Raw genomic sequence first — 57,671 nt, 5'->3', positions numbered from 1 at the left:
ATCCGTCGCCGTCGTAAATATCCACATACTTGAACTCACCCGGCTGGGCGTCGTCGCCCGAAAGACCGGCGCTCAGGCCCTCGGCCAGCGACTGCACGATGCCGTCGGTCCTGTATCCGTAAAAGACGTACATCGGCTGCCCTACGGCGAGGATATTCGTATAGGCGCGGAACTGTTCGCTCTGGTTGCCGTAATATTCATACTGCATGCCGGTCCGCAGGTCGGTTTTCAGACCGGTCTGCACGGCGTTTCCGAGGCTGAGCACCTTGTTGCGGTTGCGCGAGAAGACGAAGGTGCCGCCCACGCGCCAGTCGCGGTTCTGGAACGCCACGCCGTCGATCGTCAGTTCGATGCCGCGGTTGCGGATCTCGCCGTCGTTGACCCACATCTTGTCGTAACCCGACGAAGGCGCGATGTTGCGCTCGCGCAGCAGGTCCGAGGTGCGCTTGTCGTACCAGTCGAAAGTCACGTTCAGACGGTTGCCGAAGAACGACATGTCCAGTCCGAGGTCGACCTGCGCGGTGGTCTCCCATTTCAGCCCCTTGTTCGGGATGCCGCTCCAAAGCGCATAGATGCCGTCCTGCCCCGTGGTGCCCGACTGATAGCCGGGTCCGATGGCCGTCACCCACTTGCCTCCGTTGAAATACTTGTGCTGTCCGTAGCGGCTCAGCGTCTGGTAGGCCGAAATGCCCTGGTTGCCCGAAATACCGTAGGAGGCGCGGATCTTCAGCACGTCGAAAACGTTCAGGTTCCGGATGAACCGCTCCTCGTGCATCTTCCAGCTGAACGCCCCCGAGGGGAAGAAGGCCCACTTGTTGTTGGAGCCGAATTTCGAAGAACCGTCGGCGCGGGCCGTGAAGGTGAAGAGGAACCGGTTGTCGAACGTGTAGTTGATACGCGTGAGGGCCGAGACCAGCTCGGTCTTGTAGGAGCCGTTGCCGATCGAATAGGTCTCCGAATCGCCCGCGGCGAGGTTCTCGTTGCCCAGCGATTCGTTGATGAAGCCCTTGGCGGCCAGCGACGAACTGCGCGACTGGTAGTTCTCGTAAGAGTAACCGCCCATCACCGTCAGCCGGTGCTTTTCAGCAAAGGTCCGATCGAACGTGGCGTAAGCCTCGAAAACGATGTTGTCGTCCTTCCAGTTGTCGATCGACCCGTAACCGTCGTTGAACACGCCCGTCTCGGAATACTTCTTCGGGAAATATTTGTCGGTGATCTGTTCGCCGTGCTTGTAGTTGAACTGCGCCATGACGTTAAGGCAGGGAAGCACGTCCCAGTTCACCGAAGCGAACGAGATGATGTCTAACCCCTTCGAATCGTTCTTCTGCAAATTGGTCAGGGCCAGCGGATGCGAATAGTCCTGGGCACCGTACAGCCAGTAATCGCCGTTGTCGTCGTAGACCGGGAAGATCGGGTTGCGCCAGTAGGCCAGTCCGCCGTTGTTGTGACGCTTGTTGCTGGTGATGTTGGCGCTGGCCTTCATGCGCAGGTTGTCCAGCAGCTTGTGCTCGACCGAGAAATTACCGCCGTATTTGCGGTAGGTGTCCTCGATGTACATGCCGTTGTCGAGGTAGTAGTTGGCGCTGGCCTGGAACATCGTGCGGTCGTTGCTGCTCTGCACCTGTACGGTGGTGTTGTTCGACACGGGCGTCGGGCGGAAGACCAGGTCGTCCCAGCGCGTGTTGGTCGTCCAGGTCGTCTGCAACTCCGCAATCGAGGGATAATAGACGCCGTTGGCATTGGTCGCACCGATGTAGGTCGGCGTCAGTCCGGCGTTGATGCTGCTTTCGTTCGAGAGCATCGCCATCAGCACGGGATCGCGCCAGAGGTTCAGCTCGGAGCTGAATCCCGAAACGGTCGTCTGCTGGCGCAGCGTGATGCGCGTCACGTTCTCCTGCGCCTTGCGCGTGGTGATGAGGATCACGCCGTTGGCGCCGCGCGAACCGTAGATGGCCGATGCCGAGGCATCCTTGAGCACCTCCATCGAAACGATGTCCTGCGGGTTGATTTGTTTCAGGTCGCCGGCATCGCCCCAGGGGAATCCGTCGATGACCACCAGCGGAGCGTTCGAACCGTTGAGCGACGAGTTGCCGCGGATGCGGACCGTCGACGAGGCGCCGGGGTCCTGCGAGGAGTTGACCACCTGCACGCCGGCCACGCGGCCCTGCAACAGCCCGTCGATCGAGTTGGCCGGGATGTCGGTGAGTTTCTCGGCCTTGACCGAGGCCACGGAACCCGTCAGGTCGCTCTTCTTGACCTGTCCGTAACCCACGACCACCACTTCGTCCACGGCCGTGGCCTCCTCGACCAGCACGATGTTGAAAGAGGTGCGGCCGCCGACCTCCACCGTCTGCGTTTTATAGCCGATGAAATTGACGGCAAGGCGGGCGTCCGAAGCCACTCCGGTCAATGAAAAGGCTCCGTCGGCCCCGGTTGTGGTTCCTTTCGTCGTGCCGACGACGACAACCGACGCGCCCGTTACGGCGGCGCCGTTCTGATCCACGACCTTGCCCGTCACGGTCATGCTCCGTGATGCGGACTGGGCGCGGACGTCTCCCGTCCCCCACAGGCAGACCGCCAGCAGGGAGAGAACGATCAGGTAAAATTTCATTTTCATAAGTTTTAGATTAGAGTAGTTTATTGATACGGTCCGGGGCGGTTCCGGGAACTGCACCGGACACTGCAAAGTAACATGCTGCTACGGAAGAACTGTTTTAGAAAATCGCTGATTGATTATACTTTTATGAAAACAAACCGCAAAAGGGCTATTCGCAACGGCATTTCTCCGTCAAATAATTTAATAATTCCTCCAGCCGGCAGGTCGCAACGCCTACATATTTGTCCGCTCCGCCGTAATAGACGTACAGCACGCCGTCGACGACCACATTGCCGGTCGGGAAGACGCAATGGCTGTAAAAACCTTCGGTTTCATAGAAAAATTCGGGTTCGAGGATCGGTTCCGGCGTCCGGGCCAGCACCCGCAGCGGATTCTCCCGGTCGAGCAGCAGCGCCCCGACGCGGTATTCGGCCGTGCCTCCGTCGGCTACCCCGTGGTAGAGCGTCAGCCACCCCGCCTCGGTCAGGATCGGCGGCGTGCTTCCGCCGATCTTCTCCTCCCAGGTTCCTTCGCGGCCGGCGATAAGCAGATGGCTGGGCTTGTCCTCCCAGGCCAGCAGGTCGTCGGAGAACTTCAGCCAGATCGAAGGGTATTTCACCCCGTAACGTTCGCCCACGAACTGTTTGGGACGGTGCATCATGGCGAACTTCCCGCCGATTTTCTCCGGGAAAAGGATCACGTCCCGATCGTCGAGCACGGGCGACGTAAGCCGCCCCAGCCGGCGGAAATTCCGGAAGTCGGTCGTCACGGCAAGCCCCGTATTTCCCAGGTTCTGCGTCATGGCGGCCGGCGCATAAGCTCCGCATTGGGGCAGACGCACCACGTCGTGCGCGAAAGTCCAGTACTGCCCGGGGGCATGGGCGCGGTAGGCGTAGGTAATGTAAAACTCGTTGTCGAACTTCACGATGCGCGGATCTTCGACGCACCCTCCGTCGGGACCGTCCGCGCTGGGACCGAATACCGGCGAATCGCCGACACGGCGGAAGTCGAAGCCGTTCTCGCTGACGGCCAGCCCCAAACGGATGACATGTTCCTTGTCGTCGCCGGCGGCGCGGTAGAGCATGTAAAACCGGCCGTCGTCGTAGATGACCCCCGGGTTGCAGGTTACGAGATTCTCCCAGGCATTGGCCGGATTGGGAGCGATGATCGGATTTTTTTCGTATTTCTTCAGTTTCATATCAACGGAATATTATGAGAATAAGCATACACAGAACCAGCAGCACCCCGCCCCATACGCGGTAGTTGCGCCACCAGGAAACCTCCGCGAGCGAGCGGGTTTCAGCCCGGAAATCCGCCGCCGAAAAGGTCGTGTCGATCAGTTTGTCGGGCCGGGGCGCGGGAGCCGTACGGCTTACGGCCCAGATCACCGACAGGCTGAAGACCAGCAGGAACGGCACGATCAGCAGAAAGTGCATCCCGCCGAAGATCTCCGTGCGCCAGAGGAGCATCGCCGCCGCGACGACCAGTCCGGCGATCAGCCCCGCAAAGGCTCCCCGCCCGTTGGCGCGGCGCGAGAAAACGCCCGTCAGGAAAGCCGCCACGACGGGAGGCGCAATGTAGGAGAGCATCTCCTGGTAATATTTGAGCAGCGAACCGAAACGTCCGATCTGCGGAGCCCAGAGGGCGGCGATCACGATGATGACCAGCGAAGCCAGCTTGCCGACGCGCACCAGCTTGCGTTCGTCGGCCCGCTTGTCGATCTTGGCGTAGAAATCCATCGTGAAGAGCGTCGACGTGGAGTTCAGAATGGCGCTCAGCGTCGACGTCAGCGCGGCGAGCAGCGCCGAAAGCATGATCCCCAGCAACCCTGTGGGCAACAGGCGCAGCACCATCGTCGGATAGATCATGTCGGGTTTCTCGATGCCCGGGAAGAGATGGCGGGCGATAACGCCCGGAAAGACGATGATGAACAGGGTGGCCAGCGTCAGCGCTCCGGCGAACATCACCCCTTTGCGGCCCTCGTCGACGCTCCGCGCGCTCAACACGCGCTGTACGAGCGTCTGGTTGTTGGCCCAGAAATAGATGCCCAGCACCGGCATGCCGACGATCAGCCCCAGCCAGGGCGTGGCCGTATCGGTCAGCGGGCGAATCAGTCTGACGCTCATGTCGCCGCTTTCGAACAGCGACGCGAGGTAGTCGAACCCGCCGTTGGCGAAGCAGGCTCCCGTCAGGATCACCGACCCGACGATCAGAATCACCGCCTGGATCAGTTCGGCGTTGATCGCCGACGAAAGACCGCCCGGGATGGTGTACGAAGCCGCCAGCACGGCGAAGATGATGATGATGAGCTGCAAGTCCGCCTCCGGGAACAACAACTTGATGATCAGCGCGGCGGCATACAGCGCCCCGGCCGCATCGAGAAAGATGTTGCCCACGATGCAGATTCCGGAAAAGTAGTAGCGCGACCGCTTGTCGAAGCGTCGTTCGAGAAACTCGGGAATCGTGAATATCCCCGAACGGATGTAGAGCGGCAGCAGGAACGTGGCGAAAAACACCATCACCACGACACCTGTGAGGTTGTAGTTGAACACGGCCACTCCGGTGTGGTAGGCGTCGCCCGACTGGCCGATGAGCGTCGTGCTGGAGATGCTCGCGGCGAAAAGCGACAGACCCACGATCCACCACGGCATCGTGCGGCCGGCCAGAAAATAGGACCCGGCGTCGGAACTCTTGCCGTTGCGCAATCCCCACCATATTATAAATATAAGGTAAAGGACGATAATCGCGCAGTCGACAAAATTAATCGCAATCGAATTCATGTAAGTCGTTTTAGGATTTTTTTACTAATGCAAAGATATGTACCCGAAAATTTACCGGATTGTATAAGTCGGTTAAACAAGTATACTTTTTTGAATTATTCATGGAGCTTTCTGAATTATTCCTATTTTTGTACCGGACCTGAAACCCTTACCGGACATGAAAGAGATACAGCAGGAGATCACCCCGATCACGAACGAGGACCTTTTCATCATCCTCAACCACCCCAACGCGCATTTCGACTATCCGATCCACTGCCATCCGGAATACGAGATCAATCTGGTGATGAACACTCGGGGATCGCGCATCGTGGGCGATTCCACCGAGGATTTCGGCCCGCTGGACCTGGTGATGACCGGTCCCTATGTGCCGCACGTGTGGAAATCGCCCCTGAAAACCAACCACGTCATCACCATTCAGTTCTCGGGCGACCTGATCGACTTCCCGATCGTCAACAAACGCCTGTTTCTTCCCATCCGGCAACTGCTGCTCGACTCCCGGCAGGGGCTTTCGTTCACAGGTCCCGAACAGTTGAGCGTCCGGGACCGGATTCTTGAACTCACGCGCATGCAGGGATTCCAGTCGGCGACCGCTTTTCTGGACATTCTCAACGCGCTGGCCACGGCCAACCGCAAGGTGCTTATGAGCAATCTCTGCGACTCGAAGAACATTGTCCACACCTCCAAATCGCGCCGCATCGCCAAAGTCTGCGACTACATCGAGAAAAACCTCTGCCAGAACATCCGGCTCACCGACGTGGCCGGGTTGGTCAACATGTCGGAATCGGCCTTTTCGCACTTTTTCAAGAAGCGCACGAACATCTCCTACATCACCTTCGTCAACAACATGCGCATCTCCAAGGCCTGCCAGCTGCTTGCCAACACGACGCTCAGCGCCTCGGAGATCTGCTACGCCTGCGGCTTCAACAACAAGTCGAATTTCATCCGCATCTTCACCAAAAAGAAAAACATGACCCCGATCGAATACCGCGAATACATCTCCCAGATGCTCATCAAATACTGATCTACCCTTCATCTTATGAAAAACTTCAAACCAATCCTTACCGCTATGTCCCTCTGCATGGCCCTCGCCGCAGCCGCAGCCCCCGTCCGTCAACACCTGCACGACGACTGGCAGTTCCGTCAGGCGCGGCTCAACAACTGGTATCCGGCCACGGTCCCCGGCACGGTGCACACCGACCTGATGGCCAACCGGATCATCGAAGACCCCTATTTCCGCCTCAACGAGCGCGGCGTACAGTGGGTCGACAAGGAAGACTGGATCTACGAAACGCATTTCGAGGCCGACGCCGGCCTGCTCGTCCGCGAGCGGATCGAACTGGTCTTCGAAGGGCTCGACACCTATGCCGACGTCTACCTCAACGACGAGAAGGTGCTCGCCGCCGACAACATGTTCCGCCGCTGGCGCACGGAGGTCAAACGGCTGCTCCGTCCGGGCGAAAACACCCTGAAAGTCTATTTCCACTCGCCGATCAAGGTCGACCTGCCCAAATACGACTCGCTGCCCTACCGTTACGAGGCCGTCAACGATCAGTCGGCCAACGGCGGGCTTTTCGACAAACGCGTCAGCGTCTTCGCCCGCAAGGCGGGTTACCACTACGGCTGGGACTGGGGTCCGCGCCTGGTGACCTCGGGCATCTGGCGTCCGGTCTATCTGGAGGGCTGGAGCGGCGCCCGCATCAGCGATGTCTTCTACCGCCAGCAGGAGGTTACGGCCAGGCGCGCCCGGGTCGAGGTCGAGGTGGAAATCGCCTCCGCCCGTGACCTGGCGGAAGCCGTAGTCACCGTTGCATCCCCCGGCGAAGGCATCGAAGCCTCGGTCACGGCGCCGCTGCGCTCCGGAATCAACAAGGTAACCGTCCCGCTCGACATTGCCTCTCCGAAACTCTGGTGGACCCGCGAACTGGGCGAACCTCATCTCTACGAATTCCGGGCTTCGGTCGCGGCGGGCGACGCCTCCGACAGCCGGACCACCCGCATCGGGCTGCGCTCGCTGCGCCTCGTGCGCGACAAGGTCGCCGACGGCACGACCTTCTACTTCGAACTCAACGGCGAGCCGCTCTTCGCCAAAGGAGCCAACTACATCCCCTGCGACGTCTTCCTGCCGCGCGTCACGCGCGCCGTCTACGAGAAGACGATCGACGACGCCGCGGCCGTGAACATGAACATGCTGCGCGTCTGGGGCGGAGGTGTCTATGAAGACGATGTTTTCTACGAACTGTGCGATGAACGGGGTATCCTCGTATGGCAGGATTTCATGTTCGCATGCAGCGTCTATCCCGCCGAGGGGGCATGGCTCGAAAACGTCCGGCTCGAAGCCGAAGACAACATCCGCCGTCTGCGCAATCACCCCTCGATCGCCGTATGGTGCGGCAACAACGAGTGCAACGAAGCGTGGTTCGGCTGGGGATGGAACACCCGGTACGCCAAACAGGGGCATCCCGAATGGGACCGGATCATCGGCGACCAGCTCCGCCGCCAATACTACGAAGTGCTGCCCGAAGCCGTCGCCGCCTGCTCGCCCGGCACGCCTTACCACCCCTCGTCGCCCTGGTCGCGTCACGAAGGCACGAGCGAAAACAGCGAAGGCGATACGCATTTCTGGAAAGTGTGGCACAGCCGCGCACCGATCGCCGACTACAACGCCACGCGCAGCCGCTTCTTCAGCGAATACGGCTTCCAGTCGTTCCCCGAATACGCCTCCGTCCTGCGTTTCGCCCCCGAAGAGCGCGACTGGGACATCGAATCGGAGGTGATGATGGCCCACCAGCGCGGCGGCGATTTCGCCAACATGCGCATCCGCCAATACCTCGAAGACGAATACTGGCCCGCACGCGATTTCCGCACGTTCCTCTACATGAGCCACGTTTTGCAGGGCGACGCCATCAAGACCGCCATCGAGGCGCACCGGTGCGACAAACCCTACTGCTGGGGATCGCTCTTCTGGCAGCACAACGACTGCTGGCCCGTGGCTTCGTGGGCCAGCCGCGACTGGTACGGCCGCTGGAAGGCGCAACATTATTTCGCCCGCCCGGCCTTCGACGACATCCTCGTATCGCCCCTTGCCGAGGGAAACACGCTGAATGTCCGCCTTGTGTCGGACCGCCGCAAAACGGTCCGGGGCAAACTCCGGATAACGGTCATGGACATGGACGGCGCCCTCCTCTCGGAAAACACCCGCAGCCTAACCGTCGCACCCAATGCCAGTCGGAACGTCTATTCGGCCGACATTTCCGGACTCTTGCACGGTTGCGCCCGCAATCGGGCGATCGTCGTCGCGGAATTCACGACCGACGGACGCCGCTACGCCAACATCGGATATTTCGTCTCTCAAAAAGAGCTTGAGCTGCCCGAAGCCGACATCCGATGGAGCGTCGGACCTGCGGCGGACGGTTATGAAATTACGCTCTCGAGCGACCGTTTCGTCCGCGCCGTCTGGCTCGCTCTCGACGGCAACGAACATTTCGAGGACAACTATTTCGACCTCGTACCGGGCGTCAGCAAAACGGTGCGGGTCGCAACGACGCTGTCCCGGTCCGAATTCGACCGGCTGCTGCGCATCACCCATCTGCAACAAACCCGATAAACCGACCATACGATTATGAAACGCACATTGCGCCTTTTGCTGACCGTAGGACTGTCGCTCGTCTGCGTCAGCCTGTTCGCCCAAAAGTTCCCCAACTACCCCATCCCGCAGCAGCCCGATACGCTGCGCATCCTCGGCATCGGCAACAGCTTCACCGACGACGGCATGATGTATCTGCCCGAGCTGCTGGAGGCTGCCGGCATCCGGAACGTCGTGCTGGGGCGTCTCTACATAGCCGGGTGTTCGCTCGAACGCCATTGCCGGGAATATGCCGGCAACGCCCCTGCGTATATCTATTACAAGTCGACGTCCAACCGCTGGGAGACCGTTTCGAAGAAAGCGACCCTGTTGGACGGAATCGCCGACGAACGGTGGGACGTCGTGGTACTGCAACAGGCGTCGGGCAAATCGGGCATCTATCCGACCTATCAGCCCTGGTTCGGCCGGCTGGTCGAGATCGTGCGATGGTGTTGCCCCAATGCCGGAGCCTGCATCGCCTGGCAACAGACATGGGCCTATGCCCGCAATTCGCAGCACCGGGATTTCGGACGATACGAGAAGAACCAGCAACTGATGTACCGGGGAATCGTCTCTTCGGTCGAACAACTCATGCGGGAGACCTCCGTCGAAGTGGTCGTCCCGTCGGGCACGGCGATTCAGGACCTGCGCAACACGGCGCTGTGCGACTCGCTGGACCTGACGCGCGACGGATACCACCTGAATCCCGGGACCGGACGTTACACTGCGGCCTGCGCATGGTTCCAGACGCTCGTGGCCCCGGCCTTCGGGACGAACGTCGCCGGGAACGGCTGCCGTCTGGCGGGAACCCCTCACGAGCTGACGCCGCAGGAGGCCGAAGCCTGTCAGGAGGCGGCCCGCAGAGCCTGCATCCGGCGGTTCTCCGTTTGGACGGAACCTGTCGCCGGCGAGGGCGGGACGGCAGTCCGGTAGCGGTCGGGGGTGGTCGGGGCATTCCGCCATGCAGATATAGGTATCCTGCCATTCGCCGGAGCATTTCTGTTATCTGCCGGATGTGGGTTCGAAGCTCGCCCTGCCCCCCCCCTCCCTACCGCCACCAACGAAAAAAGAGGTCTGCAAGGACCTCTTTGAGCGGAAAACGGGATTAACTGAGCGATAGAGTGCAGATTGAGGTTAATTAATTGTCGGATAGTTCGATATGCTTATTGCTGCCATATTTTGTATTTCGACGATCAAGCGGTCCGAAGCAACAAAACGCAGGAGTTGAGTTAACAGATCGTTAACCGGAGTTGTTAACCGACTACTCTGCTGTTTTGTCTGCTTGTTTTTGCGCAATTGGTTATTATGCTGTGTATTGCACAACTCTACATCTTGACAAGGGACTCATGACGAATTAATTTTGCAACCCTTAAAGTTATGTGTTATGAGAAGTACCTTTCGGATTCTGTTTTACGTCAACAAACAACGCGCAAAAGATGGTTGCGTTCCGATTTATGTCCGGCTCACAGTCAACGGCAAAAGCACCTTCGTATCGTCGCGTCTGACCATCCCACTCCCGCTTTGGGATTCCGCGGCGAACAAGGCTGCCGGGAAGAGTATCGAGGCCAAGCGGATCAATGTTGAGTTAGACCGCATAAAGGCCAAGTTGCTCCACTACTACCAGCGTATCTCCGATCGCGATGCCTATGTCACGGCCGAACGGGTGAAGTCCGCTTACCTCGGTATGGGCGAGGAGTACGAAACTCTATTGGAAGCTCTCGACAAGTTCAACCGCGATTTCAAACAGCACGTCGGCGTAGACCGGGCACAGTCCACTTACCGCAAATACGACAACGTGCGTAAACGGTTAGCCGAGTTCCTTTCCGAGAAACTGCATCGGGAGGATATTCCGCTGAAAGAGTTGACCGAAACTTTCATTACCGACTATGACCTTTATCTGCGGAGTGAGAAAGGGCTTACCCCGTCGTGCGTCTGCATCTACACAAAGCCGCTGAAAATGATCGTGACGAAAGCCCACAACGCCGGCGTTATCGCCCGGAATCCCTTTGCCGACTATCATCCGAAGAAAACGACCAAAGAGCGAGGTTATCTGATCGAATCCGAGTTGCAGGCGTTGATGAACCACAAATTCACGTTCGACGGTTATGGCAAGGTGCGCGATATGTTCGTCTTTTCCTGTTTTACGGGAATGGCTCATGCCGACGTCAAGGGGTTAACGCAGGAGATGATTCAACGCTCATTCGACGGGGATTTATGGATTGTTAAGAAGCGGCAAAAGACGAGCACGCCGTTCAAAATCAAATTGTGCGGCATTACGAAGCGCATCATCGCCCGCTACAAGCGCGAAGTTGCAGGGACGAATCTCGTATTGCCCATTCCCGACATCGCCTATTGCAACCGAGTATTGAAGAAAATAGCAGCAGAGGTCGGGATCGACAAAGTAATCACGTTCCATATGGCGCGGCATACGTTCGCCACGACCAATGCGCTGGCGCAAGGTATCCGCATTGAGGTTGTCAGTCGGATGCTGGGACACACGAATATCAAGACCACCCAGATTTACGCCAAGGTAACGGACGATATGCTGGCCAAAGGTTTCGACGAAATGGCCGGCATCTACGCCGACAAATACAGCCTTGCCCAATGAAACGGGGAGTAGAACTGCCCTACCGCCCCGATGCGCCCTGCGAGATTAGACGGGATCTCTCCGGGCGCAAAGGGGCAGTGGGCAGCCGGGCGTCATCGCTCTTTTCACCGTTCATCCTGCCGCCGAATATCGGTCGGTCGTAATGCTCCCGGAGTTTGCGGACGGATAAGTCGCCGGTACCGTCGCCCACAGATCGGCCGCTCCGCGCCCGCGCCTTTTTACAAAAGGCATAGCTTATTAGGGCATTTTCTTTCCGCCTTGCTTCGCAACGCTGAAAATGCCCCAATAAGGCAAAGGGGCTGTCGCCCCTCTGCACACCCCGGCGGCGGCAACTACTACCAAACTATCAACCACCAAAAACTACTACCACTATGGGCTATGTCGTATTGCACATCGAAAAGGCGGCCGGAACGGACGCCGCCATGTCGGGACACGTCGAGCGGAGAATAACACCCGCCAACGTCATAACGACACTTACCTACCTGAACGAAGAATTAGTAGAGTTCCCCAAAGGCGTTACCAACCGTACGGAAGCGATCCAGCACCGACTGGACAATGCAGGACTGGAGCGCAAGATCGGAAAGAACCAAGTGAGGGCGTTGCGCGTCATGCTCTCCGGAAGCCCCGAAGATATGAAGCGTATTCGGCTGGCCGGGCAGCTGGATGCTTGGGCGAAGGATTCCTGCGGCTGGCTACAAAAGACCTTCGGAAAGGAAAACGTCGTGTCGGCCGTTCTGCATCTGGACGAGAAGACGCCACATATTCACGCGACCGTCGTGCCCATTGTCCGGGGCGAACGCCGGAAAGCAAAGCTGGAACGGGAGAGGAACACGGCGGGCGGGAAGCGGACATACCGCACCAAAAAGGATCGTCCGCGCTTATGCGCCGACGATATGATGGCACGGGACAAACTCAAAGCCTACCAGACTACCTATGCCGAAGCGATGGCTAAATACGGACTGCGACGCGGCATCGACGGATCGGAAGCAAAACATATTTCCACCCAGCAGTTTTACCGCGAAGTGAAAGTAATGACGGATATTCTGAAAGCCGACATAAAGGAATTGCAGAAACAGAAAGCGACGACACGGGAGGAACTGAACCGTGTGAAAAAGGAAGTACAGACCGAACGGCTGAAAGGAGCTGCAACCTCCGCCGCAACCAATATCGCCGAAAGTATCGGTGCGATGTTCGGCAGCAACAGGGTCAAGGCGTTGGAAAGGGATAATATCGCTCTGCATCGGGAGGCAGCCTCGTATGAAGAAACCATCGAAGTCCTACAAACCCGAATACAGGTCATGCAGAGCGACCACAGCCGAGAACTGATGACAATGCAGGCACGGCACGCTGTCGAGGTGGTGAATCTAACGAAGCAGCACGAAAAAGAAATGTCGCTGATGAAAACAGCTCTCTCAAAAGCTGTCAAATGGTTTCCCTATTTCCGTGAAATGATCCGCATGGAGAACGTTTGCCGAACCGCTGGTTTCGATGACGAGCAAACTGCGACGCTTCTCAAAGGCAAACTGCTTGAATACAGCGGAGAACTCGACTCCGAAGGACACAACTGCAAGTTTACGGTCGAACGGGTGGCAGTGCGAATCACTCCCGACCCCACTGACAAAAGGAAACTACAACTCAATATCGACAAAGTACCCTTTAAGGAGTGGTGTAGGGAGAAGTTCGAGAAAATGCGAAACGCCTTTTGCCAATCCGTACAGAGGCAACAAAAATACAAAGGGCCGAGATTTTGAAACCTTGTTTCAGAAAATCGCAAATGGAATAATGAATTATTCTGTTTTTTAATTACTTTTGTATTTGGATAGAGGCAACTCTTTCCAGACATGTGAAAAGAAGCGTTATGCTTATCTCGAAGTCGGGAACGTAGGAAATTCAAGACTATTCAGAGAGAAAGGCGTAATGGTTCTCACGCGTATAGCGTGGGCTGCTATTACCATATCTCTGAATAAAGGTTATTCCTACGACCTCCGACTTAGAACGTGGCATTGCAGTTCCACGCTTCCGTGTTTTATAAAGGTTCTTGTGGCAGCTGGAGAACAAAAACAGATTGTATATGAATACTCTTAAAAGATTGACTTTGGCGATTTGTATCATCCTACTGATGAATGCTTGTGCCCCACTAAGAGCTCCGGTAGTTGTAAAAAATTCTCCGATTGAAAAGTTCAAATATGCCTACATTTCACCAACTAAGGAATTAACGTCCAGTACGGGAAGCACCTACGGAGGACAGTATGGAATCTACGGATCATCGACGACCAAAAGCGTCAACCCCAGCGATGTCATTGCAGGAATACTGATTCAAAAAGGATATGTAATACTGCCTGAACTGAATCCCGAATTAGCAAAAGAGACGTTAATTGTAAACTATGGCGAAAGTGGCAGGCGAAACCGTGGATTAGGCTACACAATAGAGGTAACGATCCAATTCATATCGGCGTATACGCACGAAATGTTCTGCTCCTGCACCGCAGAGGGGCAGGGTTCGACCGAAGCGGACGATATTCGTCAAGCGATAAAGCGCGCCTTGGATGGTTTATTCGCAAAATAAAAACAACTCAAACAATCTTATTATGAAACGGTTAATCTTTTCATTGCTTTTTGTAAACACAATTCTTATTTCATTGGCGCAAGACAAATCGGAGCATCTATCTTTCAAAGGAGTACCTATCGACGGAACTCTCAATGAATATGTATCGAAAATGAAAGCCGCCGGATTCTCGTATCTTGGGACACAGAATGGTACGGCTATCTTGCAAGGCGATTTCGCGGGCTTCAAGAGTTGTACGGTAGGCGTTTCCACACTGAAAGCTGTAAATGTAGTCAGCACAATCGGTGTAATTTTTTCCTCGCACGATGATTGGAGCTCGCTGGAAAGAGATTATGACCATCTTAAATCCATGTTAACTCAAAAATACGGCGAACCGACTGAGGTTGTGGAGCAGTTTCAAGGGAGAACCAACCCGAATACGAACAATGAAAAATTGCATGAACTGATGATGGATCGCTGCACTTGGTACACAACCTTTGAGACGACGAAAGGCGACATCCAATTATCTTTGCAGAAAGGAGACTTCGGGCAGTATTTCGTTTTACTCAAATATTACGATAAAATAAATACGGATACGGTTCGTTCTGCGGCAATGGATGATTTGTAGCATTTTATTCATGCAGAAAAAGCGATGCGTTACACGCATCGCTTTTTCTGTAATTAGGATTCGACATGTTTTTTGATTTCGGCAATGAACCGTTCTCCGATCCTCATGTAGGTACTTATGGTAATTCCTTTTATATCGATAAACTCTTCGCGGGATAGCGGTCTGTCCGTCGCCAATAATACCAATACTGAATCGTACAGGATGCGAGAAGCTACCACTCCGTTTTCTTGTGCGATTGTTTGCCTTAGAGTTCGCAACTTGGCGAGCAGTTGCATGTCGGTAAGTATATCGCCATTCGCATCTACAATCACTTTGAATCCGTCTTTCTCAATCATCCGTTCCGAATAGCCGATCGTGTAAATTTCAGCCTTTTTCTTCGTCGCAGGATTTGCCTTTGCCGAAATCATCTCAGGAGCTTGCGGGTTCCCTGCGGAAGATTCGGGTGCATGAAAATAGGCCGGCTTATCCTTGGATGGATCTTCCATGCCGAAGTTGTCCTTTCTCCATACACGATAATGTTCCTGACTGAGCAGTCGGCCGCATCCCGATTTGTCCGATTTATAATTTGTACAACCTAAAATCGGCCCGCTGCGACCACCCTTGACAATCAAATATCCGTCTTTGCACCAATCGCATTTCTGAATGGAAAGTTCGCCACCGCGCTTGTCATTAGTCATAAATCCGCATATTTCTTGATCGTTGGTGCAAATCCATAGTCTCAACCCATAATTCTTATTCCATCGCAGTTGCATCGGATAGCCGCAGATTGGGCAACGATCTTTCACGATGTTCGAGATGGAGAGGTCGGTTTTCAACTCTCCTTGCAGCGTAACGTTGGGATAGCTTTTCGGATCGCTCAACAGCTCCTTGATAAACTCCGAGGGGCGTTTTTCGGGAGTAACGATAAATACTCGGTTTTTGGTTCGGGTAAGTGCCACATAGAACAACCGCCTCTCTTCGGCATAGTTATATGAAGTATCGTTCGATACGACCAAGTGCAGCACCGGATCGTCGTCTACTTTCGACGGAAAGCCGTAGATTTCATCCTTTGCATTAATGATAATCACGTTATCGGCACTCAACCCTTTCGAACTATGGGCCGTCAGAAATTGGAGCTTGATTTTGTTCCCGTATTTTACCGAATAAACCTTCCCCGTTTTCTCGTCGTAGTTGAATTGTTTGGAATAGCAGAGATTCCTCGCGTCGAACCCATAGCGACCAATCAACAGGATGGATGCGATTCGGGATTTTCTTTCGGCCGTATTATACTCCAATATTTCTTCGATAGCTTTGTTTACAGCGATTCCCAGATAATGGTATTTGCCGCCTTCCGGCCGCTCTTTTCCTTTATCGAAAGTTTCGACATACGGGTAAATGATAACCGGATTGATGATTCGCTTCGGAGAGACAAGCTCCTTTTTGATTTGCGCCGAATTTTTCTGTACGAATGTTCCGGCAATGTCGATTATCTCCTGTGCATTGCGGTAGGTGCGTGTGATTTTCAACTCCTGCCCATAACCGACGGCTTCGCAAAATCGGGTGAACAGCGGTAGAATTGAGCCGCTGAAAGCATAGATCGACTGCCAGTCGTCACCTACTGCCATGATTTTGGCATTGCACAACTGCGACAATTCTTTGATAAGATTGTAACGCTGACGTGAAATATCCTGATACTCGTCTACGATGATATATCTGTAATCGAGCTGCTCCTTGCCGACACGTTTTTGGCGTATCAACTCGGCAGACTCGTTTATCATGTCTTGGAAGTCGATGCAATGTTGCTCCTCCAATACCTTTTGGTATTCATAAAAGCATACCTTACAGATGTCGAGAAACAATTTGGTGCGGACATTCTTATTCGCAGCCTTGAACTCTGCGAATTTCTCCAATCCGTAGCCCTGCGTCTTGAAGTTGTTGATAAAGGTGCAGATCAAAAAGGTCAGCCGTGTAATGTATTTGTTCTCCTCCGTTTCGATCAGCTTTTTATAGACTTCCGCCGTCGAGCGTTTGTTCAGTTCATAACCGCGCGCAATAAGCTGTTCGCGCAGATGGAGCAGATAATCCCGACCGTCGGCATATTGCGAGTAGGTATATATCAAATCGGTCTTGTGCTTCGCGTGCACCTGCTTTTTGTCGTCGATTCGAGAAACATACTTCTCCAACTCCTCTTGCGTATAACGATCACTTCTGTGATCTTCGGTTATCCCGAAATGTTCGATATACGAAACCTTATCGCCTTGTTTTATGCGGAAGTCGGGCGTATAGGGTTTATTCGCATCGAGAATAGGATACTGGTATATCGGCTCGTATTCGTATTCTATCTGATACATATATAGGAAGTTGGCGATACGCACCTCTTCCATCGACCGCAGTATTTCATTGTTCAATGTCTGCGTTTTCAAGGTCTTGCGATCGACGATTCGTTGAACGTATTCGTGCAGATTGCCTTTCAGGGTCGAACAGTCCGCTTTGGCGACGAACTGAAAATATTCGTTGAGTTTTTCACCTTCATAGGGTGCGGTAAAATAGGAACCGAAGAATAGAATCAATTTGTCTACGACCTCCGGATTACGCAGCACGGACGATTTCAGATAATTATTGATCACCGTGTACATATATCCGCCCTCCACAATCTTTTTGCGTTCCTCTTCACCTCGACGCAAAATCGTATAGCCGATGGAGTGAAACGTACTGATGGGGCAAGGTATTCCCAAATTGCCATTTATGCGTCCTCGGAGCTCCTCTACGGCCTTGTTTGTAAAGGAGATCACCAAAATTTGAGATGGATCAATGCCTCGCTTTTCTACGAGATAACGCACTTTGGCTGCTACCGTTGTGGTTTTGCCGGCTCCGGCTCCGGCAATTACCAGCGTATGATCTTCCTCTGAAAGCACCACTTCGCGCTGTTCCCGGTCGAGCGATATGGCCGGATCGCATGCTTTGAGGATGTTATCGAGATAGGGTTTCTCCGATTCGATGTGGTGCGAGATATAGGCGTCGTTGTGTTTTCGGATAGTCGGAGATTCCGTTGCAAGGTCAACCATTTCATCGAATTTCGCCCGGAAATAGTTTATGGCTTCAATATCGAGATTATGTTTGGCAGCATACTCGTTCAATATGTTCGACTGAACAAGCGTAGCATAGAATTGCGATAAATCACGGTATTGTTCGACGAGGTCTTTATAGTCGCTTCGGGCTATGAATTGATCTTGGGATAGCAAATCCTTGAATGCCTTATTAAAAGACATGGTTCTGACATATTCCACGGGATAATTTCCCGGATTCGAGTTTATCGGAGCCGGATTGTTGCTCTTTTGAAGTTGTCCAATATTTCTCAAAAAGGTTACTATTCCCATTATTTTCAAAAACCGTTTGTCTTACAAAGATAGTTATTATAACGGTTCTAAATATCGCTTGGTTATTTTGTTTTAGGAATATATAACGATATACTTCAAATAAAAATCTCATAAAAGAATACAATATGCAAATAAGATAAAAATACTTATCTTTGTATCGGGTTCTTTTTCAAGATGAAATAGCGCGCAATGCAGCGCAGAAGATCGGTTAACAGATCGTTAACCGCCACAAACGAAAAATCCTCACAACTCGCTGATTAGCTTATTGCAAGGATTTAATCGTCTGTTTCCGAGCGGAAAACGGGATTCGAACCCGCGACCCTCAGCTTGGGAAGCTGATGCTCTACCGACTGAGCTATTTCCGCATTACGGAGTACAAAGTTACTCCGTTTTTTTTATTTGTCAAGTTTTCGGCGGCTGAAAAATGCGCCTACCCCACGATTTTTTTCAGCGACGCGAGGTTTTCGGGGTTTTTCAGGCTGCGGCCCTCGGCCGAATAGAGGTAGTCGAGCCGGTTTCGGAAATGCTCCTCGACCTTCCCGCGCACGACCTTCATCGTGCTGTTCACCAATCCGTTCTGCTCCGTGAAAGCCTCGTCGACAATGGCCAGTCCCGCAGGCAGCCACCGTTCCGGAAACTCCCCGGCATAGGTTCCTCCGGCGCGGTAACGGTCGATCTCGGCGCCGAGAATCTCCGCTGCGACGTTTGCGCGCTCCGCTTCGGGCGTCCTGCGGGCCTCCAGCTCGCGGCGCAGCGCCTCGCGGTTGGGAACCACGATCGCCCCCGTAAACGGGCTTTGGTTGTTGTGCACGATGATCTGGTCGATGTAGGGCGACTTGTCCACGATCGCCTCCTCCATTCCTTCGGGGCTGTATTTTTCGCCGTCCGAAGCGATCAGCAGGCTCTTGAAACGTCCCAGCACATAGAGGAAATCATCCTCCGAGACGTAACCCATGTCGCCCGTGTGGAGCCACCCGTCGCGCACGGTTTCGGCCGTGGCCCCGGGATTCTTCCAGTAGCCGGCCATGACGTTCTCGCCGTGGACGACGATTTCGCCCTTCTGCCCGCGGGGAACCTCGCGACCCTCCTCGTCGAGGATCTTCAGGTCCAGCGGAATGAGTATCTTGCCCGACGATCCGAACCGGTGCCAGTGATGTTTGGGCGAGTTGGTCGAAATCACGGGCGTCGCCTCCGAAAGTCCGTATCCCTGGAACATCGGGATTCCGATGGCGTAGAAAAACCGCTGCAACTCCGCGTCGAGCAGCGCACCGCCTCCGACGAAGAATTCGAGATGGCCTCCGAACGCCTGCCGCACCTTGCGGAACAGCAGCGCGTCGAAAATCCCGACGACGGGGGCCAGCACGATGCGCCATCCGCTGCCCCTGCCGTACCCGTCGCTGTTGTATGCGTATGCCGTGCGGAGTGCGAGGTTGAAAAGCGCCTCGGTGAATCTCCCCTTGGCCCGTATGGAGCTTTCGATGTTTTTCCGGAAGTTCTTGGCCAGCGCCGGGACCGACAGCAGGAAGTGCGGCTGCACCTCGCGGATGTTCTGCGGGATGTTCTTGAGCGTCTCCATCGGCGTCGCTCCGATCTGCACCGTGGCCACCGAGGCTCCGCAGGCGATCATGATGTAGAAACCCACGACGTGGGCGAAACAGTGGTCGAGCGGCAGGATGATCAGCGTGCGGAAATGCGGCGGAATGTCGACCCGCGACAACGCCTGCTCGACGTTGGCCGTGTAGTTGCGGTGGGTCAGGATCACGCCTTTGGGGTCTGACGTCGTGCCCGAGGTGTAGGTGATCGTGGCGTAATCGTCATTCCGGATCGCCTGCCCGATCTCCATGAACTTCTCCTTGTTCTTGGCGAGGTATTCGCGGCCCAGACGCTTGAGCGTCCCGTAGGCCGTCTCCCCGGATTCCAGCGGAATGTGTCCGAGGACGATCACCTGCTCCAGCTGCGGCAGTCCGGCGCGGATGCGGCGGATCTTGGGCAGCTGGTGTTTCGACACGAAAACGGCCTTGACCTCGGCGTGCCGCATGCGGAAGAGGAGGTCGTTCGACTCTTCGAGTTTCACCGACAGGGGCACGCTGACCGCCCCGGCGTAGAACAGCCCCAGTTCGGAAATGATCCATGCGTTGCTGCCTTCGGCCAGTATCGCCACCTTGTCTCCGGGGCGGATGCCGAGCGCGGCGAGTCCGGCTCCGGCTTCGAGCGCCTGCTCGCGGGTCTCGGCATAGGTCGTAGGCTCGAATTTGTGATGGCGTTTTTCGAGCAGGAAGGTCTTGGCCCCGTATTTCCGCACGGAGGCCTCGAAGAGGTCGATGATGGTCTTTTTCATGGTTCTTAATCCATTTTCAGCACGGCGAGGAATGCCGACTGGGGAACTTCGACGTTACCGATCTGGCGCATGCGCTTCTTGCCCTTCTTCTGTTTTTCGAGCAGCTTGCGCTTACGCGAAATATCTCCGCCGTAGCACTTCGCCGTCACGTCCTTGCGCACGGCCTTGACCGTTTCGCGTGCGATGATCTTGGCGCCGACGGCGGCCTGTATGGCGATGTCGAACTGCTGGCGGGGGATCAGCTCCTTGAGCTTTTCGCACATCTTGCGTCCGAAATCGTAGGCGTGGTCCGTGTAGGTGAGCGACGAGAGGGCGTCGACCGGCTCCCCGTTGAGCAGGATGTCGAGCTTGACGAGTTTCGAGGGCTGGAATCCCGTGCGGTGGTAGTCGAACGAGGCGTATCCTTTCGAGATGCTCTTGAGCTTGTCGTAGAAGTCGAAGACGATCTCCGAGAGGGGCATGTCGAAGTTGACCTCCACGCGGTCCTGCGTGATGAATGTCTGGTTCTTCATCACCCCGCGCTTGTCGATGCAGAGTTTGATGACGTTGCCCAGAAACTCCGACTTGGTGATGATCTGCGCGAGGATGTAGGGTTCCTCGATCTTGTCGATCTTCGTCACCTCGGGCAGTCCCGAGGGGTTGTGCACCTCGACCACGTCGCCCTGCGTCGTGGTGATGCGGTACGACACGTTGGGCACGGTCGTGATGACGTCCATGTCGAATTCGCGGTACAGCCGCTCCTGAATGATCTCCATGTGCAGCAGCCCGAGGAATCCGCAGCGGAACCCGAATCCGAGCGCCAGCGAGCTTTCCGGCTCGAACGTGAGCGAAGCGTCGTTGAGCTGCAATTTTTCGAGCGACGCGCGCAGGTCCTCGTACTGGTCGGCCTCCACCGGGTAGACGCCCGCGAAGACCATCGGCTTCACGTCCTCGAATCCGGCGATGGCCTCTTTGGCGGGGTTGGTCACCGAGGTGATCGTGTCGCCGACCTTCACGTCCGACGAGGTCTTGATCCCCGAGCAGATATACCCCACGTCCCCGGCCCTGATCTCCTGCCGGGGCTGCATCTTGAGTTTCAGCACGCCTATTTCGTCGGCGTCGTACTCGCTGCCCGTGTTGAAGAACTTCACGTGGTCGCCCTTGCGCAGCGTGCCGTTGAAGACGCGGAAATAGGCGATGATCCCGCGGAAGGGGTTGAACACCGAGTCGAAGATCAGCGCCTGCAACGGCGCGCTCTCGTCGCCCGTGGGAGCGGGAATGCGGTTTACGATCGCTTCCAACACCTCTTCGACGCCCAGTCCCGTCTTGCCCGATGCCAGCAGAATATCCTCCTCCCTGCATCCTATGAGGTCGATCACCTGATCCTTCACCTCGTCGATCATCGCCGAATCCATGTCGATCTTGTTCAGCACGGGGATGATCTCCAGGTCGTGCCCCACGGCGAGGTAGAGGTTCGAAATCGTCTGCGCCTGAATGCCCTGCGTGGCGTCGACCACCAGCAGCGCCCCTTCGCACGAGGCGATTGCGCGCGACACTTCGTACGAGAAGTCGACGTGTCCCGGGGTGTCGATCAGGTTGAGCGTGTACCGCTGTCCGTCGCGGGCCGTGTACTCCATCTGGATGGCGTGGCTCTTGATGGTGATTCCCTTTTCGCGTTCGAGGTCCATGTCGTCGAGCACCTGCGACTGCATTTCGCGCTGGTTGAGCGTGTTGGTCTTCTCCAGCAGACGGTCTGCGAGTGTCGATTTGCCGTGGTCGATGTGGGCTATGATGCAGAAATTTCGGATGTTTTTCATATATAAGGGTAAAATCTTCGGCAAATATACATAAATTTTTGAATATATCGGAGGGCTTCCGTTTGCCGGAATGGCACAAATTGCTTATATTTGCGACTTCAACAAGTTAGGTTAAAGATGTTAAGCAGACAAATCGCATCCAAACTCCGGGGCTATGAGACCCCGTTCTACCTCTATGACATGGCGCTGTTGCGCCAGACCCTCGAAAGCGTCGTTTACGAGTCGAAGAAATACGGCTACAAGGTCCACTACGCCATCAAGGCCAACTACGACGACCATCTGCTGGCGGTCATCCGCGAATACGGGCTGGGCATCGACTGCGCCTCGGGCAACGAGCTGCGCAAGGCCGTCGAGGCCGGATTCGACCCCAAGGGCATCGTCTATGCGGGCGTGGGCAAACGCGACAAGGAGCTGAAATACGCCATCGAGCAGAACATTCTGGCCATCAACTGCGAGTCGATTCAGGAACTGGAGCTGGTCGACGCCCTTTCGGCCGAGGCGGGCAAGGTGACCGACATCGCGCTGCGCATCAACCCCGACATCGACCCCAAGACCAACCACTGCATCGACACGGGCCAGGCGGACAGCAAGTTCGGCATCTCCTACGAGGAAGTGCTTGAGCACGCCGCGGAGATCCGGTCGCTCAAAAACGTCAACATCATCGGACTGCACCTGCACATCGGATCGCAGATCCGCGAGCTGCATGTCTTCGAGAACATGTGCAACAAGGTCAACGTCATCGTCGAGAACCTCGAAAAACTGGGCTGCAAGTTCCGTTTCGTCGACGTGGGCGGCGGCCTGGGCGTCAACTACGACGTTCCCGAGAACGAGCCGATCCCCAACTTCGCGTCGCTGTTCTCGATCGTCCACAACCACCTGCGCATCGGCGACCGCGAGGTGCACTTCGAGTTCGGGCGTTCGATCGTCGCCGAATGCGGCGAGCTGATCACGACGGTGCTGTTCAACAAGACCACCGCCACGGGCCGCAAGCTGGTGATCGTCGACGCTTCGATGACCGAGCTGGTCCGCCCGGCGATGTACGGTTCGTACCACAACATCGAGAACATCACGGCCAAGGACGACGAGGTGCGCGAGAAATACACGGTTGTCGGCACGGCCTGCGAATCGACGGACGTTTTCGACGAGAACGTCACCCTGCGCCGCACGCATCGGGGCGACCTGCTGACCATCAAGTCGGCCGGGGCCTACGGCATGTCGATGGCTTCGCGCTACAACCTCCACGATCTTCCCGGCGCCGTTTACAGCGACGAAATCAAATAGATAAAGGCGGCTCCGGCCGCCTTTCCTCATCGCTATGTGGCTCACTTTGGCATTCACCTCGGCGGCGCTGCTCGGCTTCTACGATGCGGCTAAGAAAAAGGCCCTCACCGGCAACGCCGTGCTGCCCGTGCTGTTGCTCAACACGCTCTTTTCGACGCTGTTCTTCCTGCCCGCGATCCTCTCGGCGGAGTTCGGCCTCGGATGGTTCGACCATACCCTGCTGGCGACGGCTCCCGGCACATGGGAGGCCCACGCCCTGGTCGTTCTGAAATCGGCCATCGTGCTCACTTCGTGGATTTTCGGTTACTTCGGCATGAAGCACCTCCCGATCACCATCGTCGGGCCGATCAACGCCACGCGCCCCGTTATGGTGCTCGTCGGGGCATTCGTGATCTTCGGCGAGCGTCTCAACGCCTACCAGTGGACCGGCGTTGCGCTGGCCCTCGTGTCGCTCTTCCTGCTGAGCCGTTCGAGCCGCCGCGAAGGGGTCGTCTTCACCCATAACCTCTGGATTCTGTTCATCGCCCTGGCGGCCGTGACGGGCGCCGTCAGCGGGCTGTACGACAAATATATCATGGCGCGCCTCGACCCGGTTTTCGTGCAGAGCTGGTATAACCTCTACCAGCTCGGGATGATGTCCGTCGTGGTCGGCATCCTCTGGTGGCCCCGGCGGCACGCCACCACCCCGTTTCATTGGAGCTGGGCCATTCCGCTGATCTCGGTGTTCCTTTCGCTGGCCGACTTCGCCTACCTGTTCGCCCTGCGCGATCCGGACGCCATGATCTCCGTGGTCTCGATGGTCCGCCGCGGCTCGGTCGTGGTGTCGTTTCTCTGCGGCGCGGTGCTGTTCCGCGAGCGCAACCTGCGCTCGAAGGCCGTCGACCTGGCCTTTATCCTCGTCGGCATGTTCTTCCTCTGGCTCGGTTCCCGCCCCGCTTAAGAAGCGAGTTTTAGGGGGGGGGCGATGGAATGTCCCTCTGGTCTCCCGCCCCGTTCTGCACCTCCGGCGCAAAACAAAAAGCGAGACCCGAAAGTCTCGCTTCTCCTATTTTGAGCGCAGCTTCAGATAAGATGCTCCAACTGGTTGATCGTCTTGCGGATCTCCTCATCGCTCGGCGAGAAGTCCTTCAACGCTCCGGCCAGATACTGCTCGTAGGCGTAGAGGTCGATCACGCCGTTGCCCGAGAGGTTGAACAGGATGGTTTTCGACACGCCTTCCTCCTTGGCTTTCAGCGCTTCGCGGATCGTCGCGGCGATGGCGTGCGTCGACTCCGGAGCCGGGATGATGCCCTCGGTCTGGGCGAACAGAACGCCTGCGGCGAGGGTCTCGACCTGCGGCATCGACTGCGCCTCGATCAGCCCGTCCTTCATCAGCTGGCTGACGATCGAGCCGGCTCCGTGGTAGCGCAATCCCCCGGCGTGAATGTCCGACGGCTGAAAATCGTGGCCCAGCGTGTACATCGGGATCAGGGGCGTGAATCCCGCCACGTCGCCGAAGTCGTACTGGAATTCGCCGCGGGTGAGTTTCGGGCATCCTTCAGGCTCCACGGCGATCACGCGTATCTTCTTCCCCTCGGCGAAATTCTTCCGCAGGAACGGGAAGCCGATGCCCGCGAAGTTGCTGCCGCCTCCGAAACATCCGATCACCATGTCCGGCTCGGCGTCGGCCATCTCCATCTGCGTCACGGCCTCCTGGCCGATGACCGTCTGGTGCAGAACCACATGGTTCAGCACGCTTCCCAGGCAGTAGCGCGTGTCTTCCGGACGGCGCAAAGCCATCTCCACGGCCTCGGAAATGGCCAGCCCGAGGCTTCCCGAACAGTGCGGATCGCGCTCCAGCGCCGCACGGCCCGATTCGGTCAGCGTCGAGGGTGACGCCACGCACTCCGCGCCCCACGTGTTCATCATCAGGCGGCGGTAGGGCTTCTGGTCGTAGCTGACCTTGACCATGAATACCTGGAGGTCGATGCCGAAGTGCTTGGCCGCGAAGGCGATCGACGCGCCCCACTGTCCGGCGCCGGTCTCGGTGGTCAGGTGCTTGATGCCCTGTTTGTAGTTGTAGTAGGCCTGCGGCACGGCGGTGTTGGGCTTGTGCGAACCCGCGGGCGACACGCTTTCGTTCTTGAAAAAGATCTTCGCGGGCGTTCCGAGGGCCTTTTCCAGCCCCGTTGCGCGCACGAGCGGCGTCGGGCGCCATATCCTGTAAATCTCCTGCACCTCCTCGGGAATGTCGATGTAACGCTCGGTCGACATCTCCTGGTCGATCAGTTCCTCGGCGAAGATCGCCGACATCTGCTCCTTCGTGACGGGCTTTTTCGTTCCGGGGTGCAGCGGCGGGAGCGGTTTGTTGGGCATGTCGGCTACGATGTTGTACCATTGCGTGGGCATCTGTTTTTCGGTGAGGCAGAATTTTTTCGTTTTCATAATGGGTATCGGTTTTTGAATTTGAAATGTGCAAAAGAAAAAGCCCGCTGCTTACTTTTCGTAAACAACGGGCTTGTGTATTTTTCGGGGTTCAACTATACACGCGCGGTTCCGCACTCATTGTTCACGAGAGTCAACGAGCGCCACCACCATGCCTGTATGTTGAAATTGCGGATCATCTTTCAGCTTTGTTTCTGCAAATATATGCGGTCGGTTCGTAAAATGCAAATTTTTTACGAATTATTTTCGACACCTATATATGTAAGGAATTTTTACCGTACTTTGCGGAAAAATTTATATTTTTGCATGATTATCCGCAAATTCAAAACTTAACGATATGAATATTTCGTATAACTGGCTCAAACGTTATATCGCGACCGATCTTCCGGCCGAAAAGATCGCTGAAATCCTGACGGACATCGGCCTCGAAGTCGAAGGCTTCGAGAAGATCGAAACCGTGAAAGGCGGCCTTCGGGGCGTTGTCGTCGGCGAGGTTGTGACCTGTGCCGATCACCCCGATTCGGACCACCTGCACGTCACCGCGGTGGACGTGGGAGCCGCCGAGCCGTTGCAGATCGTCTGCGGCGCCGCGAACTGCCGGGCCGGATTGAAAGTCCTCTGCGCCACGGTCGGCGCGGTGCTCTACCCCGACGGCGGCGACGAGGAGTTCAAGATCAAACGTTCGAAGATCCGCGGCGTGGAGTCGCTCGGAATGCTCTGCGCCGAGGACGAGCTGGGCATCGGGTCTTCGCACGACGGCATCATGGAACTTCCGGCCGACGCCCCCGTGGGCATGGAGGCCAGGGAATACCTGCATGTCGAGGACGACTACCTGATCGAGATCGGACTCACGCCCAACCGTGTGGACGCCGCTTCGCACATCGGCGTGGCGCGCGATCTGGCCGCTTACCTGAAGAGCCGCGGCGAAAATGCCGAAGTGAAACTGCCCGATGTTTCGGCTTTCGCTCCCGACAATCACGACCTGGAGGTGGCGGTCCGCGTCGAAAATCCCGAGGCCGCGCCCCGCTATGCCGGCGTTACGGTCACGGGCTGCAAGATCGGTCCGTCGCCCGAGTGGATGCAGAACTGCCTGCGCGCCGCGGGCATCAATCCCAAGAACAATCTGGTCGACATCACCAATTTCGTGTTGTTCGAGCTGGGCCAGCCCCTGCACGCCTTCGACGCCGCGAAGATCGAGGGCCGCGAAGTCGTGGTCCGCACCTGCGCCGAGGGCACGCCCTTCGTGACGCTGGACGGCGTGGAGCGCAAACTCACGGACAAGGACCTGATGATCTGCTCGGCCGAGCGTCCCATGTGCATCGCCGGCGTTTTCGGCGGACTGGACTCGGGCGTGAGCGACACCACGACCGACGTATTTATCGAGAGCGCCTATTTCAACCCCGTGTGGGTACGCAAGACGGCCAAGCGTTTCGGCCTGAATACCGACTCTTCGTTCCGCTTCGAGCGCGGCATCGACCCCAACATGCAGGTCTACGCCGCCAAGCGCGCCGCCCTGCTGATGAAGGAGCTGGCCGGGGGTACGATCTCCAGCGGCATCACGGACATCTATCCGGAGCCGATCGGGGATTTCGTCTTCGACATCTCGTTGGCAAGGGTCAACGCGCTGATCGGCAAGGAGATTCCCGAAACGGTCGTCCGCACGATCATCGCGGCGCTGGAGGTGAAGATCCTCGCCGAGAAAGACGGCGTGCTGACGGTCGCCGTGCCGCCCTACCGTGTCGACGTGCAGCGCGAAGCCGACCTCGTGGAGGACATCCTGCGCATCTACGGCTACAACAACGTCGAAATCCCCACGCAGGTCCGTTCGACGCTCTCCTATGCGCCGAAACCCGACCGCAACCGTCTGATGAACCTCGCGGCCGATTTCCTCACGGCCAACGGGTTTACCGAGATCATGTCCAACTCGCTGACGAAAGCCGCCTATTACGAGGGCCTGACCTCCTGTCCCGCCGAGCGTTGCGTGCGTATTCTCAACCCGTTGAGCGCCGACCTGAACGTGATGCGCCAGACGCTGCTGTTCAACATGCTGGAGGCCGTCGGTCTGAACGCCAACCGCCGCAACGGCGATCTCTGCCTCTACGAGTTCGGCAACTGCTATTTCTACGACGAGTCGAAGCGCACGGACGAAAACCGCCTGGCGGCCTACTCCGAGGAGTACCGCCTCGCCATCGCCGTCACGGGCGTCTCGACGCCGCAGTCGTGGAATGCGAAGCCCGTGAAGGCGTCGTTCTTCACCCTGCGCGCAGTCGCCGAGAAACTGCTCCGCCGCTTCGGCGTCGACATCTACGCGCTGAAGGCCGAGACGCTCGAAAGCGATCTTTTCAGCGAGGGCCTCACGCTGTCGCTCAATGGCAAACAGTTGTTGCAGATCGGCTCCGTGGCCGCCGCAATCCGCCGCCGTACCGATGTCAAGCAGGATGTGTACTATCTGGAGATGAATTTCGAGGCCCTTGCGAAATCCACGAAGAAGCTGAAGATTGCCGCCGGGGAACTGTCGAAATTCCCCGAGGTCAGACGCGATCTGGCGCTGCTGGTGGACAAGTCCGTGACCTTCTCCTCGCTGCGCGACGCAGCCTTCGCCGCCGAGCGCAAGCTGCTGAAAAGCGTCTCGCTGTTCGATGTCTACGAGGGCGACAAGCTTCCCGAGGGCAAGAAATCCTACGCTTTGAGCTTCATTCTGGAGGACAAGACCCGCACGCTGGACGAGCGGACCATTGAGCGTGTGATGGCGAACCTCACCCGGCAGTTCGAGCAGAAATGCGGCGCGCAGGTCCGGGCCTGACGAAATTTCAGCAACCGAAAGACCGCCCGGCCCCATCGGAGCCGGGCGGTCTTCCTTAAAATACGCCGATGCGACGATTTTCCAGAATATTTGCGTGGACGACCCTGTTCTTCGTTGCGGGAGCCGTGCTGTTCTTTACCAAAGCCGCCGCGCTTCCCTATAAGGTCGCTTGGCCCGTCCTGCTGCTGTCCCTGGCGACCTTCCTGTCGCGGCGCCGGGAACTGCTCCCGTTCGGGTTCGCCTTCCTGTTTTCCGCCGCCGGGGATGCCGTGGGCGCCAGGGGGTTGTTCATTCCCCAGATGGCCTTCTTTGCGCTGGCGCACGCCGCCTATGTGTGCTGGTTCCTGCCCCGGGCGCGGCGCAGGCTCCGTGCGGTTTCGCTGGCCGTCACTGTCCCGCTGCTCGTCTTCCTTTTCGCCGCCATCGTCCCCGAGGCCCCGTTTCCGGCCGAACGCATCGGCGTCGCCGTCTACGGGCTGGTCATCGCCGCAATGCTTTATAGCGCGCTCCAGTACGACGGGGCATGCGCCGCCGGATTCAGGTGTGCGGCCCTGCTGTTCGTCTTTTCCGACGCGGTGATCGCTTGGAACCGCTTCATCGGACCGGTTCCGGCCCGGACCTGGATCGTTATGATCACCTACTACCTCGCGCAATACCTCTTTTTCCGCTTCGCCTTCAAAACCGCGGCCCGGAACTGACGCTTACAGCGCCGGTTTCACCTGCGGCGGCTGGATTGTGACGTAGGGCGTGCCGTTGTCGTCGCACGTCGAGACGATCCGCACGGCCTTCACCGGACGCCCGGGGCGCAGCGTGATGCTTCCCATCTCCAACTCTCCCGCCCGCTCGAACGTCGCGCCGTCGTACGACACCTCGGCGTAACCCGTCGTCACGATCGTCTTCGGCAGCTGGCGGTTTCCCGTCTGCAAATACATTTCGCGGCACCTCACCGGCTCGCTGAACGTGTAGCGTATCCAATCCTGCTGCCGGCAGGCGCGGCGCGTACGCGAAAGGCCCTTGTAGCTCTCGGCGTTGGCATAGGGGAACTTCGCGCTCTCGCCCATCGAGGTCGTGATCGCCACGGCGGGCGTAATGGTCCGCCAGCGGGACTTGTCGGCCACGTAGGGGCTGCGGGCGGTGCCGTAGCGCGAATAGAAGCGGTAGAGATGCGGTTTCCCGGTGCGGACCGGAGCCGTGTAAGGGTGTTCTTCCGGAGAGCCGTCCATAAGGTAGTAAATCGCGGAGCCGTCGTCCGCCGAAGCGGTGAACGCGCCGTCGCCGTAGCCGACCTTCGGCGGGAAGAGCCGGAACCGGATGCCCATGGCCGCCATCCGGTCGTAATGTTTTCCTTTCAACTCCTCGTAATAGGCGTCCCACCCTTCGGCGTTGCCGCTCCAGGCGATGCGTGCGAGGGCGCAGACGCGCGGAAAGAGCATGTAGTCGAGGTAGTCGGGCTTTTCCGGCTCGTGCGAGACGTAGGCTTCGCTGAAAAACGCCCCCTGCAACCCCTCGACGTTGCGCATCTGTTCGGGGCTGAACTCCGTGAAGCCGAAGCCGTAGACCTTTTTGGCGTCGAAGATCGCCGCCCAGTCGTGCCCGTCCTCGCGGGGCGACTGGCGCATGTCGAAATAGAAGTACTGGCCCGGCATCACGACGGTGCGGTAACCCTTCGCCGTGGCGTCGAGACAGGCCTTGACGCTCTCCCAGCCGTGCACGCGGCACTCCCGGGCGAAGGCTCCCGTGCGCACGGCCTCGTTCCACACGGCGGGCCGTTTGCCGTGCGAACGGAGGATTGCGGCCATGCGCTCCATGAAGAGGTCCTCCAGCCGGTGCGGGTCGGTCATCCCCTCCCGTTTCATCAGCGCCCGGCAGTCGGGACACCGCTCCCACTGCGACATGTCGACCTCGTCGCCGCCCACGTGGATGTACTCCGAGGGGAACAGCTCGCACAGTTCGCCCAGAATGTCGCCCAGCAGCGCGTAATTCTCCTCCCGGGCCACGCACCATGCCGAACGGTAGTCGTAACCGTTGGTCGACACGGTGTCGGGCGGATAGTTGCAGCGGATTTCGGGATGCACCGACGCGATGTTGCGGCTGTGGCCCGGCAGGTCGATTTCGGGAATGATCTCGATATTCCGCAGGGCGGCGTAACGGATCAGCTCGCGCATCTTGCTTTGCTTGAAGTAACCTCCGTATTTCTCTGACCACTTGCCGTATACGGGCCTCACGGGCGAGTCGCCGCCGCGGAAGCCGCCGATCTCGGTCAGCTCAGGGTGCGAAAGGATCTCGATGCGCCACCCCTCGTCGTCCGAAAGATGAAGATGCAATTTGTTGATATTGTGGTAGGAAAACAGGTCTATATAACGTTTCACTTCATCCATTCCGATCCACGTCCGCGCCACGTCGAGCATCATCCCCCGATAGCCGAACCGCGGCTTGTCCTCGATCCTGACGCAGGCGATGCCGGTTCCCGGGGCGATCCCCCTGCGGGCGTAGACTTCGGGCGGCAGCAGCCGGAACAGTTGTTGCAGTCCGTTGAAAACCCCGCCGCAGGTGGAACTTCCGATCTGGATGTGGTCGGGCGCGATGTCGAGGGTGTAAGCCTCCGACGGCTCCCCGTCCGGGGCGTCGAGCGTCAGCACGACGGAGCCTTCCCCCGCCATGCCGTTGCGAACCCCGCACCCGAGGTATTCGGCGGCGTATTCGGCCAGGGAGGCCAGTTCGCGGTCGGCGGAGATTGTCGTTCCGGGACCGAACGTGAAGATCCCTTCGCGGGGCGTCGTCTTTTCCGGGGCGGGTTGCGCCGCGGCGGTGCACAGGCCGCAAAGGGCTGTCGTCAAGAGGATCAGAAGTCGTAATTTCATGCGACGTGAGGATTTTGTTTCCCGCAAAGTTACTTTTTTTCCGCCGAATGTGCTACCTTTGCCGGAGTAAAACCACGGTTTTAGCGGGCGGACGGCGGCGAATCACGGACAGATTCCGCTTCTGCGCCCGGTGTGAAAAAATAATTTGCGACATGGAAGATAAACGTCTGAAGGCCACGGCCCGTCTTTTGGAGGTGATGAACACCCTGCGCCGCGAGTGCCCCTGGGACCGCGAGCAGACATTCGACTCGCTGCGCAGCAACACCATCGAGGAGACTTACGAACTGGCCGATGCCATCACCGACCACAATATGGAGGGCATCAAGGAGGAGTTGGGCGACCTGCTGCTGCACGTGGTGTTCTATTCGAAACTGGGCGAGGAAGAGGGCGCGTTCGATTTCGGCGACGTGGCCGACGCGCTGTGCGACAAGCTGATCTACCGCCACCCTCACGTCTACGGCGACATTCACGCCAACACGCCCGACCAGGTCAAGGAGAACTGGGAGGCGCTGAAACTCCGCAAGAAGAACCGCCGGAGCGGCACGCTGGGCGGTGTTCCGCGCTCGCTCCCGGCGATGGTCAAGGCCTACCGCATGGGCGAAAAGGCCGCCGGGGCGGGTTTCGACTGGGAGCAGAAGGAGGATGTCTGGGACAAGGTCCGCGAGGAGCTGGGCGAAGTGGAAGCCGAGATGAAATCGGGCAGCAAGACCGACCTCGAAGGCGAATTCGGCGACCTGCTGTTCGCGCTCGTCAACGCCTGCCGCCTCTACGGCGTGGACCCCGAATCGGCGCTGGAACGCACGAACAAGAAGTTCATCCAACGCTTCAATTACATGGAGGAACGCGCTGCGGCAAAAGGACATACGCTTCACGAGATGTCGCTCGGCGCGATGGAGGAGCTGTGGCAGGAAGCCAAGAGAAATTAAGAATTAAAAATCAGAAATTCAGATATGGCGCTTATACGAAAAGTCCGCGGGCATGAGCCTGTGATCGGAGAGAACACCTTTCTGGCCGAAACGGCCGTCATTCTGGGCGACGTGACCATCGGCCGCGACTGCTCGATCTGGTACAACGCCGTGCTGCGGGGCGACGTGAACCGGATCGTCATCGGCGACCGCACGAACATCCAGGACGGCGTGGTGCTCCACACCATCTACGACAAGGCGAAGCACCCTTCGCAGACGATCATCGGCAACGACGTCTCGGTGGGCCACAACGCCATCATCCACGGCGCGGTGATCGGCGACAACTGCCTGATCGGCATGGGCGCCACCCTTCTGGACAACGCCCGCATCCCCTCGGGGTGCATCATCGCGGCCAACGCGCTGGTGCTCTCGAACGCGCAGCTGGAACCCAACTCGGTCTATGCGGGCGTCCCGGCCAAAAAGGTCAAGGAGGTGACTGCGGAGCAGCGCGAGGAGATCATCCGCCGCACGGCCCACGACTATATGCTGTACGCCTCCTGGTACGGCGAGCCGGAAGAGTGACCGGTTTCCGTGCGGCACGGCAGGACGCGGCCGGAAACCGCGTTCGCAGGCCCGTCTCGCTCCGGATCCTCCCCGGAAGAGACCCGAGCCGCCGTAGGCGGCGGCTACGACCGCCCGAAGCGAAATCCGGTAATTTTTAGTTAGAGCGATAACTACCCTATATGAAACTGCAATCGAAATACGCCGATCTGGTGCTCAATCTGTTGGTTGCCGTGGCGATCAGCCTGGTGGTCAATTTCTCCTACGTGCTGCTGATGCTCGTGGACCTGAACAGCGACAGCCAGCCCCGCCCTTCCGACCAGAGAGCCGTCGAACGGCCCGACGAGGGCGTGCTTTCGGTCCACCCCGACGGCTACGGGTACCTGGTTTACGAGAACGGCGACAGCGTCTACGTGCCCACGCGGCGCATGCGGTGGCTGGAGATCGCGCCCGGCGACCGGATCGTCGCGGACCTGATGCCGCCGCGCTCCGAGAAGGCGCATCCGATGCTGGCGGAAATCCGCACGCGCAACGGCGCGGAGTTCGATTACAGCAAACTTTACAACGGGCCTTCGAAGATGACGGAACTGCTCCTGCAACTGTTCTACTACCTCGTCGTGTCGTTCGTCATGCTCTCGATCCTCACCTCCGTCAGGCGCAACTACTCCATGTCGCGCTTCGTGCGCCGCTGCCTGTGGTGCTGCGTCGCGGCGGCCGCGCTCTACTGCGTGGCTCCCGTCACGGAGTGGCACACGGGGCGCATCGGGCTGAACTTTATGAGCGGGCGGATGTTCGACTACATGCTGCTGCTCAAATGCTCGTTCGCCGTGGTGGCGTCGATGCTCTACGGGCGCATCTACGTGCTGATTTCCCAGCGGCAGGCCGTCGTCGTCGAGAACGAGCGGCTCAAGAACGAAAACCTCACCACGCGTTACAACATGCTCGTCGGGCAGATCAACCCCCATTTCTTCTTCAACTCGCTCAACTCGCTGGCGATGCTCGTGCGCGAGAAGCACGACCAGAAGGCCCTGACCTACATCGACCAGCTTTCGTACACGTTCCGCTACATCATCCAGAACGGCCAGAGCATGCTGATGACCCTCGACGAGGAGCTGAAATTCCTGGAGGCTTACAGCTACCTTTTCAAGATACGCTACGCCGACAAGCTCTTTTTCGACATCGACGTCGACGAGAAATACCTCGGGTGGAAACTCCCGGCCTTCTCGCTGCAACCGCTGATCGACAATGCCGTCAAGCACAATTCGATCACCCGCACCAAGCCGTTCCACATCTCGGTCCGCACCGAAGAGGGGCTGCTCGTGGTGTCGAACCCCAAGGTTCCCAAACTCGAACCCGAACCTTCGACCGGCATCGGGCTGGAGAACCTGCGCAACCGCTGGAATCTGATCACGGGCAGCGACATCGAAATCGTCGACGACGGCGCCACCTTCTCCGTGCGCATGCCGCTGCAAAATCCCTCCGTATGATGAAAGCCCTGATTATCGAAGACGAAACCGCCGCCGCGCGCAACCTCGCGGCGATTCTGCGGCAGACGGCTCCCGACGTGGAGATCGTGGCGACGCTCGAGAGCGTCGAGGAGAGCGTCGAATGGCTCCGTTCGAATCCCCACCCCGACCTGCTGTTCATGGACATCCACCTGGCCGACGGCGATTCGTTCCGCATCTTCGACGCCGTGGAGATCGCAGCCCCGGTGATCTTCACGACGGCCTACGACCAGTATGCACTCGAAGCTTTCAAGGTCAACAGCATCGACTACCTGCTCAAGCCGCTCAACGCTTCGGACGTCGGCCGTGCGCTGGCCAAGCTGCACCGCCTCACGTCGGTTGAGCGCAGCGATTACGGCTCGCGGGTCCGCACGCTGGCCGCCAGCCGCCGCGAGGAGGTTTTCCTGGTGCACGTGCGCGACAAAATCATCCCGCTGCACCGCAGCAGGATCGCCTACTGCTACACGTCGAACGAGAAGGTCACGGCCTACGGTTTCGACGGCGCGGCCTACCCGCTGGACAAAACCCTCGAAGCGTTGCAGGGACTGCTTCCCGAGTCCGAATTCTTCCGGGCCAACCGCCAGTTCATCGTCGCGCGGCAGGCCGTGAAGGAGATCGCCGTGTGGTTCGGGAGCCGTCTCACGCTGCACCTCACTGTCGAAACGCCCGAGCGGATCGTCATTTCCAAAGCCCGCGTTCCCGAATTCAAGGCGTGGCTGCGGTCGCTTCACCCTGTCGAATAGGCGGTTGACCCCGCCGTTCTGCCGTTTTACCCGGGGCCTGGCTCCGGGTTTTCGTTTTGGCGTTACCTTTGCATCAGGAACTCCGGGAAACCGGATTGCCGGAAAACAAAAAAAGTGATGCACAACCAAATTCGAAAAATTATGAAAAAGAGGATTTTTGCAGTTGCCGCAGCCCTCTGCCTGATGGCGGGAACGGGCGCTTTCGCACAGGAGGCCAAGCCGGCCGCCGCTCCCAAGGAGCGTCCGACCGTGGAACAGATGGCGCAGCGCATGACCGAACGCATGCAGAAGGAGCTGAAGCTCACCGATGCGCAGGCCAAGGAGGTTTACAACCTGAATTTCCAGCAGATCAAGGAGATGCAGGCCATGCGCGAGAAGATGCGGGAGGCGCGCAAGGCCGAGGCCGAAAAGATGAAGTCGATCCTGACGACCGAACAGTTCGTGCAGTGGTCGCAGATGCAGGCTCCGCGGCCCGGCCAGCGCGGTCATGGTCCCCAGATGATGAAAAAAGGCGACCGTCGCGGAGGCGGCAAGGAGTGCTGTGACAAGCCCTGTCCGAAGAAGGACAAGAAGGGAAAGGAGTGAGGTTAGGTCTCTTGAGGCTTGTTACGGCCGGGGCGTCGGTTTGGTCGACTGACGCCCTTTTTTTGCCGATTCGCCCCGTGCGGGGCGCAAAACAAGCATAAAAAGAATTAACTTTACGCCCGTTTTCAACGCCGCCCGGGCTTAAGAAGCCCGATTTACGGGCGGATGGGACGGGAAACGCTATCGGGCCGGTTCTGCGCCGGGCTTAAGAAGCCCGACTTACGGGCGGATGGGACGGGAAACGCTATCGGGCCGGTTCTGCGCCCGGGTTTGAGAAGCCCGCTTCATGGGCGGGCGGAGCGGACGCGCGTTTTCAGCCGGTTCGCCGCCGAAAAAGAGATACACACAAACAGAAGATATGAAACGAACACTACTGACTACCCTGCTGACGCTTTTCGCCGCCGCGGCATTCGCCCAGAGGGGCGGCGTCACAGCCACGGTCGTCGACGCCGACACCGGGGAGAGCGTCGTCGGAGCGGTGCTGACGCTCACGCCTGTGAAAACCCCGGAGAAGAAACAGTATTTCACCTCGGCCTTCAAGGGCGCGGTGTCTATTCCGTCGCTCGCCTACGGCGAATATTCGCTTTCGGTGGCTTTCCTGGGCTATAACAACCTCGACACGACCTTCCGGGTCTCGGCTTCGAAGGTCAGCCTCGGACTGCTGAAACTCAAGCCGGGCGTGCAGATCGAAACGGTCGTCAAGGAGGCCAAGGCGCTGCGCACCTCGCAGAAGGGCGACACGGTGAGCTACAATGCCGGAGCGTTCAAGGTCGTGGCCGACGCCGATGTCGAAGGGCTGCTGAAGAAGATGCCCGGCATCACCGTCACCGACGGCACGGTCGAGGCGCAGGGCGAGACGGTCAAGAAGGTCTTCGTCGACGGCAAGGAGTTCTTCGGCGAGGATGTCACCACGGCCATCAAGTCGCTTCCGGCCGAGGCCGTCGACCGCGTGGAGGTCTACAACAAACTCTCCGACGCGGCCGAATTTTCGGGCATGGACGACGGCGAGGGCTACAAGGCGCTCAATATCGTCACCCGTCCGGGCATGCGGCAGGGCCAGTTCGGCAAGCTCTACGCCGGATTCGGCTACGACGCCGACACCGAGACCGAAGACAAGTTCAAATACATCGCCGGCGGCAATGCCAACGTGTTCAGCGGCGACAGCCGTATTTCATTCATCGGCCTGTTCAACAACGTCAACCAGCAGAATTTCTCGTTCGAGGACATTCTGGGTGTCTCGGGCGGCGGTGGCGGACGTCGCGGCGGCATGGGCAATTACATGGTGCGCCCGCAGAGCGGCGTGGCGTCGGTCAACGCCATCGGCGTCAACTACTCCGATACGTGGGGCAAGCGCAATCAGGTGACGTTCCAGGGCAGCTATTTCTTCAACAACACCAATACCGAGAACCGTTCGACGGTGGAGAAATGGTACGAGGCCCCGATGATCCCCGATACGCTGTCGACCAACGGCTATTCCGACACGAAGGGCTACAACCACCGGTTCAACGCCCGTCTGGAGTGGAAGATTTCGGAGAATCAGAACCTGATGATCCGTCCGCGTTTCAGCTACCAGTCCAACGACCCGTGGAGCGAGACGCTGGGCTGGCAATACGGAGAGAGCGGTTACAGCCGCACGGACAATTTCAGCGACGCCCTGCGCCACGGCTACAACGTAGGTACAAGCGCCGTCTACCGCACCAAACTGGGCAAGGATGGCCGTACGATCACCCTCGACGGGTCGTTCAGCTACTCGGACAACACGAACAATTCGAATTCGTGGTCGAACGTCAAGCCCATTTCGGACGTTCGTCCCGGCGCAGGCGACGATCCCCTCGCATGGGATCCCGCTGACTACACCGACCTGCGCTACCTGCGCTCCGAGACCCCCTCGTCGTCGTACAGCCTGCGCGGCAGTTTCACCTACACCGAGCCGGTGGCCAAATACGCGCAGGTGAGCCTCCAGTACCGGATTTCCTACAATTCGCAGGAGCGCGACAAGCGATCGTTCGTTACCGACGACGACACCTTCACGGGCGGCGTGCTTAATCCCCTGCTGTCGAACTCCTACGAGAGCGGCTACCTGACGCAGAGCGTGGGGCCCGGATTCCGTTTTTCGAAAGAGCGCAACACGTTCATCGCCAACGTCTACTACCAGCGTTCGGCCCTCGACGGACAGATCGTGCGCGACGATGCCGAGAAGATCAAGCACGCCTACAACAACATGACCTATTTTATGATGGGCCAGCTGAACATCAACCGCGAGAACTCGCTGCGGCTCTTCGTCTCGTCCTACACCGACAGCCCGTCGATCACCGACCTGCAAAGCGTTTACGACGTATCGGACGCCCAAAACATCAGCCACGGTAATCCGAACCTGAAGCCGACCTACTCGCACCGGGTGAATTTCCACTACACCAACTCCAACGTCGAAAAGGGCCGAACCTTCATGTGGATGTTCTCGATGAACACGACGCTGGATTACACGGCCCAGCATCTGGTGCAAAGACCCGGTGACATCACCATCGACGGACAGGCCTATTCGCCCAATTTCTACTCGACGACCGAGAATCTCGACGGTTACTGGCAGTTGCGGACGCACTTGAGCTACGGCCTGCCGATCGGGTTCCTCAAATCGAATTTCAACGTCATGGCGGGCGTCATCTACACCAAGACCCCCAGCATGCTGGGCGGCACGGTGGACGCGGCGACGGGTATGATTTCGGGCGGCGAGCGCAACGACACCAAGAATATGGGATACGACTTCCGGGCCGTGCTGGGCAGCAACATTTCGGAGAACGTCGACTTCACCCTCTCGTGGAACGGCACCTACAACGAGGCCACCAACTCGCTGAACGCGGACAAGTCGAAGAACCGCTATTTCAACCACACGGCGCAGGGCAACCTGAAGATGGTCTTCCCGCTGGGCTTCACCTTCACGGCGAGCGCGGCCTACTCGCAGTATATCGGCTTCACGAACGATTACTCGGAGGATTACCTCCTGTGCAACGTCTGGCTGGGCAAGAAGGTCTTCAGGAACAAGCGCGGCGAAGTGATGGTCGGCGTCAACGACCTCTTCAACCAGAACCGGGCCTTCTCGCGCTCGACGGGTTCGGGCTACACGCAGAACTCGACCAACAGCGTCATCGGCCGCTACTATATGGTGCAGTTCAACTACAACCTGCGCCGTTTCGGCAAGAAGGGTTCGCGCAATATAAAGGATTACGACGGTGTCGAGTCCTCCTCCGGTTCCCGCCGCATGGGACCCGGCGGGCCGGGCGGACCTCCTCCGGGGATGTTCCACGGACCGCGGTAAACCGGTCCCGGGCCGGATTGAGCAGGTTGACGAGAGCGATCTCCGTCAACCTGCTTTTTTTCAGGTCTCCGGCAGCGGAAATGGAATCTTTATAAATTGCAGATTTTTTTTTAAATTTTCGGTAAAATGCTTGTATATACTAAAAATTTTATCGATATTTGTATGTGACTGTATCTCCGCATGATGGCCTTTCGCGGTTGTTTTCCGCCAAATCGCTCTGGGCGAACAACATATGTGCTAACAGATTAAATGATGATGCCATGGAGAAAACAAGTACAATGAAACAGGCGGGGACCTCCGTATTGGTTGCCCTTGCTTTGATTTGTGTCGTTTCGTGTGCGAAAATCGACGACGAATCGTCCGCCGTCGCACCGGAACAGCCCGCTCGGCCTACTGTGCTCTTGCCGACGCGCAGTTATGAAGAGGCCCTTTCCCTTGCCCGGAAGAGCATCGCCCTTGTCGACCGGGGCCAGACCCGCTCGGCCACAGCCCGTTCGATCCGCAGCGAACGCGGCCAATGCGTCACTACCCCGTCCACGCGCAGCGGCGCCGGGAGCGACACTTTGATGTATGTTTTCAATTTTGAGAACAACGACGGATTTTCGGTCATTGCCGCCAACCGCGCCGTCGATCCCGTGCTGGCTGTCGCCGAAAAGGGAAACTACACCTACGGCGAGCCGACCGGCGTGGAGAATTTCGATTTCTATATGGACGCCATGGCGCAAAGTCTGGCCGTGATAAAGCCGCCGAAGTTCGACACGATACGCACTACGCCTAAATTCAAGACGGTGGAGGTCAATGAATCCCGCTCCTGCGACCCGCTTATTCCGGTCAGGTGGGGGCAAAGATCTCCCTACGGAGACTATTGCAGCAATGGGTATTCCGGCTGCGTGGCGACAGCCATTGCACAGATTATGGCCTATTACCGTTTCCCGTCTTCTTTCACGACGACCTACACCGATGCTCCGCATGCGGGAGAAACGATCGCTTTGAACTGGACTTCGATAATAAGTTATCCATACGTATACCAAGTACCCGCACTGATGCGGGAAATCGGACAACGGGTAGAAATGACATACCATCCAATAGATGAGAATGATATGGAGACAGGAAGTAGCGCTTTTTCGTATATGGCACCCGATTGTTTGATATCTTTTGGCTATAGTTGCGCTTCGGGCCTTGCAAGCTATGAGATAGCTTCAATTAGAACCAATTTGGACGAAACACACCCCGTTTATGTAAGGGCGAATGATATTTCAGAAGGAGGCCACGCTTGGATTGCCGATGGATATATCTATTCGCGTATCGGTACGGAATATTACGAAGAAATATTGATCGACAACGGATTAACCCTATATTACGACTATATACTGACAAATTCTACCGTTCAGACAACCAATCTGGTCCATTATAATTGGGGCTGGAATGGCAGTTGTGATGGCTATTTTGCTCCTGGAGATGGGGTCGCTTCTGGCAATGGATATATCTTCAATGGATTGCAGATGATAACATCGATCCGTTTACCCCGTATTGATAGTAATTTAAATCAAGATTTCTTATGAAAAAGTTGATAACAATTTTAGTCCTGTCATCGGCGATGCTGTCGGCATGCGAAGGTGATCCCGAGATTGTTCCGCGAACACCGACGGAGGCAAAAATCCGGGAACTGATGATCGGTTACGACGGCAAGGTCGATATGAACGCATTTGTAACGGATGCACAGCGTGGAGTTTGGGTGGTTGATGCTTGTGATATGACCTATACAGATGGGAAGGTGTCTGACGGAAGCGGTTACGATGGAGGAACTTTGATCAACCATATGATGCTTCTTCCCACTGGTATATGCCGTACATTCTTTACGCTTATGCATATTCCCGGCCCGACGGTATATTCGGAAGGCGATCAATGGAGTGTCAGCGGTGAAATGAAGAATACATTGGCCCTTTATAATCCCGGGATCGAAGAGAGTGCGAAGACCGCCAACTATGATCAGTATGCTGCCCGGACGACGCTCGAACTGCTCTATTACAAGGACGGTGTATTCGTGATGAAAGGCCGGCAACCCTTTGCATACATGGGTGGACAGACTTCGAAGGGCGTTTACGAGGATTACTGCCGGGTTGTCGGGCATATCGCCACCGACAAGGCGACGGTGGATAGATACCTGTCGTATATCTCCTACGAGCAGTATAAGGAGGAAAATCCCGATAAATTTTAGACTGCCGTTTACTCACAAAAGAGACGCCGGACCAAAATCCGGCGTCTCTTTTTGCGTGTGTACGGAGCCGTTAGCGCCCTTCGTCCCCGTTTTCCTTCCGGGCGGGATGTTCCCGTTGTTCGCGGCCGATCACCTGGTGAATGCCGATGCAGGCCAGCCCTCCGTAAACGACCGTGAGGATGATGAGCCACTTGATTTCGGCGAAAACCTCGGGGATCGAGGCCCCCATGGTCTGGATACGGATGAAGCCGTTGACGCCGTGGCTGCTCGGGAACAGCTGTCCGAGGTTGAACAGCCAGTCGGGAATGCCCTGGCGCGGGTACGACACGCCGCTGAGCATCAGCACCGGGATCGAGGTCCACAGCAACAGCAGCAGCGAGTTTTCGCGGTAGCGGAACAGCGTCGAAACGGCGATGCCCATGGCGATGCAGGCCGCCAGATATGCCGCCATGAAGAGCATGACGGCTCCCGTCGCGCCGTTCATCGGGAAGTGGAACAGCCGGTAGTGCAGGCCGAGGATATAGGTGCAGGTCACGGCGTAGATCAGCGCGTAGACCAGTCCGCGTCCCAGGACGATGGGCAGCGTCGACATCCGCCGCCGCCCTGCGGGGCAGAGTTTGCGGTAAAGTCCGAATTCGCGCCACGTGCCGCCGATCATGCCGATGCCGATCAGCATCGTCTGCTGGATGATGACCATGATGATCGCCGGCATGACGAACGTGCCGTAGCCCAGATAGGGGTTGAACAGGTTGTGCGACTGGTAGATCACGGGCTGGGTGGTGGCCTGCGCCTGCGGGATGTTGGCCCCCTTGGCGATCAGGCGCTGGAATTCGACCATCGCCCCCGTCTTGCCGATCGAGGTCACGACCTCCTGGAAAACCTGGCGGTACATCAGGAAGTAGCTGGCGTCGGCGTAAATCGCCACGTTGGCCTGCTCGCCGCCGTAGAGTTTCTCCCCGTAGTCCGACGGAATGTAGACCACGCCGTAGATTTTGCGGCCGTAGAACAGCTCTTTGGCCTCTTCCATCGAGGTCGGATTGTAGGCCACATAGGTGTTCGGCCCGGCGTTGAAGGTGTCGATCAGACTGCGGCTGGTCGGCGTGCGGCATTCGTCCACCACGCCGATCGGCACGTTGCGGAGCACCTGCGATCCGTAGGCCAGCGAGTAGGCCGTGGCGTAGATGATCAGGGCGAAAATCAGAATCAGCATCACGCCACCGTCCTTGAAGATCGTCCGGAACTCGTTGCGGACGACCGATCCGAGCTGTTTCCAGTAAGAGGCTGTTTGTTTCGTAAATCGGTTCATATCACAATCTCCCCCAGAATTTTTCCTCCGTGCAGACCCTTTTCAGGCGCGGCAGGCACAGGAGCGGTAAAACGATGAACAGCGACATGTAGCAGAGGTCGGGCAGCGAGTAGACCCACGGCGTGCCGCGGAGCATCTGGTCGACGAAAATATCGGTGTAGAAGGTGAACGGGAAGATCTTGCTCACCCACTGCATCGGCTCCCACATGGCCATGATCGGGAACGTCAGTCCCGAGAAGGTGAAGGCCAGCACCGAATATCCGCCGCCGATCGAGAGCGACAGGCGCAGGTTGGCCAGCAGCGAGACGATCAGCACCGAGATCGACTGGTAGCTCAAAATGAAGAGCAGCGTGCCGGCGAGAATCACCGCGAGACTGCCGTTCAGCGGCGTTCCCACGATTTTGAAGTTGATCACCAGCATCACCAGCGAGATCAGGAACATCACCGCCGTGATGGGCAGCACCTTGCCCGCGAGCGCCGCCGCGACCGAACCGTTTCCCGTGCCGAGCCATTCGCGGGCCGTGGCGTGCTTGAGTTCGGTGCCGATGGCGAAAACGGTCACCATCACCACGAAGATCATCAGCATCATGGGCATGAAACTCGGCGAGAGGTAGTATCCGTAATTGATGTGCGGATTGAAGAGCACGTGCTTGTCGAAACGCACGGGCATCAGCTGCGCCATGGCCTGCCGCTGCGTAAGCCCCTGCTTCATAAGCACCTGGAGCTGAATGCCGGCTGTGAAGGTCGTCACGGCGGTCTGGATGTCCTTCGACAGCAGTCCGTTGACCGTGATGTTCGTTCCCGAGACGTAGTTTTCGAGGCGGGTCTGGCTGTTGCTCAAAATGTTCTTCTCGAAGAAGGCCGGAATCTGCACGATGGCCATGATCCGCCCTTCGCGCATCAGCCGCTCGCCCTCGTCCATGCCCTGAATGCCGTAGGCCACCATCGCCGTCGGGGTGTCGTCGATCATCTGCACGGCCTTGCGCGAAAGCGTCGTGTTGTCCTGGTCCAGGACGGCGATCGGGATGTTGCGGATTGCGCCCTGGTTGAACAGCAGGGCGAAAAACGCGAACGACACCACGGGCAGGACGATCATCAGCACGAAATACATCGGCTGACGGGTTATCCGGCCCGTCTCGCGGCGCATCACGGCGCAGGTGTTGTGCAGGAATCCGGGCATCGCTTACTTTCCGATTTGGTCCCAGTCGACGAGCACGCTCATGCCCGGGCGCATGTTCGCGGCCTCGGTGACGGCCTTGGCCTTGATGGCGAAGGTGCGGATGTCGAACCCGCCCTGCGTGCGGGTCGCCGACCACGTTGCGAAATCGGCCTGCGGGGAGATGTAGGTCACCTCGAACTCCACGTCGCTGTCCAGCGCCGGGACATAGCCGTTCATGCGGGTCCCGATCCGAAGGCCCGGAAGCAGCGTCTCCTTCACGTTGAAGGTCACCCACAGGTCGCTCATGTCGAGGATGGCCACCACCGGATAGCCGCTGCCGACCAGTTCGCCCTCCTCGGCGATGATCGTCGAGATCTCGCCCGTCACGGGCGAATAGACCATCGCGTCGCTGATGTACGACTCCACCTCGCTGACAGCCCCTTCGGCTTGGCGGACGCGGGCCGCGGCGGCCTCCTTGTCCTCCTTGCGGGCGCCGTCCGTCGCCATGTCGTACTGCGCCTTGGCGGCCAGCGCCGTGGCCTCCATGGCCTTGTAGTTGGCCGTGGCCTCGTCGAGCTTCTGCGCCGGAACCACTCCGTCGTTGTAGAGGTTCTGCACGCGCTCGTAGGTCTTGCGGGCCAGTTCCAGCCCGGCCTGCGCCTTCTGCCACATGTTCATCGCGGCCTCGATCTGCTGCACGCGGGCGCCGGCCAGCGCCATGGCGTCCAGCGCGGCGGCGGCGCTCTTCACGGCCTCGGCCTGCCGGAGCTTGGCCTCCAGTTCGGGCGTCGAGAGCGTGTAGAGGAGCTGTCCCTTCTCCACGCGGTCGCCCTGGGCCACTTTCATGTCGTCGATGCGGCCCGGAACCTTCGACGAGGCTTTGTAGGTGGTGCACTCCACCGTGCCCTGAATCAGCGTCGGGGTCCGTTTGGTGAGGTACCAGCTGATCAGTACGACCGAGAGGACGATGACCGCTGCGGCCGCCAGAATTCCGATTACGTTGCTTCGTTTCATATCGTTTGTTTGTTATCTATTTCGTATTGTTTGCGGGGGCCGACGGGCCGTAACGTGAAGCCCGCCCTTTCCCGATCTAATTTCCGCTTCTTGAGCCGTCGAAGAGAACCGCCTGCGCGTCGTTGCGGCGCGCGTAGGACGGATATTCGTCGCTGATGCCCGCGGCCTCGAGCAGCCGGGCCAGCAGCAGGTCGTAGTTGTAGGCCGCTTGCAGCCGCTCGGTGCGCACTCCCGCGAGGTTCAGCTCGGCGTCGATCAGGTCCGACGAGGAACTCATCCCTTCGAGGAACGCGGCGTTCTTCATCCGGAGATACTCCTCGGCGAATTTCAGCGACGCGTCGATCGAGGTCATCTGGTTGTGGTAGTTCATCATCTGGTTGTAGAGTTTCTCCACCAGCACCGCGATGTCCTTCCCGGCCTTGTTCTGCAACTCGCCCACGCGGCGCACGGTCTGCTTGGCGGCCGAGTACTTGTATTCGCGGTTGAGACCGTCGAAAATCTTGATGTTGACCCCCACGCCCACGGCCCAGCGCGGCACGAGTCCCGCCACCTGGTAGTTGTAGAACGAACCGCCGCCGATGGCCGCCACCTGCGGCAGGAAATCGGCACGCTGGGCGCGCACGCCCTCCTGGGCCAGTTCGCGCTTGAGCGACACCTGGCTGAGCAGCGGGTTGCGCGCCTGCGCGAGGTCCTGATAATAGGCCAGATCCTCGACCTTCGCGAGCAGGAACATCGCCGTCACCGGACGCCAGTCGCTCTCGCGTCCCAGGGTGTTCGACAGCGCGCTGGCGATGGTCTCGGCCTGCAATTTGGCGTTTGCCAGCTCCCGTTCGGCCTCGGCCATCTTGAACTCCACGTAGAGGCGTTCGGTCTGGGCGATCATGCCGTTGCGTTCGAGCGCCCGGGCGTCTTCGAGATGCCTGCGCACGCCGTCCACCACCTGCTGACGCACGGCGACGACCTGCGTGGCGAGGGCCAGTCCGAAATAACGCTCCACGAGTTCCGAGATCAGCGCGTTGCGGGTCTGGTTGCCTTGCGCGACGGCCGTCTTCTCGTTGATCCGCGCGGCGCGGTTCGCGGCGTTGATCTTGCCGCCCATCCAGATCGGGACGGTCACCTCGCCTCCCACGAATCCGAGGCTCTGATCCTGCACCTTGAGGAACCAGTCGGCATCCATCATCGGGTTCAGAAGCCCCTGGAGCGTCGGAATCTTGTCGGCGGGGATCAGTCCGTTCTGCACGAGCGCCGTCAGTCCGCCCGCCACGCCCTCTTTGACCGGGCCTTTCAGGTCGTTGAAGTCGAATCCGATGTCCTTGGCCATGTAGGCGTATGCGCCCGTGACGTTGATCTGGGGCATGCGGAGACCGATGGCCGCGCGGCGCTGCTGCTGTGCGGCGCGCTCCTCGTAGGCCGCGGCTTTCAGCGCAGGGTTCTCCGTGAGGGTGACGGCGACCGCCTCGTCGAGCGAGAGCATCCGCCCGGCCTCCTGCGCGGACGCCGCCGCCGGGATCGTCGCCGCCGCCATGAAGGCGATCTTGACAGCTATTTTCATAGTATTCATGCGTTTATTCGACAAAGATAGATTTTCTTGCAATATCTTCTTCAGCCCGGAGGGCGTTTAGGCCATTTTTAGGCCCTTATGGACACAAATCACGCCCGTTTCACCTTCCGAGGTGGGCGTTGGCCCGGCGCACGCCTTCGGCCAGTTCGGGATAAACCCGCACGTCGACACCCGCTTCGCGCAGCGTCTGCGCCCCGCGGCAGCGGACGAACCGGTCGGGTTCGTACAGCGCAAAGACCACGCGTGCGAATCCGTGGCGCAGGATCAGCTGCGTGCAGCTCTCCGGCTCGCTCTTCCGCTGCGAGCACGGCTCCATCGAGGAGTAGATCGCCGCCCCGCGCAATTCGGCGCCCGCGTCGAGCGCCTTGCGGATCGCCTCCTGCTCGGCATGGTGCGTGGGCGAAGTCTCGTGGGTGTAGCCCGTGAAGCTCCTCCCGTCGGGAAGCGCCACCACGGCCCCGACGCAATAGGAGGTCCGGCTGGGCACGCACCGCAGTCCTTCGGCCACGGCCTGCGTCAGGTAGCGGAGGTCTTCGTCCCGGGTGTCGGGACGAAGCGTGCAGGTCGCAACCTCCATGCCGCCCAGATTTTCCCGCCGGCATGCGGCCCCCTCCGGGACCTCGAACCGGAACTGCGCGCCGCCCCGCTCCGGTCCCAGCGTCAGCTGCGGATTGACCGCCCGGCGCACCGTGTCGGCCATCCCTTCGGCGAGGAACATGCGCAGGACGGAGGCCCCCCCCTCGACCAGCAGACGCTCCACGCCGCGCTTTTCGAGTTCGGTGACGATCGCTGAAGCCGTAATTGAACCGTCGCTTGAAATAACCTCTGCAACGCCTTTCAATTCCGGAAGTTCCTTTTCTGAAAACACATAGCGGTCTGCGTCGCCCTCCGTGAAGAAGCGCATCGACGGCGAGAGCCGTCCCGAGTGTGTGAGGGTGACTTTCGTCAGGTCGGGCCGCATGCCCCGGGCACGGCGCAGTTCCCGCGCCGCGGCATCGCGCAGGAGCAGGGCGGGATCGTCGCGCCGCAGCGTTTCGGCTCCCGCGAGGATCGCGTCGTGCGAGGCCCGAAGGCGCAGGACCGCCTCCCAGTCTTCGGGCGTCGAGATCATCAGCCGTCGGGGGCTGTTGTCGTCCAGGTAGCCGTCGGCCGTCGTGGCGAAAGATAGTGTTATCTGCATCGTTTCAAGGTAAACAGGGTGACTTCGGGCCATGCGCCCAGCCGCATGGGATATGCAACATATCCCGTGCCGTCGTTGACATAAAGTGTGTGGCGGCCCGTGTCGTAGCGTCCGCTCCAGTGTTTGTAGATCCATTTCGCGGGCGACCAGCCGCGACCCCAGGGCCTGATTTTCAGCTGCATCGAATGCACGTGCCCCGAGAGCGTCAGATCGCCGTAGCCGGCCTCGACGATCTGTTCCCAGAGCTGCGGGATATGTACGAGGGTGATGTTGTAGAGCGAATCCGGAACTCCGGCGTAAGCCTTGGGAATGGCCGTTCCCGGCAGGTCGCGGTCGTGGCGGCGTTCGCGCAGCGCGGGGTCGAACGACAACCCCGTGAGCGAGATGCTGTCCGCGCCGCGTCGCAGGTAGACGGTCGTGTCCTCCAGGACGGTCCACCCCATCGCCCGCTGGCGCGCGACCACTTCGCGGGCCTCCCCGGCCGCCGGGAAACGCAGCGAATCCTTGATGTAGGTTCCCACGTCGTGGTTGCCCGTGACCGACCAGACCGGGCCTGCGATCCGCCGCAGGAGCGCCGTGGTGCGTTCGTCCAGCTCTCCGGCGCGGATGTTCACCAGATCGCCCGTGAAGAACACCGCCTCGGGGCGCTGCGCGTTCACGCTGTCGGCCAGCCGCGTCAGTTCGCGTTCGGGACGGACGAGGGTCCCGACGTGCATGTCGGTGATCTGCACGAACCGGAAGCCGTCGAAGGCCTCGGGAATGCGGTCGGAGCAGATCTCCACCCGGTTGACGCGGATGGAGGTGCGTCCCCGGGTCGTGCCCCAGAGGGCGAACAGCACGAACGCGCAGGCTGCGACGTAGCCCGTGCGGCGCAGGTTCACGAAGTTGAACGCATAGAACGCCAGGCGCGGCGGAACGGTGACGATCCACGCCCAGAACAGCCACATATAGAGGTACATCAGCTCCGGACCGTTGTCGCGGCTCAAGGCGCCTATGAGCGACGAGAGAATCGGCAGGGCGTCGGTCGCGGCGACCCACGCCACGAGTGCGCGGCGCACGGGCTGCTTCCGGCGGCGGCGACGGCGGAAATGGATGAAATCGGCGGCGATGGCCGTCAGGGAGAGTATCGACGTCAGAAAAAAGAGCATATACCTTTTATTTATATTCGGCAAAGATACGAAAAATTGCTTTTCCCGCGGTTTTCTTTGGCATACAACTTGCTGATTTGTCCGATGAGTTACAACTCTTTGAGAACGAGCAAGAACATTAATAAAACCAAATTCATTCGGCTTATGAAAACATTTCGACTTTTAATCGTGGCTCTGCTGCTTGCAGGTTCCGCGTCGGCGCAGCGTTACGAGCGCAGGGCCATGCGCGGCGAATATTCGCCTACGGTCTACCTGATCTCGGTGCAGGAGGTGGACACCATCTACAACTACGGGCCTTATGCGATGCAGCAGGCGGCGGCGCTCAACCGCATGGCCATGGACAACGCCACGCAGGACTACATCGAGACCCACCGTCCGGGCTTCCAGCAGGTCGAGAAACCGCAGTTCGTCTTCGCCACGAAGAACAACCGTTTCTCCTTCTCGCTGGGCGGTTTCGTCAGCCTCCGCGCCGGGTATGACTTCGACGGCATCGTCGACAACATCGACTTCGTGACCTACGACATTCCCGTTCACGGCAATTACGATACCAGGCAGAAGCTGATGATGGACGCTTCGACCTCGCGTCTGTTTATGAAGGCCATCACCAACACCCGTGCGCTGGGCCGCGTGGTCGTGTTCATGGACGCCGACTTCCGCGGAGGCGCCGAGGGCAGCTACACGCCCCGCCTGCGTTCGGCCTACGTGTCGTTCCTGGGCTTTACGCTGGGTCGCGACGTGACGACCTTCTGCGACCTTTCGGCAGCCCCGACGACCATCGACTTCCAGGGTCCCAACGCCTATAACTTCAACTTCGCCACGATGGTCCGCTACGAATACGCCTTCGCCGACAACCACCTCAAGTTCGGCGTTGCGGCCGAGATGCCCTCGGTCAGCGGCACCTACAACGACAATTTCGCGACGCTGAAACAGCGCGTTCCCGATTTCCCGGCCTACTTCCAGTATGCCTGGGGCGCCAACCGCGACAGTCACATTCGGGCTTCGGGCGTCGTGCGCAACATGTACCTCCACAACCTCCGCACGGGCAACAACACCTCGCTGCTGGGATGGGGCGTGCAGTTCAGCGGCACGATCAAGGTGGCGCAGCCCCTGCGGCTCTTTATGAACGGCGTCTACGGCAAGGGTGTCACCCCGTATATCCAGGACCTGACCGGCTCGGGGCTCGACTTCACGCCCAATCCGGAGAACGCCGACCAGATTCAGACCATGCCCATGTGGGGATGGCAGGCCGCGGCCCAGATCAACCTGACCCCGCGTCTGTTCATCTCGGGCGGCTATTCGACCGTCCGCGTGCAGCGCAGCCACGGTTTCTACTCCGACGACCAGTACAAGCAGGGCCAGTATATCTTCGGCAACATTTTCTATTCGATCACCCCGCGCTGCAAGGTGGCCGGCGAGTACCTCTACGGTTCGCGCAAGGACATGTCGAACGACAAGGGACACGCCAACCGCGTGAACGTGATGCTGCAATACAGTTTCTGACGACACCGTATATTAAATAGTATTGAGTATTTTCGGGCGGCTTCTTCGGGAGCCGCCTTTTTTGCGGACCCTGACGTGCGGTTTCGTTCGCCCGGTCCCATCCCGGCGATCCGGGATTATGCCGCTTTTCGGTCGGCGGTTAACCGCGGTCTTCGACTGCGGGGCATTTTGTACTTTTTGGCCGCAAAAAGTAGTAAAGCCGCGGTCTTCGCCCGCGGGGTGTAGCTACCTTTTGATGGCAAAAGGTAGCACCAAAACCATCCGCATGTCGTTCTCCGCGGGAGTCTTCTCCGGCCCGCGTTGAGCGGGCGCAGTAAGATCAAGCCTTTACAGCCTCCCGCTCCGGGCACGCGGGCCGGAGAATGCTCTTTTTTCCGCTCCGAACGATAATGCGGCGGTTTAAAACCGCTTCCAGGGGCGATCGTAGGCTTCTGTGCTTCTTGCTTGTTCCGGACGCATCCTTCCCGCCGCTGTGGCGGCGAATGAATCCCGCTTGGCGAAAAAGGCGTCAAGAAAGAGGCGGACTAAAAGCGCGAGCGGAGGGGACGGTTTGTTTACAAACCCGCGAATAGTCGCCCGGAGCCAGCGTTAGGCCGCGTCTTTCAGCCTTTTTTGTCGGCGGGTCGGTTTTTGCGCCGCTTTTTGCCGACCAAAAAGCGGCAAAGAACAGCAGTCGAAGACTGTGTTTGCTGCCTTTTGCCATCAAAAGGTAGCTATACCCCGCGTGGGAAAACCGCAATTCTGCCTTTTGCCGTCGGCATCCGCAAACGAAGCCGTTCCGCCAAAATAAATGGCCCGACTGTTGCACGGAACGTTTTTTTTGCTACCTTTGTCTTGACGATTCGCCTGCGTGCGGATTGTTTGCTTTGCTTCACGTGAAAACTGCTAATTTTCAAATGTCGAGGCGAAGGTGCAAGGATGCTCCGCGAGTTGTCGGCCCACGGCCCGCAACGAGAGGTTCTGACTTGCTTATTATCGAAACTGCGCGTTACGGGCGTGGGTTCCTTGTATCTGTATTCGGCATGGGTTTTAGCAGGCCTTCACGTGAGTATGGGTATCTTGGGGCCTGCGCCTTTCTTTTTCGAAAGCGCCGGCCCGGCCATACGGACCGGCGGCTGAACGTTGCGTCACTGCTTTCTGATTCTTCATGGAGTATGTAACCGCCGGTCCTTTTTTACCTTCCGGGGGCGGCGGCGCGGAATGCCCGACCAATCTAAAATAAGCTCAACCGCAGCGATTAGGCCCCGCCCCCGGTTTTTTCCGCTCCCCGGCGGCAGCGCATCTCCGGTGTCGTGATGACGCTTTCAGGAGGTCGGGAGGTTTTGCCGAATCGCATGCGGTTCGGTTTTGCAACGGTCCGACTTTTTCGTATCTTTGGTGTCGTAACGACACTTTCAGGAGGTCGGGAGGTTTTGCCGAATCGCATACGGTTCGGTTTTGCAACGGTCCGACTTTTTCGTATCTTTGTCATCGGACCAATCGACAACGTATGGGAGAAACGAACCACGCGATAGCCCGCTGGCTGGCCGAAGCCGGATGGAGCGAAACGTATATCAACCTGGCAGTCAAGGCAATCATCATCCTGGGCATACTCGTCGTCGCCTATGCGGCGGCGGTCCTGTTCCGGCGTCTGGTCGTTCCGCTCCTGCAAAAAATCAGCGCCCGGACGAAAGCCGCGTGGGACGACCACCTTTTCAGCGACAAGGTGATGCACCGCGCGGCGCGCCTGATCCCGCCCCTGATCTGGTATGTCCTGCTCCGGGTGGCGTTCTACGATGCGCCCGTTCTGCTGAACGTGCTGCACAAGGCCTGTCTGATCTACCTGATCGTCGCCGCCCTGCAACTCGTCTCGGCGTTCCTCGATACGCTCTACGACATCTCCAGCCGCCACGAAACGCTGCGCAACCGTCCGCTGAAAGGCGTTTACCAGATGATCAAGCTGCTGGCGGTCTGCATCGGGGCGATCCTCGTCGTCAGCATCCTCATCGGGCAGGACGCCACGGCCGTACTCGCGGGACTTGGCGCTTCGGCGGCCATCATCATGCTGATTTTCAGGGACAGCATCCTGGGACTGGTCGCCGGCGTGCAGCTCTCGGCCAACGACATGCTGCGTCCCGGAGACTGGATCACGATGGCCAAGTACGGCGCCGACGGCTATGTGACGGAGGTGACGCTGACGACGGTCAAGGTGCAGAACTTCGACAAGACCATCACCACCATCCCGCCCTATGCGCTGGTCAGCGACTCGTTCCAGAACTGGCGCGGCATGTGGGACAGCGGCGGACGGCGCATCAAGCGGTCGCTGCTGATCGATGCCAGTTCGGTGCACAACTGCACGGCCGCGGAGCTGGCCGCACTCCGCGAAAAAGGGCTGGCCGGGACGACGCCCGACGCGGAACCCGTCGTCAACCTCTACGCCCTGCGGGAGTACGCCGCGCGTTACCTGAAGGGCCACCCGGGCATCCACCCCGACCTGATGCAGATGGTCCGGATGCTCCAGCCCACCCCGGAAGGCATCCCGGTCGAGGTCTACTGCTTCACCCGGGAGACCGACTGGGTGGCCTACGAGGCCGTGCAGGGGGCTGTTTTCGACCACCTGTTCGCCGTCCTTCCCGACTTCGGCCTGCGGGCCTACCAACGCTCCTCGGACCGCGAGCCTCAATCCTCCGAATCTTGATTTAACGGATAAGAACCATGGAATTTTTAGCGCAATACAACCTCACCGGAATCGTCATCGGCATCGCCACCTTTCTGATCATCGGCATCTTTCACCCGATGGTCACCAAGGGCGAATACTATTTCGGGGTGAAAATCTGGTGGCTGTTCCTCGTGATGGGAATCGCCGCCGTCGCCGGTTCGATCGCCGTGCGGCACATCCTCTGGTCGACGCTGCTGGCCGTGTGGGGCGCCTCGTCGCTGTGGTCGATCGGCGAACTGTTCGAACAGCGCGAGCGCGTGGCCAAAGGCTGGTTTCCGAAGAACCCCAAGCGGAAATAGCATGCGCGCACGCCGGATATGCCTGCTGACGGCGCTGACCTTTGCCGCCGTGTGCTGCACGCCCGCGGGAGGCCCTGCGCCCGTCGCGCCTCCGCCTCCGGCCGGCTGGTCGGGACCGGGGCCCGTGCCGCCGCCCCGGCGGATGCGGTTGTTTTTCGGCGGCGACGTGATGCAGCACATGCCGCAGGTCGACGCCGTGCGCCGCGGCGACGGCTTCGACTACGAACCCGTTTTCCGGACGCTCGCGCCCCGCATCAGGGCCGCCGACCTGGCCGTGGTGAACCTCGAAACCACCCTCACGCGCCGCAGCCGCTATACGGGCTATCCGCTTTTCCGGTCGCCCGCGGCGCTGGCCGACGCCCTGCGCGACGCAGGCGTGGATGTCGCCGTGCTGGCCAACAACCACTGCTGCGACAACGGCGCCGAAGGCATCCGCACGAGCGTCGAGGAACTGGACCGCTGCGGAATACGCCACACGGGTGCGTTCGCGGACAGCGCTGATTACAAGAAAAATAACCCGCTTTACCTCACGTATTGCGGCATACGGCTGGCGATCGTCAATTACACCTACGGAACCAACGGCATGCCCGTTCCCGAGGGTACGGTGGTGAACCTGATCGACACGGTGCGCATGGCCGCGGACCTGGCGGCGGCACGCGCCTCGGGGGTCGATTTCATCGTCGCGTGCGTCCATTGGGGCGACGAATACCAGCGGCGCGAGAACGCCGCGCAGCGGAGTTTGGCCGCGTTTTTGCGCCGTCACGGAACCGATGTGGTGGTCGGGAGCCATCCGCACGTGATTCAGCCTTGGGTGGCCGATTTGTCGCACGTGGTGCTCTACTCGCTGGGCAACCTCGTCTCGGGCCAGCGCCGCCGCTACACCGACGGCGGTCTGGTGGCCACGGTGGAGGCCGTCCGGCATCCCGAGGGGCGGATGACATACCGGCTCGAAACGACGCCCGTGTGGGTCAGTGTGCCGGGCTACCGCATCCTGACGCCCGAGGCCGCCGACACGATGACGCTGCCCGCGGCCTACGGGATTTTCCGCGCCGACCTCGACGCGCTGCCGGGAAACGGCTTATAGGTAAACCGAATGGCTCCATAGGAAGAAACGATGGCGTTTTTTTGGAGATTGTTTCCGGAAATCGTTATCTTTGTAACAGTAAGAATGCACACACATTAAACAATACGACATTATGGAAAAGAGCATCAAAGGTACGCGTACCGAACAGAATCTGCTGAAGGCATTCGCCGGCGAGAGCCAGGCCCGCAGCCGCTACGTATTCTTCGCCAGCAAGGCCAAGAAGGAGGGTTACGAACAGATCGCAGGGGTTTTCGCCGAGACCGCGGAGCAGGAGAAGGAGCACGCCGAGCGTTTCTTCAAGTTCCTCGAGGGCGGCGACGTGGAGATCACGGCCAGCTACCCCACCGGACCCATCGGCACGACGGCCGAGAACCTGCTGGCTGCCGCCAAGGGCGAGAACGAGGAGTGGGACGTGCTGTACCGCGAATTCGGCAAGGTCGCCGAAGAGGAGGGATTCACGGAGATCGCCACGGCGTTCAAGATGATCGCGACGGTGGAGGCCGAGCACGAACGCCGCTACCTGAAGCTGTTGAGCCGCCTCACGGACGGCAACTTCTTCAAGCGCGACGGCAAGATCTGGTGGCAGTGCCGCAACTGCGGCTTCGTCATCGAGGCCGAGCAGGCTCCGCTGCTGTGCCCCGCCTGCAAGCATCCCCAGGCCTATTTCGAGCCGAAGAAGGAGAACTATTAGTCCGCCTTGCGGCCCGCATACGAGTCCCGTCTCTTCGGAGACGGGGCTTTTTTATTTCCGCTGCATGTGCGGACGTGCAAATATTCGGCCCCCGGAGACTTAAAATTCCGGATTTTCTCCGTATCTTTGCAAGAATCCTTATTTCGGACAATTCAAACACAAGATATGGCAGACGAAAAAATCATCTTTTCGATGGTCGGCGTAAGCAAGACCTTCACCAACCAGAAACGGGTGCTCAACAACATCTACCTCTCCTTTTTCTACGGCGCGAAAATCGGCATCATCGGCCTGAACGGCTCGGGAAAGTCGACCCTGATGAAGATCATCGCCGGAATCGACAAGAACTTCGACGGCGAAGTGGTCTTCTCGCCGGGCTATACGGTGGGTTACCTCGAACAGGAACCCAGGCTCGACGACTCGAAGACGGTCCGCGAGGTCGTCGAGGAGGGCTGCGCGACGACCGTGGCGTTGCTGAAGGAGTACGAGGAGATCAACCAAAAGCTGTGCGAGCCGATGGACGACGACACGATGGCCAGGCTGATCGAGCGTCAGGGCGAGCTGTACGAGAAGATCGACCAGTGCAACGGCTGGGAGCTGGACAGCGTGCTGGAGCGCGCGATGGACGCCCTGCGGTGTCCCGATCCCGACGAGCCGGTTAAACACCTCTCGGGCGGTGAGCGCCGCCGCGTGGCCCTGTGCCGCCTGCTGTTGCAGCAGCCCGACGTGCTGTTGCTCGACGAGCCTACGAACCACCTCGACGCCGAGTCGATCGACTGGCTCGAACAGCATCTCCAGCAGTACAAGGGTACGGTGATCGCCGTGACCCACGACCGTTATTTTCTGGACAACGTCGCCGGGTGGATTCTCGAACTCGACCGCGGCGAGGGCATTCCGTGGAAGGGCAACTACTCGGGCTGGCTCGACCAGAAGACCACGCGCATGGCCATGGAGGAGAAGCAGGAGTCGAAGCGCCGCAAGACCCTCGAACGCGAGCTGGAGTGGGTGCGCATGTCGCCCTCGGGCCGCCACGCCAAGTCGAAGGCCCGTCTGTCGGCCTACGACAAGATGATGAACGAGGATACGAAACAGAAAGAGGAGAAGCTCGAAATCTTCATCCCCAACGGTCCGCGTCTGGGCGACGTGGTGATCGAGGCGCACGACGTTTCGAAAGCCTTCGGCGACCGCGTGCTGTACGAGGGGCTGGATTTCTCGCTGCCCCCTGCGGGCATCGTGGGCGTGATCGGCGCGAACGGCACGGGCAAGACCACCCTCTTCCGCATGATCATGGGCCTCGAAACTCCGACGAGCGGCTCGTTCCGCGTGGGTCCCACGGTGAAACTGGCCTATGTGGACCAGCAGCACAAGTCGATCGACCCCGAAAAGACGGTCTTCGAGGTGATCTCGGGCGGTCTGGACCTGATGACGCTGGGCAACCGGCAGGTCAACGCCCGCGCCTATGTCGCCCGTTTCAACTTCTCGGGCGCCGATCAGGAGAAGAAATGCGGCATGCTCTCGGGCGGCGAGCGCAACCGCCTGCACCTGGCCCTCGCTCTGAAGGAGGAGGGCAACGTGCTGCTGCTGGACGAACCGACCAACGACATCGACGTCAACACGCTGCGGGCGCTGGAGGAAGGTCTCGAAAATTTCGCCGGATGCGCCGTGGTCATTTCGCACGACCGCTGGTTCCTCGACCGTATCGCCACGCACATCCTCTCGTTCGAGGGCGACTCGAAGGTGGTCTTCTACGAAGGCTCCTACTCGGAGTACGAGGCGTGGAAGAAGGCCCAGGGCGGCGACACGCAGCCCCACCGGGTGAGGTACAAAAAACTGATCGCGGATTAGTTTTTTGTATCAATTGAAAATTAAGAATGAAAAATTAAAAATTGTTTTTGCCATGCAGAAACCTTCGATTCCCAAGGGCACGCGCGACTTCTCCCCCGCGGAGATGATGCGCCGCCAGTATATTTTCGACACGATCCGCCGGGTGTTCCGCGCCTACGGGTTCGCGCCGCTCGAAACTCCCTCGATGGAGAACCTCTCGACCCTGCTGGGCAAGTACGGCGACGAGGGCGACAAGCTCCTGTTCAAGATTCTCAATTCGGGCGACTACGCCGCCGGACTGTCGGACGAGGAGGTTCGCAGCGCGTCGAAAATCTGTGAAAAAGGACTTCGTTACGACCTTACGGTGCCCTTCGCGCGTTACGTCGTGCAGCACCAGGGCGAACTGACGTTCCCCTTCAAACGCTACCAGATTCAGCCCGTGTGGCGCGCCGACCGGCCGCAGAAAGGCCGCTACCGCGAATTCTACCAGTGCGACGTCGACGTGATCGGCACGCGCTCGCTGCTGTGCGAGGTCGAATTGGTCGAGATCGTCGAACGGGTGTTCAAGGCCCTCGGCATCCGCGTGGCGCTGAAGATGAACAACCGCAAGATCCTGTTCGGCATCGCCGAAGCCATCGGCCATGCCGACAAGATGATGGACATCACCATCGCCATCGACAAGCTGGAAAAGATCGGACTGGACAACGTGAAGGCCGAACTGATGGAGCGCGGCCTGGATCGG

The 57,671-nt window shown here is 58.6% G+C and carries 40 protein-coding genes and 1 tRNA gene (2 of these 41 cut by a window edge); 26 read left to right on the top strand and 15 right to left on the bottom strand.

The genetic code is table 11. The features are described from left to right. The 3 genes from BHV64_RS09710 to BHV64_RS09700 all read right to left on the bottom strand — a co-directional run. Nucleotides 1–2,617 carry the 5' portion of a SusC/RagA family TonB-linked outer membrane protein gene (locus BHV64_RS09710; protein WP_288115810.1) on the bottom strand. Its footprint begins 485 nt before the window's first position, so only the first 2,617 of its 3,102 coding nucleotides appear in the window; its start codon is at nucleotides 2,615–2,617; its stop codon lies beyond the left edge, outside the window. Nucleotides 2,618–2,765: 148 nt separating this feature from the next. After that, on the bottom strand, nucleotides 2,766–3,794 hold the full coding sequence (locus BHV64_RS09705; protein ID WP_195285083.1) for a glycosidase: 1,029 nt from the start codon (nucleotides 3,792–3,794) through the stop codon (nucleotides 2,766–2,768). Nucleotide 3,795: 1 nt separating this feature from the next. Then, the gene (locus tag BHV64_RS09700; RefSeq protein WP_288115809.1) at nucleotides 3,796–5,376 is read right to left on the bottom strand and encodes a sodium:solute symporter; all 1,581 of its coding nucleotides are present in this window, start codon (nucleotides 5,374–5,376) and stop codon (nucleotides 3,796–3,798) included. 157 nt (nucleotides 5,377–5,533) lie between these two features. Between BHV64_RS09700 and BHV64_RS09695 the strand changes: the two genes are divergently transcribed. The 7 genes from BHV64_RS09695 to BHV64_RS09665 all read left to right on the top strand — a co-directional run bounded on the left by BHV64_RS09695 (nucleotide 5,534) and on the right by BHV64_RS09665 (nucleotide 14,779). Further along, complete coding sequence (locus BHV64_RS09695; protein WP_015546132.1) at nucleotides 5,534–6,397, top strand: AraC family transcriptional regulator; 864 nt, start codon at nucleotides 5,534–5,536, stop codon at nucleotides 6,395–6,397. Between the two features lie 45 nt (nucleotides 6,398–6,442). After that, nucleotides 6,443–8,980 (top strand): beta-mannosidase, encoded by a 2,538-nt coding sequence (locus BHV64_RS09690; protein WP_217727628.1) that lies wholly within the window; start codon nucleotides 6,443–6,445, stop codon nucleotides 8,978–8,980. A gap of 15 nt (nucleotides 8,981–8,995) precedes the next feature. Then, nucleotides 8,996–9,931 (top strand): DUF4886 domain-containing protein, encoded by a 936-nt coding sequence (locus BHV64_RS09685; RefSeq protein WP_022061976.1) that lies wholly within the window; start codon nucleotides 8,996–8,998, stop codon nucleotides 9,929–9,931. A 451-nt stretch (nucleotides 9,932–10,382) separates the two neighbouring features. Further along, entirely contained in the window at nucleotides 10,383–11,606 is a 1,224-nt protein-coding gene (locus BHV64_RS09680; protein WP_278735545.1) for a site-specific integrase, read from the top strand. Nucleotides 11,607–11,977: 371 nt separating this feature from the next. Further along, the gene (gene mobV / locus BHV64_RS09675; RefSeq protein ID WP_253011664.1) at nucleotides 11,978–13,357 is read left to right on the top strand and encodes a MobV family relaxase; all 1,380 of its coding nucleotides are present in this window, start codon (nucleotides 11,978–11,980) and stop codon (nucleotides 13,355–13,357) included. A 320-nt stretch (nucleotides 13,358–13,677) separates the two neighbouring features. Further along, nucleotides 13,678–14,172 (top strand): hypothetical protein, encoded by a 495-nt coding sequence (locus BHV64_RS09670; protein ID WP_195664703.1) that lies wholly within the window; start codon nucleotides 13,678–13,680, stop codon nucleotides 14,170–14,172. A gap of 22 nt (nucleotides 14,173–14,194) precedes the next feature. Then, nucleotides 14,195–14,779: a hypothetical protein gene (locus BHV64_RS09665; RefSeq protein ID WP_195664704.1), complete on the top strand. Its 585-nt coding sequence runs from the start codon at nucleotides 14,195–14,197 to the stop codon at nucleotides 14,777–14,779. Nucleotides 14,780–14,832: 53 nt separating this feature from the next. Here the strand turns inward: BHV64_RS09665 and BHV64_RS09660 are convergent, their stop codons facing one another. The 4 genes from BHV64_RS09660 to lepA all read right to left on the bottom strand — a co-directional run bounded on the left by BHV64_RS09660 (nucleotide 14,833) and on the right by lepA (nucleotide 22,269). Continuing rightward, nucleotides 14,833–18,027 (bottom strand): UvrD-helicase domain-containing protein, encoded by a 3,195-nt coding sequence (locus BHV64_RS09660; protein WP_195664705.1) that lies wholly within the window; start codon nucleotides 18,025–18,027, stop codon nucleotides 14,833–14,835. 400 nt (nucleotides 18,028–18,427) lie between these two features. Beyond that, nucleotides 18,428–18,500: transfer RNA gene (locus BHV64_RS09655), tRNA-Gly, on the bottom strand. A 65-nt stretch (nucleotides 18,501–18,565) separates the two neighbouring features. Next, on the bottom strand, nucleotides 18,566–20,473 hold the full coding sequence (locus BHV64_RS09650; RefSeq protein WP_217727627.1) for an AMP-dependent synthetase/ligase: 1,908 nt from the start codon (nucleotides 20,471–20,473) through the stop codon (nucleotides 18,566–18,568). A gap of 5 nt (nucleotides 20,474–20,478) precedes the next feature. Further along, nucleotides 20,479–22,269, bottom strand: coding sequence for a translation elongation factor 4 (gene lepA / locus BHV64_RS09645; protein ID WP_015546128.1), 1,791 nt, complete (start codon nucleotides 22,267–22,269; stop codon nucleotides 20,479–20,481). 117 nt (nucleotides 22,270–22,386) lie between these two features. On the opposite strand from lepA, the gene lysA reads away from it, so the two are divergent. Further along, nucleotides 22,387–23,550 (top strand): diaminopimelate decarboxylase, encoded by a 1,164-nt coding sequence (gene lysA, locus BHV64_RS09640; RefSeq protein ID WP_015546127.1) that lies wholly within the window; start codon nucleotides 22,387–22,389, stop codon nucleotides 23,548–23,550. Nucleotides 23,551–23,584: 34 nt separating this feature from the next. Further along, the gene (locus tag BHV64_RS09635; RefSeq protein WP_015546126.1) at nucleotides 23,585–24,490 is read left to right on the top strand and encodes a DMT family transporter; all 906 of its coding nucleotides are present in this window, start codon (nucleotides 23,585–23,587) and stop codon (nucleotides 24,488–24,490) included. A 122-nt stretch (nucleotides 24,491–24,612) separates the two neighbouring features. On the opposite strand, the gene BHV64_RS09630 is transcribed toward BHV64_RS09635, so the two are convergent. Beyond that, complete coding sequence (locus tag BHV64_RS09630; protein WP_138265441.1) at nucleotides 24,613–25,974, bottom strand: TrpB-like pyridoxal phosphate-dependent enzyme; 1,362 nt, start codon at nucleotides 25,972–25,974, stop codon at nucleotides 24,613–24,615. A 337-nt stretch (nucleotides 25,975–26,311) separates the two neighbouring features. On the opposite strand from BHV64_RS09630, the gene pheT reads away from it, so the two are divergent. Both pheT and BHV64_RS09620 read left to right on the top strand, forming a co-directional pair. Then, nucleotides 26,312–28,777 (top strand): phenylalanine--tRNA ligase subunit beta, encoded by a 2,466-nt coding sequence (gene pheT / locus BHV64_RS09625; protein WP_195285087.1) that lies wholly within the window; start codon nucleotides 26,312–26,314, stop codon nucleotides 28,775–28,777. A gap of 68 nt (nucleotides 28,778–28,845) precedes the next feature. Beyond that, nucleotides 28,846–29,475, top strand: coding sequence for a lysoplasmalogenase (locus BHV64_RS09620; protein ID WP_044053976.1), 630 nt, complete (start codon nucleotides 28,846–28,848; stop codon nucleotides 29,473–29,475). 3 nt (nucleotides 29,476–29,478) lie between these two features. On the opposite strand, the gene BHV64_RS09615 is transcribed toward BHV64_RS09620, so the two are convergent. After that, the gene (locus BHV64_RS09615) at nucleotides 29,479–31,638 is read right to left on the bottom strand and encodes a beta-N-acetylhexosaminidase (protein ID WP_217727625.1); all 2,160 of its coding nucleotides are present in this window, start codon (nucleotides 31,636–31,638) and stop codon (nucleotides 29,479–29,481) included. Between the two features lie 152 nt (nucleotides 31,639–31,790). On the opposite strand from BHV64_RS09615, the gene mazG reads away from it, so the two are divergent. From mazG to BHV64_RS09575, 8 genes are all read left to right on the top strand, one after another. Beyond that, complete coding sequence (gene mazG, locus BHV64_RS09610) at nucleotides 31,791–32,564, top strand: nucleoside triphosphate pyrophosphohydrolase (protein ID WP_138265445.1); 774 nt, start codon at nucleotides 31,791–31,793, stop codon at nucleotides 32,562–32,564. A 24-nt stretch (nucleotides 32,565–32,588) separates the two neighbouring features. Next, entirely contained in the window at nucleotides 32,589–33,125 is a 537-nt protein-coding gene (locus tag BHV64_RS09605) for a gamma carbonic anhydrase family protein (protein ID WP_022061984.1), read from the top strand. A 161-nt stretch (nucleotides 33,126–33,286) separates the two neighbouring features. Further along, nucleotides 33,287–34,591: a histidine kinase gene (locus BHV64_RS09600; protein WP_015546123.1), complete on the top strand. Its 1,305-nt coding sequence runs from the start codon at nucleotides 33,287–33,289 to the stop codon at nucleotides 34,589–34,591. After that, nucleotides 34,591–35,352, top strand: coding sequence for a LytR/AlgR family response regulator transcription factor (locus BHV64_RS09595; RefSeq protein ID WP_044054682.1), 762 nt, complete (start codon nucleotides 34,591–34,593; stop codon nucleotides 35,350–35,352). The genes BHV64_RS09600 and BHV64_RS09595 overlap by 1 nt, the downstream gene beginning before the upstream one ends. 141 nt (nucleotides 35,353–35,493) lie before the next feature. After that, nucleotides 35,494–35,937, top strand: a complete 444-nt coding sequence (locus tag BHV64_RS09590; RefSeq protein ID WP_229108395.1) for a DUF4890 domain-containing protein — start codon at nucleotides 35,494–35,496, stop codon at nucleotides 35,935–35,937. A 358-nt stretch (nucleotides 35,938–36,295) separates the two neighbouring features. After that, nucleotides 36,296–39,250, top strand: coding sequence for a TonB-dependent receptor (locus BHV64_RS09585; protein ID WP_288115808.1), 2,955 nt, complete (start codon nucleotides 36,296–36,298; stop codon nucleotides 39,248–39,250). 260 nt (nucleotides 39,251–39,510) lie between these two features. Further along, nucleotides 39,511–40,812, top strand: coding sequence for a C10 family peptidase (locus BHV64_RS09580; RefSeq protein ID WP_138265447.1), 1,302 nt, complete (start codon nucleotides 39,511–39,513; stop codon nucleotides 40,810–40,812). Further along, on the top strand, nucleotides 40,809–41,468 hold the full coding sequence (locus tag BHV64_RS09575) for a hypothetical protein (protein ID WP_015546118.1): 660 nt from the start codon (nucleotides 40,809–40,811) through the stop codon (nucleotides 41,466–41,468). Before BHV64_RS09580 ends, BHV64_RS09575 begins: the two co-directional genes overlap by 4 nt. A 70-nt stretch (nucleotides 41,469–41,538) precedes the next feature. Here the strand turns inward: BHV64_RS09575 and BHV64_RS09570 are convergent, their stop codons facing one another. The 6 genes from BHV64_RS09570 to BHV64_RS09545 all read right to left on the bottom strand — a co-directional run bounded on the left by BHV64_RS09570 (nucleotide 41,539) and on the right by BHV64_RS09545 (nucleotide 48,836). Continuing rightward, the gene (locus BHV64_RS09570; protein ID WP_022061487.1) at nucleotides 41,539–42,774 is read right to left on the bottom strand and encodes an ABC transporter permease; all 1,236 of its coding nucleotides are present in this window, start codon (nucleotides 42,772–42,774) and stop codon (nucleotides 41,539–41,541) included. Between the two features lies 1 nt (nucleotide 42,775). Continuing rightward, on the bottom strand, nucleotides 42,776–43,954 hold the full coding sequence (locus BHV64_RS09565; protein WP_118406265.1) for an ABC transporter permease: 1,179 nt from the start codon (nucleotides 43,952–43,954) through the stop codon (nucleotides 42,776–42,778). Nucleotides 43,955–43,957: 3 nt separating this feature from the next. Next, on the bottom strand, nucleotides 43,958–44,947 hold the full coding sequence (locus BHV64_RS09560; RefSeq protein ID WP_015546115.1) for an HlyD family secretion protein: 990 nt from the start codon (nucleotides 44,945–44,947) through the stop codon (nucleotides 43,958–43,960). 76 nt (nucleotides 44,948–45,023) lie between these two features. Continuing rightward, nucleotides 45,024–46,499, bottom strand: a complete 1,476-nt coding sequence (locus tag BHV64_RS09555) for a TolC family protein (RefSeq protein ID WP_229028672.1) — start codon at nucleotides 46,497–46,499, stop codon at nucleotides 45,024–45,026. A 109-nt stretch (nucleotides 46,500–46,608) separates the two neighbouring features. Then, on the bottom strand, nucleotides 46,609–47,688 hold the full coding sequence (locus BHV64_RS09550; RefSeq protein ID WP_015546113.1) for a dihydrofolate reductase family protein: 1,080 nt from the start codon (nucleotides 47,686–47,688) through the stop codon (nucleotides 46,609–46,611). Beyond that, nucleotides 47,679–48,836, bottom strand: a complete 1,158-nt coding sequence (locus BHV64_RS09545) for a metallophosphoesterase (RefSeq protein ID WP_149885939.1) — start codon at nucleotides 48,834–48,836, stop codon at nucleotides 47,679–47,681. Before BHV64_RS09545 ends, BHV64_RS09550 begins: the two co-directional genes overlap by 10 nt. 144 nt (nucleotides 48,837–48,980) lie before the next feature. Here BHV64_RS09545 and BHV64_RS09540 point away from each other — a divergent pair, with 144 nt between their 5' ends. The 7 genes from BHV64_RS09540 to hisS all read left to right on the top strand — a co-directional run. Continuing rightward, entirely contained in the window at nucleotides 48,981–50,336 is a 1,356-nt protein-coding gene (locus tag BHV64_RS09540; protein WP_288115807.1) for a DcaP family trimeric outer membrane transporter, read from the top strand. Between the two features lie 1,489 nt (nucleotides 50,337–51,825). Then, on the top strand, nucleotides 51,826–53,013 hold the full coding sequence (locus BHV64_RS09535) for a mechanosensitive ion channel family protein (RefSeq protein WP_288115806.1): 1,188 nt from the start codon (nucleotides 51,826–51,828) through the stop codon (nucleotides 53,011–53,013). A gap of 17 nt (nucleotides 53,014–53,030) precedes the next feature. Next, on the top strand, nucleotides 53,031–53,333 hold the full coding sequence (locus tag BHV64_RS09530; protein WP_015546110.1) for a DUF4491 family protein: 303 nt from the start codon (nucleotides 53,031–53,033) through the stop codon (nucleotides 53,331–53,333). Nucleotide 53,334: 1 nt separating this feature from the next. After that, nucleotides 53,335–54,417 (top strand): CapA family protein, encoded by a 1,083-nt coding sequence (locus BHV64_RS09525; protein ID WP_217727620.1) that lies wholly within the window; start codon nucleotides 53,335–53,337, stop codon nucleotides 54,415–54,417. A 112-nt stretch (nucleotides 54,418–54,529) separates the two neighbouring features. After that, nucleotides 54,530–55,108, top strand: a complete 579-nt coding sequence (rbr, locus tag BHV64_RS09520) for a rubrerythrin (RefSeq protein WP_015546108.1) — start codon at nucleotides 54,530–54,532, stop codon at nucleotides 55,106–55,108. 165 nt (nucleotides 55,109–55,273) lie between these two features. Continuing rightward, the gene (gene ettA / locus BHV64_RS09515) at nucleotides 55,274–56,950 is read left to right on the top strand and encodes an energy-dependent translational throttle protein EttA (RefSeq protein WP_015546107.1); all 1,677 of its coding nucleotides are present in this window, start codon (nucleotides 55,274–55,276) and stop codon (nucleotides 56,948–56,950) included. A 52-nt stretch (nucleotides 56,951–57,002) separates the two neighbouring features. Next, nucleotides 57,003–57,671: the beginning of a histidine--tRNA ligase gene (gene hisS, locus BHV64_RS09510; protein WP_288115805.1), read on the top strand. It continues 678 nt past the right edge of the window; 669 of the gene's 1,347 nt are visible here — the first part of the coding sequence; its start codon is at nucleotides 57,003–57,005; the stop codon falls past the right edge of the window.

The sequence above is a fragment of the Alistipes sp. 56_sp_Nov_56_25 genome, assembly GCF_001915285.1.
GTDB lineage: Bacteria > Bacteroidota > Bacteroidia > Bacteroidales > Rikenellaceae > Alistipes > Alistipes shahii.
Note: the sequence above shows the minus strand (reverse complement) of the source record. Positions and strands in the feature narration are given on the sequence as shown.

What these genes read in the sequence shown, in the direction of transcription:
- BHV64_RS09630 (WP_138265441.1), bottom strand. Translation starts at nt 25,974, where the DNA reads ATGAAAACGAAAAAATTCTGCCTCACCGAAAAACAGATGCCCACGCAA.
- lepA (WP_015546128.1), bottom strand. Translation starts at nt 22,269, where the DNA reads ATGAAAAACATCCGAAATTTCTGCATCATAGCCCACATCGACCACGGC.
- BHV64_RS09535 (WP_288115806.1), top strand. Translation starts at nt 51,826, where the DNA reads ATGGGAGAAACGAACCACGCGATAGCCCGCTGGCTGGCCGAAGCCGGA.
- BHV64_RS09615 (WP_217727625.1), bottom strand. Translation starts at nt 31,638, where the DNA reads ATGAAATTACGACTTCTGATCCTCTTGACGACAGCCCTTTGCGGCCTG.
- BHV64_RS09550 (WP_015546113.1), bottom strand. Translation starts at nt 47,688, where the DNA reads ATGCAGATAACACTATCTTTCGCCACGACGGCCGACGGCTACCTGGAC.
- BHV64_RS09565 (WP_118406265.1), bottom strand. Translation starts at nt 43,954, where the DNA reads ATGCCCGGATTCCTGCACAACACCTGCGCCGTGATGCGCCGCGAGACG.
- BHV64_RS09555 (WP_229028672.1), bottom strand. Translation starts at nt 46,499, where the DNA reads ATGAAAATAGCTGTCAAGATCGCCTTCATGGCGGCGGCGACGATCCCG.
- BHV64_RS09590 (WP_229108395.1), top strand. Translation starts at nt 35,494, where the DNA reads ATGAAAAAGAGGATTTTTGCAGTTGCCGCAGCCCTCTGCCTGATGGCG.
- BHV64_RS09580 (WP_138265447.1), top strand. Translation starts at nt 39,511, where the DNA reads ATGGAGAAAACAAGTACAATGAAACAGGCGGGGACCTCCGTATTGGTT.
- BHV64_RS09695 (WP_015546132.1), top strand. Translation starts at nt 5,534, where the DNA reads ATGAAAGAGATACAGCAGGAGATCACCCCGATCACGAACGAGGACCTT.
- mobV (WP_253011664.1), top strand. Translation starts at nt 11,978, where the DNA reads ATGGGCTATGTCGTATTGCACATCGAAAAGGCGGCCGGAACGGACGCC.
- mazG (WP_138265445.1), top strand. Translation starts at nt 31,791, where the DNA reads ATGGAAGATAAACGTCTGAAGGCCACGGCCCGTCTTTTGGAGGTGATG.
- BHV64_RS09560 (WP_015546115.1), bottom strand. Translation starts at nt 44,947, where the DNA reads ATGAAACGAAGCAACGTAATCGGAATTCTGGCGGCCGCAGCGGTCATC.
- ettA (WP_015546107.1), top strand. Translation starts at nt 55,274, where the DNA reads ATGGCAGACGAAAAAATCATCTTTTCGATGGTCGGCGTAAGCAAGACC.
- BHV64_RS09525 (WP_217727620.1), top strand. Translation starts at nt 53,335, where the DNA reads ATGCGCGCACGCCGGATATGCCTGCTGACGGCGCTGACCTTTGCCGCC.
- BHV64_RS09660 (WP_195664705.1), bottom strand. Translation starts at nt 18,027, where the DNA reads ATGTCTTTTAATAAGGCATTCAAGGATTTGCTATCCCAAGATCAATTC.
- BHV64_RS09670 (WP_195664703.1), top strand. Translation starts at nt 13,678, where the DNA reads ATGAATACTCTTAAAAGATTGACTTTGGCGATTTGTATCATCCTACTG.
- BHV64_RS09605 (WP_022061984.1), top strand. Translation starts at nt 32,589, where the DNA reads ATGGCGCTTATACGAAAAGTCCGCGGGCATGAGCCTGTGATCGGAGAG.
- BHV64_RS09620 (WP_044053976.1), top strand. Translation starts at nt 28,846, where the DNA reads ATGCGACGATTTTCCAGAATATTTGCGTGGACGACCCTGTTCTTCGTT.
- lysA (WP_015546127.1), top strand. Translation starts at nt 22,387, where the DNA reads ATGTTAAGCAGACAAATCGCATCCAAACTCCGGGGCTATGAGACCCCG.
- rbr (WP_015546108.1), top strand. Translation starts at nt 54,530, where the DNA reads ATGGAAAAGAGCATCAAAGGTACGCGTACCGAACAGAATCTGCTGAAG.
- BHV64_RS09650 (WP_217727627.1), bottom strand. Translation starts at nt 20,473, where the DNA reads ATGAAAAAGACCATCATCGACCTCTTCGAGGCCTCCGTGCGGAAATAC.
- BHV64_RS09680 (WP_278735545.1), top strand. Translation starts at nt 10,383, where the DNA reads ATGAGAAGTACCTTTCGGATTCTGTTTTACGTCAACAAACAACGCGCA.
- pheT (WP_195285087.1), top strand. Translation starts at nt 26,312, where the DNA reads ATGAATATTTCGTATAACTGGCTCAAACGTTATATCGCGACCGATCTT.
- BHV64_RS09690 (WP_217727628.1), top strand. Translation starts at nt 6,443, where the DNA reads ATGTCCCTCTGCATGGCCCTCGCCGCAGCCGCAGCCCCCGTCCGTCAA.
- BHV64_RS09595 (WP_044054682.1), top strand. Translation starts at nt 34,591, where the DNA reads ATGAAAGCCCTGATTATCGAAGACGAAACCGCCGCCGCGCGCAACCTC.
- BHV64_RS09635 (WP_015546126.1), top strand. Translation starts at nt 23,585, where the DNA reads ATGTGGCTCACTTTGGCATTCACCTCGGCGGCGCTGCTCGGCTTCTAC.
- BHV64_RS09545 (WP_149885939.1), bottom strand. Translation starts at nt 48,836, where the DNA reads ATGCTCTTTTTTCTGACGTCGATACTCTCCCTGACGGCCATCGCCGCC.
- BHV64_RS09530 (WP_015546110.1), top strand. Translation starts at nt 53,031, where the DNA reads ATGGAATTTTTAGCGCAATACAACCTCACCGGAATCGTCATCGGCATC.
- BHV64_RS09575 (WP_015546118.1), top strand. Translation starts at nt 40,809, where the DNA reads ATGAAAAAGTTGATAACAATTTTAGTCCTGTCATCGGCGATGCTGTCG.
- BHV64_RS09540 (WP_288115807.1), top strand. Translation starts at nt 48,981, where the DNA reads ATGAAAACATTTCGACTTTTAATCGTGGCTCTGCTGCTTGCAGGTTCC.
- BHV64_RS09570 (WP_022061487.1), bottom strand. Translation starts at nt 42,774, where the DNA reads ATGAACCGATTTACGAAACAAACAGCCTCTTACTGGAAACAGCTCGGA.
- BHV64_RS09700 (WP_288115809.1), bottom strand. Translation starts at nt 5,376, where the DNA reads ATGAATTCGATTGCGATTAATTTTGTCGACTGCGCGATTATCGTCCTT.
- BHV64_RS09665 (WP_195664704.1), top strand. Translation starts at nt 14,195, where the DNA reads ATGAAACGGTTAATCTTTTCATTGCTTTTTGTAAACACAATTCTTATT.
- BHV64_RS09705 (WP_195285083.1), bottom strand. Translation starts at nt 3,794, where the DNA reads ATGAAACTGAAGAAATACGAAAAAAATCCGATCATCGCTCCCAATCCG.
- BHV64_RS09685 (WP_022061976.1), top strand. Translation starts at nt 8,996, where the DNA reads ATGAAACGCACATTGCGCCTTTTGCTGACCGTAGGACTGTCGCTCGTC.
- BHV64_RS09600 (WP_015546123.1), top strand. Translation starts at nt 33,287, where the DNA reads ATGAAACTGCAATCGAAATACGCCGATCTGGTGCTCAATCTGTTGGTT.
- BHV64_RS09585 (WP_288115808.1), top strand. Translation starts at nt 36,296, where the DNA reads ATGAAACGAACACTACTGACTACCCTGCTGACGCTTTTCGCCGCCGCG.